The sequence below is a fragment of the Bacteroides sp. An322 genome (assembly GCF_002161765.1).
GTDB lineage: Bacteria > Bacteroidota > Bacteroidia > Bacteroidales > Bacteroidaceae > Phocaeicola > Phocaeicola merdavium.
Genome location: NZ_NFIN01000005.1, coordinates 115,344 through 173,014, shown reverse-complemented (window position 1 = coordinate 173,014; position 57,671 = coordinate 115,344). Strand labels below are relative to the sequence as shown.

41 protein-coding genes and 2 tRNA genes (1 of these 43 only partly in view) are annotated in these 57,671 nt (G+C 46.8%); 19 read left to right on the top strand and 24 right to left on the bottom strand.

Going from position 1 to position 57,671, the window contains the following annotated elements; genetic code table 11:
• Positions 1-81: 81 nt before the first annotated feature.
• The 9 genes from B5F91_RS04625 to B5F91_RS04585 form a co-directional block, all read right to left on the bottom strand.
• The gene (locus tag B5F91_RS04625; protein WP_087427937.1) at positions 82-693 is read right to left on the bottom strand and encodes an L-threonylcarbamoyladenylate synthase; all 612 of its coding nucleotides are present in this window, start codon (positions 691-693) and stop codon (positions 82-84) included.
• 98 nt (positions 694-791) lie between these two features.
• Positions 792-1,973 (bottom strand): FprA family A-type flavoprotein, encoded by a 1,182-nt coding sequence (locus B5F91_RS04620; protein WP_087427936.1) that lies wholly within the window; start codon positions 1,971-1,973, stop codon positions 792-794.
• Positions 1,974-2,002: 29 nt separating this feature from the next.
• Positions 2,003-2,932, bottom strand: a complete 930-nt coding sequence (locus B5F91_RS04615) for a TIGR01212 family radical SAM protein (protein ID WP_087427935.1) — start codon at positions 2,930-2,932, stop codon at positions 2,003-2,005.
• Positions 2,933-3,157: 225 nt separating this feature from the next.
• The gene (locus B5F91_RS04610; protein ID WP_087427934.1) at positions 3,158-4,615 is read right to left on the bottom strand and encodes a glycosyl hydrolase family 28 protein; all 1,458 of its coding nucleotides are present in this window, start codon (positions 4,613-4,615) and stop codon (positions 3,158-3,160) included.
• Positions 4,616-4,803: 188 nt separating this feature from the next.
• Positions 4,804-6,171 (bottom strand): glycoside hydrolase family 27 protein, encoded by a 1,368-nt coding sequence (locus tag B5F91_RS04605; protein WP_087427933.1) that lies wholly within the window; start codon positions 6,169-6,171, stop codon positions 4,804-4,806.
• A 101-nt stretch (positions 6,172-6,272) separates the two neighbouring features.
• Positions 6,273-8,054, bottom strand: a complete 1,782-nt coding sequence (locus tag B5F91_RS04600) for a RagB/SusD family nutrient uptake outer membrane protein (RefSeq protein WP_087427932.1) — start codon at positions 8,052-8,054, stop codon at positions 6,273-6,275.
• A 15-nt stretch (positions 8,055-8,069) separates the two neighbouring features.
• Positions 8,070-11,366: a TonB-dependent receptor gene (locus tag B5F91_RS04595; protein WP_087427931.1), complete on the bottom strand. Its 3,297-nt coding sequence runs from the start codon at positions 11,364-11,366 to the stop codon at positions 8,070-8,072.
• A gap of 151 nt (positions 11,367-11,517) precedes the next feature.
• On the bottom strand, positions 11,518-12,516 hold the full coding sequence (locus tag B5F91_RS04590; RefSeq protein WP_087427950.1) for a FecR family protein: 999 nt from the start codon (positions 12,514-12,516) through the stop codon (positions 11,518-11,520).
• A 23-nt stretch (positions 12,517-12,539) separates the two neighbouring features.
• Positions 12,540-13,145 carry an RNA polymerase sigma-70 factor gene (locus B5F91_RS04585; RefSeq protein ID WP_087427949.1) on the bottom strand — a complete coding sequence of 202 codons (606 nt, stop codon included), beginning with the start codon at positions 13,143-13,145 and terminating at the stop codon, positions 12,540-12,542.
• 325 nt (positions 13,146-13,470) lie between these two features.
• On the opposite strand from B5F91_RS04585, the gene B5F91_RS04580 reads away from it, so the two are divergent.
• The gene (locus B5F91_RS04580) at positions 13,471-13,830 is read left to right on the top strand and encodes a BlaI/MecI/CopY family transcriptional regulator (RefSeq protein WP_087427930.1); all 360 of its coding nucleotides are present in this window, start codon (positions 13,471-13,473) and stop codon (positions 13,828-13,830) included.
• Between the two features lies 1 nt (position 13,831).
• Positions 13,832-15,394: a M56 family metallopeptidase gene (locus B5F91_RS04575; RefSeq protein ID WP_087427929.1), complete on the top strand. Its 1,563-nt coding sequence runs from the start codon at positions 13,832-13,834 to the stop codon at positions 15,392-15,394.
• Positions 15,395-15,516: 122 nt separating this feature from the next.
• Here B5F91_RS04575 and B5F91_RS04570 read toward each other — a convergent pair whose 3' ends face one another.
• The 5 genes from B5F91_RS04570 to B5F91_RS04550 all read right to left on the bottom strand — a co-directional run bounded on the left by B5F91_RS04570 (position 15,517) and on the right by B5F91_RS04550 (position 20,882).
• Complete coding sequence (locus tag B5F91_RS04570) at positions 15,517-16,455, bottom strand: exopolyphosphatase (protein WP_087427928.1); 939 nt, start codon at positions 16,453-16,455, stop codon at positions 15,517-15,519.
• Positions 16,452-18,521 carry an RNA degradosome polyphosphate kinase gene (locus B5F91_RS04565; protein ID WP_087427927.1) on the bottom strand — a complete coding sequence of 690 codons (2,070 nt, stop codon included), beginning with the start codon at positions 18,519-18,521 and terminating at the stop codon, positions 16,452-16,454. The genes B5F91_RS04570 and B5F91_RS04565 overlap by 4 nt, the downstream gene beginning before the upstream one ends.
• A 166-nt stretch (positions 18,522-18,687) precedes the next feature.
• Positions 18,688-19,806, bottom strand: a complete 1,119-nt coding sequence (locus B5F91_RS04560; RefSeq protein ID WP_087427926.1) for a glycosyltransferase family protein — start codon at positions 19,804-19,806, stop codon at positions 18,688-18,690.
• Positions 19,803-20,606, bottom strand: a complete 804-nt coding sequence (locus tag B5F91_RS04555; protein ID WP_087427948.1) for a UDP-2,3-diacylglucosamine diphosphatase — start codon at positions 20,604-20,606, stop codon at positions 19,803-19,805. The genes B5F91_RS04560 and B5F91_RS04555 overlap by 4 nt, the downstream gene beginning before the upstream one ends.
• A gap of 75 nt (positions 20,607-20,681) precedes the next feature.
• Positions 20,682-20,882 carry a type II toxin-antitoxin system HicB family antitoxin gene (locus B5F91_RS04550; protein ID WP_087427947.1) on the bottom strand — a complete coding sequence of 67 codons (201 nt, stop codon included), beginning with the start codon at positions 20,880-20,882 and terminating at the stop codon, positions 20,682-20,684.
• Positions 20,883-21,018: 136 nt separating this feature from the next.
• Here B5F91_RS04550 and B5F91_RS04545 point away from each other — a divergent pair, with 136 nt between their 5' ends.
• The gene (locus B5F91_RS04545; RefSeq protein WP_087427925.1) at positions 21,019-21,672 is read left to right on the top strand and encodes an HAD family hydrolase; all 654 of its coding nucleotides are present in this window, start codon (positions 21,019-21,021) and stop codon (positions 21,670-21,672) included.
• A 131-nt stretch (positions 21,673-21,803) separates the two neighbouring features.
• Here B5F91_RS04545 and pfkA read toward each other — a convergent pair whose 3' ends face one another.
• The gene (gene pfkA, locus B5F91_RS04540; RefSeq protein WP_087427924.1) at positions 21,804-22,784 is read right to left on the bottom strand and encodes a 6-phosphofructokinase; all 981 of its coding nucleotides are present in this window, start codon (positions 22,782-22,784) and stop codon (positions 21,804-21,806) included.
• A 325-nt stretch (positions 22,785-23,109) separates the two neighbouring features.
• Here pfkA and B5F91_RS04535 point away from each other — a divergent pair, with 325 nt between their 5' ends.
• Together B5F91_RS04535 and B5F91_RS04530 are read left to right on the top strand one after the other, a co-directional pair.
• Positions 23,110-23,730, top strand: a complete 621-nt coding sequence (locus tag B5F91_RS04535) for a sugar O-acetyltransferase (protein ID WP_087427923.1) — start codon at positions 23,110-23,112, stop codon at positions 23,728-23,730.
• Entirely contained in the window at positions 23,727-24,062 is a 336-nt protein-coding gene (locus B5F91_RS04530; RefSeq protein WP_087427922.1) for a nitrous oxide-stimulated promoter family protein, read from the top strand. The genes B5F91_RS04535 and B5F91_RS04530 overlap by 4 nt, the downstream gene beginning before the upstream one ends.
• Positions 24,063-24,592: 530 nt before the next feature.
• Here the strand turns inward: B5F91_RS04530 and B5F91_RS04525 are convergent.
• The 4 genes from B5F91_RS04525 to B5F91_RS04510 form a co-directional block, all read right to left on the bottom strand.
• A complete protein-coding gene (locus B5F91_RS04525; protein ID WP_087427921.1) occupies positions 24,593-25,459 on the bottom strand; it encodes an MBL fold metallo-hydrolase in 867 nt (288 codons plus the stop codon).
• Between the two features lie 239 nt (positions 25,460-25,698).
• Positions 25,699-26,307 (bottom strand): response regulator transcription factor, encoded by a 609-nt coding sequence (locus B5F91_RS04520; protein ID WP_087427920.1) that lies wholly within the window; start codon positions 26,305-26,307, stop codon positions 25,699-25,701.
• Positions 26,304-27,017 (bottom strand): hemerythrin domain-containing protein, encoded by a 714-nt coding sequence (locus B5F91_RS04515; RefSeq protein WP_239416241.1) that lies wholly within the window; start codon positions 27,015-27,017, stop codon positions 26,304-26,306. The genes B5F91_RS04520 and B5F91_RS04515 overlap by 4 nt, the downstream gene beginning before the upstream one ends.
• A gap of 70 nt (positions 27,018-27,087) precedes the next feature.
• Positions 27,088-28,473 carry a threonine/serine exporter family protein gene (locus B5F91_RS04510; RefSeq protein ID WP_087427918.1) on the bottom strand — a complete coding sequence of 462 codons (1,386 nt, stop codon included), beginning with the start codon at positions 28,471-28,473 and terminating at the stop codon, positions 27,088-27,090.
• Positions 28,474-28,695: 222 nt separating this feature from the next.
• Between B5F91_RS04510 and B5F91_RS04505 the strand changes: the two genes are divergently transcribed.
• From B5F91_RS04505 to B5F91_RS04495, 3 genes are read left to right on the top strand one after another with little or no spacing between them, the layout of a single operon-like run.
• Positions 28,696-29,892, top strand: a complete 1,197-nt coding sequence (locus tag B5F91_RS04505; RefSeq protein ID WP_087427917.1) for an efflux RND transporter periplasmic adaptor subunit — start codon at positions 28,696-28,698, stop codon at positions 29,890-29,892.
• A 27-nt stretch (positions 29,893-29,919) separates the two neighbouring features.
• Positions 29,920-33,036, top strand: coding sequence for a multidrug efflux RND transporter permease subunit (locus B5F91_RS04500; RefSeq protein WP_087427916.1), 3,117 nt, complete (start codon positions 29,920-29,922; stop codon positions 33,034-33,036).
• Positions 33,033-34,418: a TolC family protein gene (locus B5F91_RS04495; RefSeq protein ID WP_087427915.1), complete on the top strand. Its 1,386-nt coding sequence runs from the start codon at positions 33,033-33,035 to the stop codon at positions 34,416-34,418. Before B5F91_RS04500 ends, B5F91_RS04495 begins: the two co-directional genes overlap by 4 nt.
• A 91-nt stretch (positions 34,419-34,509) precedes the next feature.
• Here the strand turns inward: B5F91_RS04495 and B5F91_RS04490 are convergent, their stop codons facing one another.
• From B5F91_RS04490 to B5F91_RS04480, 3 genes are all read right to left on the bottom strand, one after another.
• The gene (locus B5F91_RS04490) at positions 34,510-36,699 is read right to left on the bottom strand and encodes a glutamine synthetase III (protein WP_087427914.1); all 2,190 of its coding nucleotides are present in this window, start codon (positions 36,697-36,699) and stop codon (positions 34,510-34,512) included.
• 530 nt (positions 36,700-37,229) lie between these two features.
• A tRNA-Met gene (locus B5F91_RS04485) sits at positions 37,230-37,306 on the bottom strand.
• 52 nt (positions 37,307-37,358) lie between these two features.
• Positions 37,359-37,432 (bottom strand) — tRNA-Met (locus B5F91_RS04480).
• A gap of 343 nt (positions 37,433-37,775) precedes the next feature.
• Here B5F91_RS04480 and B5F91_RS04475 point away from each other — a divergent pair.
• The 5 genes from B5F91_RS04475 to B5F91_RS04455 all read left to right on the top strand — a co-directional run bounded on the left by B5F91_RS04475 (position 37,776) and on the right by B5F91_RS04455 (position 43,349).
• Positions 37,776-38,156: an START-like domain-containing protein gene (locus tag B5F91_RS04475; protein WP_087427913.1), complete on the top strand. Its 381-nt coding sequence runs from the start codon at positions 37,776-37,778 to the stop codon at positions 38,154-38,156.
• A 78-nt stretch (positions 38,157-38,234) separates the two neighbouring features.
• Positions 38,235-40,142, top strand: a complete 1,908-nt coding sequence (locus tag B5F91_RS04470) for an LptF/LptG family permease (RefSeq protein ID WP_087427912.1) — start codon at positions 38,235-38,237, stop codon at positions 40,140-40,142.
• 4 nt (positions 40,143-40,146) lie between these two features.
• Entirely contained in the window at positions 40,147-41,361 is a 1,215-nt protein-coding gene (locus B5F91_RS04465; RefSeq protein WP_087427911.1) for a bifunctional 3,4-dihydroxy-2-butanone-4-phosphate synthase/GTP cyclohydrolase II, read from the top strand.
• Between the two features lie 19 nt (positions 41,362-41,380).
• Positions 41,381-42,085: a Bax inhibitor-1/YccA family protein gene (locus B5F91_RS04460; protein ID WP_087427910.1), complete on the top strand. Its 705-nt coding sequence runs from the start codon at positions 41,381-41,383 to the stop codon at positions 42,083-42,085.
• A 70-nt stretch (positions 42,086-42,155) separates the two neighbouring features.
• Complete coding sequence (locus tag B5F91_RS04455; RefSeq protein WP_087427909.1) at positions 42,156-43,349, top strand: pyridoxal phosphate-dependent aminotransferase; 1,194 nt, start codon at positions 42,156-42,158, stop codon at positions 43,347-43,349.
• 204 nt (positions 43,350-43,553) lie between these two features.
• Here the strand turns inward: B5F91_RS04455 and B5F91_RS04450 are convergent, their stop codons facing one another.
• Positions 43,554-45,767 carry an alpha-galactosidase gene (locus B5F91_RS04450; RefSeq protein ID WP_087427908.1) on the bottom strand — a complete coding sequence of 738 codons (2,214 nt, stop codon included), beginning with the start codon at positions 45,765-45,767 and terminating at the stop codon, positions 43,554-43,556.
• Between the two features lie 173 nt (positions 45,768-45,940).
• Here B5F91_RS04450 and B5F91_RS04445 point away from each other — a divergent pair, with 173 nt between their 5' ends.
• From B5F91_RS04445 to B5F91_RS04435, 3 genes are all read left to right on the top strand, one after another.
• Positions 45,941-46,738 (top strand): M48 family metallopeptidase, encoded by a 798-nt coding sequence (locus tag B5F91_RS04445; RefSeq protein WP_087427907.1) that lies wholly within the window; start codon positions 45,941-45,943, stop codon positions 46,736-46,738.
• A 157-nt stretch (positions 46,739-46,895) separates the two neighbouring features.
• Positions 46,896-49,688, top strand: coding sequence for a glycoside hydrolase family 2 TIM barrel-domain containing protein (locus B5F91_RS04440; protein WP_087427906.1), 2,793 nt, complete (start codon positions 46,896-46,898; stop codon positions 49,686-49,688).
• 145 nt (positions 49,689-49,833) lie between these two features.
• Positions 49,834-50,721 (top strand): AraC family transcriptional regulator, encoded by an 888-nt coding sequence (locus B5F91_RS04435; protein WP_087427905.1) that lies wholly within the window; start codon positions 49,834-49,836, stop codon positions 50,719-50,721.
• Between the two features lie 129 nt (positions 50,722-50,850).
• Here B5F91_RS04435 and B5F91_RS15160 read toward each other — a convergent pair whose 3' ends face one another.
• Entirely contained in the window at positions 50,851-51,000 is a 150-nt protein-coding gene (locus tag B5F91_RS15160; protein WP_158099891.1) for a hypothetical protein, read from the bottom strand.
• Positions 51,001-51,288: 288 nt separating this feature from the next.
• Here B5F91_RS15160 and B5F91_RS04430 point away from each other — a divergent pair, with 288 nt between their 5' ends.
• The 3 genes from B5F91_RS04430 to B5F91_RS04420 all read left to right on the top strand — a co-directional run.
• A complete protein-coding gene (locus tag B5F91_RS04430; protein WP_087427904.1) occupies positions 51,289-52,596 on the top strand; it encodes a cellulase family glycosylhydrolase in 1,308 nt (435 codons plus the stop codon).
• 175 nt (positions 52,597-52,771) lie between these two features.
• Positions 52,772-56,038, top strand: a complete 3,267-nt coding sequence (locus tag B5F91_RS04425) for a TonB-dependent receptor (protein WP_087427903.1) — start codon at positions 52,772-52,774, stop codon at positions 56,036-56,038.
• 22 nt (positions 56,039-56,060) lie between these two features.
• Positions 56,061-57,671, top strand: partial view of a RagB/SusD family nutrient uptake outer membrane protein gene (locus B5F91_RS04420; RefSeq protein WP_087427946.1) — the 5' portion only. The gene runs 99 nt beyond the window's last position; the window shows 1,611 of its 1,710 coding nt (coding positions 1-1,611); it begins with the start codon at positions 56,061-56,063; the stop codon falls past the right edge of the window.

Here is a 57,671-nt window from a genome sequence, read left to right as displayed (position 1 = left end):
TGATAAAATGCGGACATTTTCATATAATAATTTAATCTAAATCTGCGTGAATCTGCGCTAATCTGCGTTTCAAAAACAAATTCACTCTATCAGTTCTCCTTTTCCTTGCCGCACTATCTCCGGCACATCTTCATAACAATTTATTACGGTAGAAGGTTCAATACCGCCTATGCCTCCATCGATAACCAAGTCTACTTCATCACCGAATTTCTCGTCTATCAGTTCCGGGTCGGTGGCATATTCGATGTCTTCTCCTTCACGCAGGGGCAAGGTGGTGGTCAATATCGGAGCATCCAGCAAGCGGCATATCTCACGGATAATCTCATTGCCGGGCACACGAATGCCCACTTCTTTCCGGTTGCGGAATATCTTGGGCAAACGGCTATCGGCTTTCAGGATAAAGGTAAATGGACCGGGCAGGTTGCGTTTCATCAGCTTGAAAGTGGCATTGCCCACCTGTGCGTATTCGCTGATGTTGCTCAGGTCGTAACAAATAATGGAAAGATTGTTCTTCTTGGGATTCAAGTCCTTCAACCGGCAAATCTTCTCGATAGGACGTTCTTTCAAGGCATGGCATCCCATGGCATACATCGTGTCGGTGGGATAGATGATAATCCCCCCGTCGTTCAGGATGTCAACGATGCGTTGCAACACCTTCGGGTCGTTGTTCTTGTCGTATAGTTTCTGTAACATAAACGTTTTTAGTTGATAGTTGATAATTGATAGTTGATAGTTAATAATTGAAAGTGCCAGCTAACTATCAACTATCAATTATCAACTATCAACTATCTTTACGCTTTCAGCCTTTCCGCCATCGCCTTCGCCAGTTCTTTCGCCTGACGGGCGGTGTCTTCACTCATGCTTTGCTTCATCTCTACCGGATTGCCCACTAACTCGAACTTCAGCTTCTCGGCATATTCCGCTAATTTCTTCACGGCTGCGCTTGCCCAGGTGAACGAGCCGAAATAGCCCATCACACGATTCTTCATCTCGCGCGCAGCTATCTTGCTCAACAAGGCTTCCATTTCGGGATAGAGGTTCATATTATAAGTAGTGCAGCCCACTATCAAGCCTTTGTAGCGGAAAATGTCCGCTAAGATGTACGAATGCGGGGTCTTCGACACGTTGTGCATCACGATGTTCTTGATGCCTTGCGCGCTGAGTTCTTCGGCAATGGTTTCGGCAAGCTCTTCGGTATTGCCATACATCGTGCCGTATGCGATAACCACGCCTTCCTCGCCTTCGTACCGGCTCAGGCGGTCGTACAGGTCAACCACTTGCGGAATCTTCTCGGTCCATACCGGCCCGTGGGTAGAGCAAATCATCCGGATGTCCAGCCCCTTGCATTTCTGCAACGCCTTCTGCACCGGATTACCAAACTTGCCCACGATGTTCGCGTAATAGCGGCGCATCTCGCCTTCGTAGATTTCGGTATTGATGTCCTTGTCGATGCATCCGCCGTTCAACGCGCCGAAGCAACCGAACGCGTCGCCCGAGAAGAGGATGCCTTCGGTCTCATCGAAAGTGACCATGGTTTCGGGCCAGTGCACCATCGGAATCAGGTAGAAGCGCAGGTTGTGATGTCCCAATTTCAGGAAATCACCTTCGCCCACCACGTAACGGTCTCCGCCTACGCCGTAGAAACCTTCCACCATGTCGAATGTCTTCTTGTTGCCCACCAACACGATGTCGGGATAATATTGCTTAATCAAAGCGATTGAGCCCGAATGGTCCGGCTCCATGTGATTAATAATCAGATAATTGATTTTACGGTCGCCGATTACCGACTTGATTTTCTTCAAGTACACCTCGAAGAAAGCCACGTCTACCGTATCTACCAACGCCACCATCTCGTCATCGGCTATCAGATAAGAGTTATAAGACACGCCGTATGGCAACGGCCACAAATTTTCGAACAACGTCTTCGAACGGTCGTTCACACCCACGTAATGTACGTTCCCTTTCAGTTTCATATTTGTTTAGTTTTTTAAGTTTATCCATTTTATTTTTGAAAAAACTTTCCTTGCCATGCGTCCCGTTCTTCCATCCGCTTGCGGAGGCGGGCGGTGAACTCGTAGTTTTTCATCCCCCAGTCGGGAGCTATCAAAAGTTCTTTAGGAGACTGGGATATGAAACGCTCCAGCACCAAGCCGGGACGCAAATGTTCGATATAGTCTATCACCAAGTCGATATACTCGTCCGCCGTGTAGAGGTGGAAGTTTTCGGGATGTCCGGCATACTCCTGCCCCATGCGCGTACCTTTTATCAACTGAAGCTGGTGCAACTTCAAGGTCGTGAGCGGAAGGCGCGACAAAATCCCAGCCTGACGAATCACCTTCTCTCTCTCCGCCTCGCCTGGAAGCCCCACGATGACATGCCCTCCCGTGCGGATGCCCCTTGCCGCCGTACGCCTCACCGCGTCCTCCGTACAGGCGAACGTATGCCCGCGGTTAATGCGGCGCAACGTCTCGTCATCGGTGCTTTCTATCCCGTATTCAACAAGCAAGAAGGTGCGTTTGTTCAGTTCCGCAAGATAATCCAGCAAAGCGTCGGGCATACAGTCGGGACGGGTCCCGATGACCAGCCCCACCACGTCTTCCACTCCCAACGCTTCTTCATACATCCGCTTCAATTCGCCCACCCCGGCATACGTATTCGTATATGCCTGAAAGTAAGCCAAGTATTTCATCTCCGGATATTTCTTGGCAAAGAACACCTTCCCCTCTTCTAATTGGCGGGTAATGCTCTTTTCCGTCCGGCAATAGTCGGGATTAAACGTCTGGTTATTGCAATACGTGCATCCGCCATAGCCCTTCGTCCCGTCCCGGTTGGGGCAGGTAAAGCCCGCATTCAGCGAAATCTTCTGCACCTTGAAGGGGAACAGTTCCGCCAAAAAGCCCGAAAAATCTCTATAACGCGCACGCTTGTCCATACCGAATCTGTTTTTTACCGCCACAAAGATACGAGTTTTTTAATGAAGAATGAAGAACTTTTGATAGTTAATAGTGAATAATGAACAGTTAATAACAGAGGGTGTCCGTCACGCCGGATTTGTAATCACGGGCGGTCGGAAGATTTACAGACTGCGAAAGCTTCCCCACGGCGTGGGCACGGAATCCGGCGTAACAGGAGATGCCGCACGAATAATTTTCAATTCTCAATTTTCAATTTCCAACACTTCCTCTTTCACCCCCTCGTCCGCTTCTTGCAAGCCGCTTTTCCGCAGCACCACTTGCCCGCCCCGCTTCGTTTCGGGCAAATCGATGTCCGTAAGGCTCAAGCCGCTTACCCGGTCGAATACGAAAGCGGGACGGAAATCGTCCTCCTTCAGGCGCAGACGGATATCCTTCATCCGAATCCCTTTGACGTGGCGCACGTAAAAGCCCCACGAAGGCAACTCCTCGAACATCGTAAATTCGGGATACCCCTTCACGTTCTCCGGCACATCCTCCAGCCTGCTCAACGGCATATACGCCATGCCCTTCGACGCGCGCCCCGGATAGACAATCTCGATATTCTCCAGCGTCACATCCTCGACGGCATGTCCCGGTATGCCCGATATCGAAGCGGGAAACGGATTATGGAAAAACGTCACCGCCGGTCCCCGCAAATCATAATCGATATCCGGACGCCCGAAAGGCACTTCCACATACAGGTTCTTCACCGTCACATTGCGCACACGTCCGGGCTTCTCTCCCGAACGATGCCCTAAGCGGATGAAAAGCGCATTGCCCGTATGGAGCGCACGGACATTGGAAATGTGTATGTTCTCTATCTCCGCCCCGTCGACCGACTCTATGGCTATCGCCGAGCGGAACGTGTCTTTCACCCAAATGCTGTCTATCGTCACGTTCTTGAAGCCTCCCGCCGACTCCGTGCCGAACTTGATGGCACTGGCACTGCTCACGATGCGGCAATTCGAAACGCGCACATCCTTGCAATCGCTGATATCGATTCCGTCGTTGTTCCAATAAGCCCGGTTCTCCACCCGAAGGCTGTCCAGCGTAAGGCGGGAACACTGTTCGAACGAAAGCCCCCATGCCGCACTGCTCCCTGCCCAGATATTCCTGATGCCCACGTCCGCACACCGGCGCATGTAAACCAATTTCGGGCGTGTATTGGGACGCTTGCGGTAGGTATTATAATGCGGGTCAACCAATTCTCCGGTATGATGCAGGCTGTCAATCGCCAAAGCCAGTTCCCTGCCCTGCCCGTCTACCGTGCCATACCCCATGATGCCGATACGTTCCGCCCCGTCGGCATAAATCAACGCCTGATTGAAATGGTCATCATTTACTTTCAAATCACTTTGCGGTTCAACATGCGGATAATCGTACGGGCTGGTGCTCCCCAACAATACGGCGCCGCGTTCCAAGTAAAGCGTCACGCCCGACTTCAATTGCAGACTTCCCGTCAGATAGCGTCCGGCAGGGAAATACGCCTGCCCTCCCCCGTGCGCATGGAGTTCATCGATAACCCCTTGCAAACATTCCGTATTCAACGTTTTCCCGTCGCCCACGGCACTGTGATAAGTAACGTCTAAAACTGTATTTTGTGCAACAATTTTTATTGCAAAACAAAAGCTGATAATCAAAAAGACAATTTTATGTTTCATAATTAGAGTGATTCAATTTCACAAAGCAAAGATAACATTTAAAATTGACAATCAACTTTTGAATGAAGTATTTCCAAGCGAGCAACATTCTTCATTAATCAATTTTCTGTTAAGAGGGTGTATCAAAATGAAAAAACAGCTTCCATTTCGATACACCCTCTCTTCTAAAGTAGCCTTAACTCTAATTATCATTTGAATTTATACAATCCACAAGCATGAGGATTCAGCTTCACACCAAAATCATTAGATACTTTGCCAAGCGATTCTCCAGTCCACATATTCACCACTTCTACATCGCCGTTCAACCCGATTGACTTCAAGTTTACAGAAATTTCCATGTTTTTCTTATCATCCGAAATGTTGAACAAAGCCAAATAAACTTCACCTGTATTCGGATTACGTGAAGAAATTCCTACTTTCTCTGCATCTTGGAATAACTGGAAAACATCTGTACTTTCCCGATGCATCCGCAATACTTCTTCATTGGTCAATAAAGACAAAGTAAACTCATCATTACTGGGCAAATCCCCTCCAAACATCAACGGAGAACGGAAAATAGTGAACAAAGTCATCAGCGAATATTGTTCGTCAGGAGTAAGACGGGGCATACGCTCTTCTCCTCTTTCCCCACGGATAGAAATACGCCCCAAGGGAATCATATCACAATCGGGCCATGTACCCGGTGCTATATAAGGATACCATTGCTGGCTCACTTCGAGCAGATGTTTGACATCACGCCACAAGTCCCAGACATCATCTACCATGCGCCACATATTGGCATGTTCCTTTACATGGGCAGCCGCTTCTATCGGTGTTTCTCCGGGCGAAATGCTCAAAACAATAGGACGTCCACACTGGTCTATCGCATTACGCACCAATTCGATTTCACCTTGATGATAAGGACGGCTTATATCATCTATTTTCACGAAATCCACACCCCATTCTGCATACATATCAAAAATAGAATTATAATATTCTTGAGCACCCGGACGGTCTGCGACAATCGTGTAATTATCACGCAACCAACGGCATTGCTGGTCTGTACTATAAATTTGGTCGGCTGTAATACCATCTGTTCCTTTTATCGGAAGTTTTTTCGCAACGGCTTCCTTGGGGATACCACGCATGATATGGATACCGAATTTCAGCCCTTTCGCATGTACATAATCTGCCAATTCTTTGAATCCTTTCCCATCAGCAGCCGAAGGAAAACGGTTTACAGCAGGCTGGTAACGTCCGAATTCATCAAGAACATAACGGGGGTCTGTCTGATTGTATCCGCCAGCCTTGTCATTTTCCACAAACCAACGTATATCTACCACAATATATTCCCAACCATACTTCTTCAGCTTTTCAGCCATATAATCAGCATTCGCCTTTACTTCTTTCTCCTCTACCGTAGGTCCATAACAATCCCAACTGTTCCAGCCCATCGGAGGAGTTTGAGCCCATTCCTTAAATTCTCCTTTTGCAAAAGGTGCTGGTTTTTGTTCTTTTGCTGTATTACACGCCATCATTGTCAATGCGATAGCGGCACATAATAGTAAACGTTTCATCTTTCTAAATTTTATTGCATGATTCTTATAAAAAAGGCACAGAGATATCACTCATCCGCAAAATCTCTGTGCCTTCCGAGTTATTTACCTAAAAACAACCTTTAATTGGTATATCCAGGATTCTGCGTTAAATTGGAGTTCTTTTCTATTTCCGAACGCATGATTGGCAACCAATACATCTTGTCATCCCACAAACGGTTTCCGCCTACATCACTCCGCAAGTCAGACACTTCATAAGTTTTGTGCCCATCCGGATGAAGTTTGACAGTAATGGCATGCATCATTCTGCCCAAATACTTGTCAGCTTCTTTCCAACGGCGGACATCATAATAGCGATGCTCCTCAAACACCAATTCAATACGGCGTTCATGTTTGATATCTTCCAATAATTGCTCACCCGAAGAAACAATATCAGGCATTCCCGCACGGTTACGGACTTTATTCACCGCCGTGCGTGCCTTGTTCTCATCTCCTGCATGATACCACGCCTCAGCCTGGTTCAAATACAATTCTGCCATACGAATCCATATCCAGTTCTTTGCACTGAAGTTATACGAATTTCCTACATAACTTTCGTCCATAAACTTCTTCATATTATATCCCGTAGGCGAAGTGTTCCAGTCATCCCTGCCATATCGGGTATCCTGCCCTCCTCCTGTTTCATTGCCACTGGCATCTACCGTAAAATAAGTCTCCAGAGTTCTTTCTTTCCAAGGAGCGCCATCATAAAGGATGCTTGCATAAAAACGTGGGTCACGGTTTTCGTAAGGAGAAGCAGCCATTTCCGGATTTGCCCAATTGAAAGGTTCAGCCTGAGTCAGCCCTGCATCCACCACCTCATAATCATCTACCAATTCCTGAAGCGGGCAATTTCCGCCCCATCCTCCCCAACCGTTCGGGAAGTTCCATTGCTCTAATGATGAAAGGTTCTCGCCCAAATTGCTTGCCGTACCCATACGGGCAAACAAGACTTCTGTATTTGCAGAGGTATTGTCAAGGAATATATTCTGGTAATTAGCTGCCAAGTCTTCCACACTCTTCGATGAGGTTTCCAACAATTTGTATCCTGCCGCTTCTGCCGCAGTTACGGCTGCATCCGCTGCTTCTGCTGCTTTCTGCCAACGGTTAGGGTCAGGATTCGTATAACCTATTTCCGGCATTGCTACATTTTCATTCATCAACGGGCTTGCCGCATAAAGCAAGATACGGGCTTTTAAGGCAAGAGCAGCCACACTGGTTGCCCGTCCATAGTCATTTCCGCTATAAGTAGCAGGCAACTCTTCGGCAGCCTGGTCTAACTCAGACACCATAAAATCTACACAATCTTCATACGAAGCACGTACTTGCTGCTTGATTTCATCGACATCATTAATCGTAAAGCTTTTCGTAATCAAAGGTACACCACCCCAACGCATAATCAAATCGTTATATTCGAACACACGCAAGAAACGGACTTCCCCTTTCAAACGGTTTTTCATTTCCTCATCGGTAAAAGAAACATTGTCAATACGTTCAAAGAATATATTACAATTTGTAATATTATTCCATTTAGTCGCCCACGAACGGTTATCCCAACCATACCAACCGCCGTTCATACGCCCTAAGTCACTTGGACTTACACGGGCAAAGTTATGAACTTCACAACCGCGTAACCAGGTCAGTTCTGTCTCATCCACAATCGAACTTTGCATAGACTCCGTCCATCCATGCCCGACCTGATTATAACGGGAATTGACAAAAGCCTGCACCAATACAGGGTCAGACCACAATTGGTCTTCACCGATTTCGGTCAACGGAGCCTTATCCAGAATATCTGAACAAGAAGACATTACAGGAGCTGCAAGCACTCCTATAATCATATATTTAATCAATGAGTTTTTCATATCGCATTACAGATTTTAGAATGTTACATTAATACCGAAGTTATATACTTTTGACTGCGGCGTATTCCATGCAGCCCATCCTTGGCTGTTTTCCTGAGTTTCCGGATCTATGTTCTTTATCCCCGTAATCGTAAACAAGTTATAGCCGCTTAAAGAAAGACGCACTGCAGTAAACGGAGTTTTCTTCAACCATGATTTCGGGAAATCATAAGCCAATTCGATGCTTTTCAAGCGCAAATAAGAAGCATTGTCCAACCACATTGTATTCCGATAACTTCCTGCACCTGTTACAGTTGCATCCCGATTATAAGTCCGAGGATATTCTGCGTTGATATTATCCTCCGTCCAACGGTTTTCATAGAAATCTTTTGTAAAGTTACCGATTGTACCTGCTTCCATAAACGTATATTGCCAAACTTGTGCAGCCCCTTGCCACAACATATTCAGGCTCCAGTTCTTATAGCTTGCGCCCAAATTGATGCCATACATAATACGGGGTACAGCAGGTTTGTCTTGACGCACTTTATCATCGCCATCGATGATGCCATCTCCGTTTATATCTTTAAGCCGGACATCACCGACACGGGTTTCTGCCAAATGCGGATAAGCATCCAATTCTTCTTGAGTACGGAAAATGCCATCTGCCTCATACATCAGATACATATCGCCATCTGTCCCGATAGACAATCCTGTACGGCGTTGCCAAGGCAAAGTCTCAGAAGGTTCATCAATGAAATCAATCGTACTGTGGTTATAGGTAAAGTTACCGCTTGCCATTACCCGCCAATCTTGATTAATCTGCTTGGCAAATCCCAAGGTGAGTTCTGTACCGATATTCGAACAGATACCAATGTTCTCATCGGGAAGTGTCAGACCAGCATATTCAGGAATAGCCGCATTACGGGTAGCCAAGATGTTGTTGCGTTTTGTCTTGAAGAAATCAGCTTCGAAATTGAAATAGTTCAAGAATTTCGCTTCAATACCGACATTGTAGGTATTGGCTACTTCCCATGTAATATTCGGATTGGCTGTACGCAACAACCAAAGCCCGTTATTGATGACCCCGCCATTCAGGATAGCCGGATTATCATAGGTATAAGCAGTCATATATTGGAAAGCTGATACTTTATCATTACCCATCTGTCCCCACGATGCACGGATTTTCAAATAATCCATCCATTCCACGTTCTCTTTCCAGAAATCTTCTTCCGAAATTCTCCAACCGATTGACACACCCGGGAAGAAACCGAACCGATTCCCTTTCGGGAAGTTTTCAGAACCATCATAACGCCAATTAAACTGGAACAAGTATTTCCCTGCATAATCATAGTCTAAACGGCCAAAATAATTCATACGTGCCGTTTCACTCGCATTACCATTATTGGTTGCAGAATTGGCATCTCCGGCAAACAATTCATCCAAAGAAGAAGAGATAAAATCCTGACGGCGCGCCTGCATATAGTCGTATCTGCTCTTATATTGTTCGTAAGCGACAAATACATTCAGATTATGCACCTCATTGAATGTACGCTTATAATTCAAACGGGCATTCATCGTTATACCCAGCGTCTGATGCATATTCTGGTCCAGTATATTCTGTCCCTGTTCCTGTGCCTGATAAGTATCCCCAACCTGCTGGTACAAGTAATATTTCTTTTGGAAATTCTTATAGAACACATCCGCACGGTCTATGTATAAACCCGCATCAATCGACAAGCCTTCGGTTATCCAAGGCAAATCCCAATGAAGGGTCAGGTCGGCATTCAAATACGACTGACGGTCACGCTGATAGCCCGATGTCCCGTCAACTCCTGTAGCCGGAGAGAAATTATCTTGCGAAGAAGACACGTTTCCATAATTGGTACCGGGGAACCAAATATTCACCATCGGATTGTATTTAAGCAGGTAACGCCAGATGTCTTCCGAACCGGTGATAGGAGAATTACGGTCTTCCTGACGGAATGCCACATTCAAACCTACTTTTACGTCTTTATGCGGGGTAAAGTCAATATTGGTACGGAAATTATACTGGCTATAGTTACTTGCACTGTTTTTATAATAGTTATCCTGATATTTATAACCCAACGATGCATAAAAACTGATATACTTTCCGCCAGCTGATGCTGATACGTTATGTTGGGTCAAGACCGCTTGTTTCAACATGACATCAAGCGCATTCACATTGGGATAGTTCAGCGGGTCACTTCCGTCCTTAAACTTCTGTATATCCTCATTCGAATAACTTCCCGGAGTAATTTCGTTCAGCAACTCCGCATATTGCCACGATTCGCACATATCGGGCAAAATGGTCGGCGAACTGATACCTACATTTCCATTATAATTAATGGTAAGGCGGTCTGAACTTCCGCGCTTGGTCGTTACAAGTACCACACCATTAGCAGCACGCGAACCGTAGATAGCAGCCGATGCATCCTTCAGAATCGTAATGCTTTCAATATCATTGGGGTCAATACGTCCCAAACTTCCGGCACGGTCTGCCACTCCATCCACTACAATCAACGGAGAAGCGTCGCCCGTCGTACTTGCACCGCGTATCAGCAAACCGGCATCGTCATAACCCGGCTCACCGCTACGGTTATAAGAAATCAATCCCGGCAAACGGCCTGCCAAAGTATTGGTAATGTTGGGTGTAGGCACTTTCGACAAATCACTACCCTTCGTACTTGCCATAGAACCTGTAACCGATACTTTCTTTTGTGTACCATAACCCACAACGACCACCTCGTCCAGCTTTTCGGTATCTTCACGCATCGTGATTCTCGCCAAGTCCTTGTCGCTGGCTTTTAAAGACAATGTTTCATAACCGACATACGAAATGTCCAACGTTGCGTTCTCCGGGACATCCTGCAATACATACTTTCCGTCCAGGTCTGTAATCGTACCCGTACTTGTCCCTTTTACGACAACACTGGCTCCGATTACCGGGTCGCCATTCTCGTCTACGATAACACCCGACACCGTTTTAACGGGCACATTTCCCTGCGGCTTTTGTTCAAGTGAAGCATTTCGCAAGAATACCCTTTGTTTTCCGATTTCAAACGTAATGCCTGTCCCGGCAAAGAGCCGTTTCAAGACATCCGCCAATTCTTCCTGATTGGCACTTACACTTACGATTTTTCCCGGATTCACCGCTGGGCGGCTATAAGCTACCGATAACCCCGTCTGCTGGGTTATCTCGTTGAAAACAGTCTCCAGCTTTACTTTCTGGAGATTCATGGTCACCTTTTGGGCATACACTGAAAACCCTGATGCCGCAAAAAAGCATAATGCAAAAAGGAATCTGCGTTTCATGAATTAGATTTTTAATTGGTTTTACATTAAAATTTGTTTTTCATCCTATAGACACATGAACAAGAAAAAAGAATGAGGGAAAATGTCATTTTTTCACATTTTCCCTCATTTTTTCTTTCAATGCCACTCAAACACAGGCATAACCAGCCCCTTATATGCCTACAGCCTTTACCTTCACCAGCCTTTCCTTAGCATTGTATTCAAAAACCAGCGGCGTAATCTTTTCCAAATAACAAAGCACATTCTCCAATATCGTCTGCTCGGAAGTCAACGTAATCAACAAGTCCTGGGGCATCTTCCCTATCACTTCAAAATCCACATCATACCAACGGTGAAGTTTAGTCATAACCTCCGACAACGGCGCATCGTCAAATACGATTATATCTTGTTTCCACATGGACAAATAGCGCATGTTCTTCCCCTCCAAAATCTGGTAAACATCATGCTTTTTGTCATAAACCGCCTGTTGCCCAGGCAATACCGGAACTTCCTTTTCCGATGCAAGATGCATGCAAATCTTACCTTCATCCAAAGAAACCGTGATTTTATCGTCTTCCGGATAATCCTGTATATTAAAAGATGTGCCTATCACATGGATAGAAGGGCCACCCAAGTGCACCCTAAACGGACGCTTTTCGTTTTTCGAAACCACAAAATAAGCCTCGCCCGAAAGCTCTACCTCGCGCGAGTCCAATCCGAATTTCTTAGGATAACGCAGACGGGTATCCGAATTGAGATAGACCTTAGTCCCGTCTTGAAACATCATCTGCAAACGTTCGCCCTTGGGAACATAAACCTCTTCGTAACCTGTATCGCCAAACAATTCCACCCGGGAATCCACTTGATAATACAAGCCCAATAACAAAACGAACGGAAGCACTACCGCCGCCACACGGAACAGCATGCGATGCACACGATACCTGCGTATCTGTTTCTTAATCCGCCTCCAAACCTCTTCGGATGGTATTGCATGAGGGACATACAAATCCTCATTCCCCGGACGTATCGACTTCATATCCAGGTCGAACGCTTCAGACAAGTATGCCGAACCCGCATCCGTGGCAAACCATTGCGCCACCCTCTTCGCTTCTTCTGCCGAAGCCAGTCCCGCCAAGACATCCGCTATTTGTTTATCAGTAGGTCTATCCATATTCCTTAATCCAATCTTTTCATTCAATTGACACTTTGGCATCCCCAAAGTACTACCACAATAACAATCATTAATAATTTAAGCAATTCCCTGCGCAACATCTTCAAGGCTTCCTGATAATGGGATTTCACCGTATTCACCGACACATGCAAACGGTCGGCAATCTCCTGATTCGACATATCCCCACGCAACTTCATCAGGCAAATCTCCTTCTTTTGAGGCGGAAGCTTGCTTAATTCCCTGTAAAACAAAGACATCTGCTCGCGCTTTTCCAACTTTTCCACCAAGTCATCCTCATACGCTGGAACCTGCTGGGCAATCTCGTATGCCTTCTCCAGCGCAGCATTCTCATTCCGTATCAGATTCAGCACATGATTCTTCGCCATAGTAAACAGGAAGTTCTTCAAGCTGACCCCAATACGCAATTCCCTCCGGTATTCCCACAACTTGACAAAGACATACTGCACCACGTCTTCCGCCCGAGCCTTATCCAGCAAGTAACGGTATGCCAATACATAAATCAACTTATTATATCGCCCGTAGACTATCGTAAAGGCTTTTTCATCGCCTTTCTGAACACGAGCGAACAATTCATCATCTGCTATATAGCTATCGGTTAACTTAAACATGGCAGTATTACATTTGCCTGCAAATATACACATAATTATAATAACCCGCCATACCAAAATACGACTATCAAGCGGAATTCCGAACACATACGGCTGCATCAGCCAACGAAGCCTGCTGCATCGGGCTACGAAGCTATATGAATCAGCCAACGCACCCGTATGCATTTATGTCAGCACCCGACTGACAAAAAGTCATCAATCGAATCAATGATGTCCAAACTCCTTTCTGAATGTAAAATACGAACTGTTTTAGTTATATTAACTATAAAGATTAGTTGAATAACTAAAACTTTTAGTTACTTTGCGGGAAAAGATTGGAAATGACATGAAGACGTTGACCGCAAAAGAAGAAGAAGTAATGGAACTTTTCTGGGAAAAAGGCCCGTTGTTCGTAAAACAACTCTTGGAGTTTTACGAAGAGCCGCGCCCGCACTTCAACACCTTGTCTACCGTGGTGCGGGGACTGGAGGAGAAAGGGTTCTTGGGGCATACCGCCTACGGGAATTCATACCAGTATTATCCTGTAGTGACGAAAGAAGATTTTAAGCGCAAGACGCTGAAAGGAGTCATCAGCAAGTACTTCAACAATTCCTACATGGGGGTGGTATCGTCGCTGGTAAAGGAAGAGGAGATTTCGATAGAAGAACTGAAGGAACTGATCCGGAAAGTGGAGGAAGGGAATTGATATGGGACTATTTTTCATTTACATACTGAAAGCATCGGTTTGCCTGGCTTTGTTCTACCTATTTTATAAGGTGTTGCTGAGCAAGGAAACGTTCCATCGGTTCAACCGGATGGCATTATTGGGCACCGTGGTCTTGTCGTTCTTTTTGCCCGCGATAAAGATTGCCGTGAGCGAACCTACGGCATTGAACCGCACGGTGTCCGACTTGGAAAGCCTGCTGATGTTAGCTGAACTCCATGCGGAAGCGGGAACTACGGAAACGGTTTCGCGGGTCGGATGGCAAGAAGCGGCGGTAGGCATCTACCTGATAGGCATCGTCTTCTTCTGCCTCAAAAACCTTACCGGCATCGGGCGGATGCTTATCCTCATCGGGCGGAGCCGGAAAGAGAAATTGGCGGACGGGAGCGTCTTGGTGCATTGTACGGAGAAAACCGCTCCGTTTAGCTGGATGAAGTATATCGTGGTGTCGGAGAAAGACCTGCAAGAAGACTACACACCAATACTGACGCACGAGCAAGCGCACATCCGCCTCCGCCATTCGTGGGACATCCTGATAGCGCAGGCGTGCATCATCGTGCAATGGTTTAATCCGGCGGCATGGCTCGTAAAGCAGGAACTTCAAGCCGTACACGAATACGAAGCCGATAGCGAGGTGCTCCGCCGGGGTGTAAACGCGAAGGAATATCAATTATTATTAATAAAGAAGGCCGTTGGCGCAAGGCTCTACTCTCTTGCCAACAGCCTGAATCACAGTTCACTTAAAAAACGTATCACTATGATGATGAGAAAAAAATCGAATCCGTGGGCACGCGCCAAGTACCTCTACGTACTTCCGCTGGCTGCAGTAGCTGTAGCCGCTTTTGCCCGTCCCGAAATCTCTGAACCATTGAATGAGATTTCACGTGTCAAAGTTACGGAATTTCCGGCAATATCCGATGCCGTAACGAGTGAAAGTATCGAAAAAGCCGATACTTTGCAAGGAAAACCAACAAAGATTGTCATTGTCGGGGATAAGGAGAATCCCGATAACAAGGAAGAACCCTACACAATGGTAGAACAAATGCCCCAATTTCCGGGCGGCATGAAAGCGTTGATGGAGTATATCAGCACCAACCTGCGCTATCCCGAAGAAGCTAAGCAAGAGAAGACAGAAGGAAGGGTCATCGCCCGTTTTACGGTGAAGGAAGACGGGAGCATCACGGACGTAAACATCGTGCGCGGCGTAAGCCCCAGCATCGATGCCGAAGCCGTGCGGGTGCTTTCAGGCATGCCTAAATGGCAACCAGGTATGCAAAACGGAAAAGCCGTACCGACCCTCTATACGGTTCCGGTAGTGTTCAAGCTGACTAAGGAAGGTTCAGCAAGCGATAGCACGACAATTTCTTTTGAACCACAAGGTGTATTGATTCTCGTTGACGGAAAAGAATTCCCTACAAAAGATTTGTTTAAACTGGATCCCAATACGATTGAGAAAGTAGAAGTATTGAAAGACCCGTCGAAAACCGCTCCTTACGGCGAGAAAGGCAAATTTGGCGTAATGCTGATTACGACCAAGAAGAAGTAATCACTTTTGAACACAGAGACACAGAGGCACAGAGTTTTTATGTAATTGAGAATAAACAATTAAAAATATTCCTCTGTGACTTTGTGCCTCTGTGTTCAATTATAATAAAGCACACGACATTCTCACTTTTCCGCCTCAATCGACTTGAGCGACTTTCCGCGCTCGCGCTCTTCTTTGCTTCCGGCATAAAGCCCGTCGATGATGCCGTCGGCAAGACCGATGGTGGGGACGTAGATGTATTTTGAGCCTAAGATACCAGCTATAGTCAGGAAAATGTTGCCCGCGGGCACGATGACATCCGCACGGTCGGGCTTCAGGCTGAACTTGTCCATACGCTCTTCTACCGAGAGGACGCTTAACTCATCGTATAAACCCTGAAGCGTCTCTACCTCCATGCGTTGCAATTTCTTGTCCTTCTTCTCCGCCAAGCGGTAGAGCTTGTTGATGTTTCCGCCCGAACCGATAATGTTCGTGTCGGGGTATTGACGGGCAAGTTCCGCCATGTCCTCCTTCAGGCGCGTCCATTCGCTTTCCTTCACCGCCTTGTTGAGCAAACGCACGGTACCGATGTTGTACGAACGGCTGCACTTCAACTCGCCTTGCGAAAGGAGGTTGATTTCGGTAGAGCCTCCGCCCACGTCTACATACAGATAGTTTCCGGTGCGGTCTTTCATATACTCGATGTGGTTGTTGTACACGATTTGCGCTTCTTCCTGCCCGCCGATAATCTCGATGTGGATGCCCGTCTTCTTCTCGATTTCCTTGATGAGTTCCATGCCGTTCTTAGCATCGCGCATCGCCGAAGTAGCACACGCCCGGTACTTCTGCACATCGTAAATCTTCATCAGGTAGGCATACGATTTCATGAGGCGCATCATATTCTTCCCTCTTTTCTCGGAAATCTTGCCTTTGCCGAACACGTCGAATCCCAACCGGAGAGGCACACGCAAGAGCAATTCTTTCGTGAACTTCGTTCCCGTCTCGCTTTCTTCAATCCGTTTCACCAACAAACGGGCGGCATTCGAACCGATGTCGATAGCCGCATAATTCATCTCTGTCATTCTTCTTCCTCGTTTTTAGATACATAGTAGTCATACAATGCTTCTTGCGAACGGAAAGGTGTTTCATCATCAGCCAAGGCATGGAAATCATTATCTCCCGTACCGTCTACGATGCGTCCCTGCAAGGTGTCTTTCAGCCCGTACTCTACCACGCGCTTCATTTCTTCCTTGATGTCGGGGTCGTAGACCGGCGTGATGACCTCTACCCGATGGTCGAGATTCCGGGGCATCCAGTCTGCCGAGCCGATGAATACTTTTTCCGCTCCGCCCGCCGCGAATACAAAGATACGGGAATGTTCCAAATATCGGTCAATAATTGCGTTAATTCGTATATTTTCGCTCACATCGGGCACATCGGTGACCAAAGAGCAATTGCCTCGCACCACCAAATCGATATCCACGCCCGCCTGCGAAGCCTCGTAGAGCTTCTCTACCATGACGGGGTCGGTGATGTGATTAATCTTGATTTTGATATATGCCGGCTTGCCCGCCTTCTTGTTCTTGATTTCATCCCGAATCAAGGCACAGAACTTGTTTTTCATCTCATTGGGCGATACTAATAACTCCTTGAACTTAACAGGAGAATAAGGACGCTCGATAAAGTCGAACACGGCATTCACGTCCTTCACCAAGCGGGGCGAGGCGGTCATGAGCATGCAATCGGTGTACATGCGCGCATTGCCTTCGTGGAAGTTTCCGGTACTGATGCAAGCGATGTCCGGTCCGCTCTTCATCTCGATATGCGTAATCTTGGAGTGCACTTTCAAGCCTTCCACACCGAAGATGACACGTACTCCCGCATCCTGCATCTTCTTCGACCAGTTGACATTGGAAGCCTCATCGAAACGTGCCAACAATTCGATAACTACCGTCACCTTCTTCCCGTTGCGGGCTGCGGCTATCAACGCCTTCACCACCTTCGATTCCTTCGCCAAGCGGTAGAGGGTAATCTTGATTCCGGTGACGTGCTTGCTCACCGCCGCTTCTTGCAACACGCGGATAAACGAATCAAAACTATGGTAGGGCACATGGATGAAACGGTCTTTTTGCTGAATTTTCTGAAGCAGGCTCTCCGGTCCGTCCAGGCTCTTGCGCAAGATAGGGCGCCAAGCGGGATATTTCAAATCCGTACGGTCGCAATCGGGGAAACCCATAAAATCTTTGTGGTTTTGATAACGCCCTCCAGCCATTACCGTATCGTTCTTGTCTACGTCCAGCTTGTTCAAGACCCGTTTCAACAAGTCTTTCGGCATGCTTGCATCGTAGAGCACACGCAACGGCTCGCCATGCTTCCGGCTTTTTACGCCTTTCAATATCTTCTGCAACGTGCCGCTATTGGCATCGTTATCAATTTCCATTTCCGCATCGCGGGTAAACTTGTAGGTATAGGCTTCGAAATGAGAATACCCCAATCCCTCGAACACCAAAGGCAAACAACACCGGATGACATCGTCCAGATACATCAGATAACGCTTCTCGCCTTGGTTCGGCAAACGGATAAAACGCCCGCAAAGCCCTACGGGCAACTCCAAAAAGGCATAATCGAACGCACGCGGAGCATCACCCTTACCCACCTTTACCGCCAGGTAGATATTCTCATCGTTCCCGAAATCGAGCGACCTGACCGTAGAGAACCAAATAGGAATGACGGTCCCGCTCAGTTTCGCCCGGTAGAAAGAATAAATGAATTCTTTTTGTTCGGGAGATATTTCAGTATTCGAAAGCAGATAAATGTTTTCTTTCCGAAGCTCTTCGGTGATATTGGCGATAGCTTCCCCATATTCCTTTACATAGCGGGCATTCAAGCGGGAGATTTGCTTAATCAGCTTCTTGGCATGTTCGCTCTCTTTTGCCGCCGACTTGTCTCCATATTCGGCAATACGGCTTTGCGAAGCCACACGCACGCGGAAGAACTCATCGAGGTTATTCGAATAAATTCCCAAGAAAGACATACGTTCCAACAAAGGCACATGCGGACGGCACGCTTCTTGCAAAATACGCCGGTTAAAGAACATCCAACTGACATCCCGGTCCAAATAAGGGGTTTTCTTTTTCTTCTGTACCATAGCAACACATTTTTTTGCAAAGAAAAGCAATTGATGTTACATTTCGGTTGCAAATCCAGAAAAAGAATCGCTAAATAAATATAATCAAGGGGTCTATAGCACACAGATAACACAGAAAGGCACAGAGGTACACAGATTTTTAAAACACCTTACCAACTGAAAAGCCTCAATTTCCTATAACCCCTTGATATAAATTCTTATAACTCGCCTTATACGTATATTTTTCCAATTCGCTCAAGATGACGTGGCGCGAAGAGCGTACCCATAGGGGGAAAGCCTGATTGGGCTGGAAATCCTTGGCGAATGCCAATAGCTTATCAAGGTTGAACCCCTCGTCCACAATTCCCGCACCGCTCAACATTGCATCATACGCATTGCATTCCTGCTCGATATGCGCCGGAACCATCAGAATCGGCTTACCCAAATACATGGCTTCGCAAATTGATTCGAATCCGGCGGTACTAGCGTATGCCTTGCATCCCGACATCTGACGCAAAAACTCACGGTCATCCAGCTGGTAGAACCATAACGTATCGTCCACCTTCTTGACAGGCTCTTCTTCCCAATGGTCCCAAAAGAAACGCAAAGGCACTTCGGGATGTTCCCCGTGCCAGCGGCACACGTATTCCGAGAAACCCGAATTGACCATATAGCCGTGGATATAATCCCCTTCTAACGGTTCTTGCTCGAACACCTCCTGACGCAACAAAGGCGGGATGATGCTCAATTTATGCCCGTCATCGTCTTTCATCTCACGGAACGAAAGCGCAAGCCTGCGCGAAGCTCCCAACGAAGTGAAACGGGTAAACATGTTCATCAGGAACGAGCTGCACCGGTTCTTGTCCGGCATCCGGAACTCTTTATGCAAGAACAGATATTGGTGTCCGATGCATACCATAGGGACCGAAGGACGGAAAAAGAAATACGTCAACCCGGTCAGCAATTCATAGAAATTGATGACCAAGTCCGCTCCCGTTTCCCGGATGCGCCGCCTGATGTAGCACATGCTCTCGATGTATTCGGGAGATTTCCATACATTATACAAGACGCTCCGGCTCAGATTAGCACGCCGATTGGCACGTGTAGGCAAGAAGTTAGGGCTTATAATATGCTTGATAGGGGCTTGAATGCTCCGGATAAAGAACCCCGGAAGCCTGCGTGATTCACTCTTTCCAACCAATACTTCCACAACTTCGTGACCATTTCCACGCAGCAGTTTCTCCATTGATATGGCTTGGGTCAGATGACCTCTCCCTTCTCCTTGAACTACAAACAATACTCTCATGACGCAACAGGTATAATTGATAATACTGATTCTTTTTCTTTCTTTAATTTCATTGCTTCGGTATAATACACTACCCTCCAACGGCCTTCTCCGTCTTCGGTAAGGGCAGAAAGCGTTTCCACCCAATCGCCCGAATTTAAATAATGAATGCCGTCTACCGTCCGGTCTTCCGGATGATGAATATGCCCGCATATTACGCCTTCGCATTTCCGGCTACGTGCAAATTCTACCAATACGGCTTCAAAATCGGAGATATACGATACGGCTTGTTTTACCTTCTGCTTGATAGCCTGCGACAAAGAATAATACGGCTTACCTTGTTTCAGACGGTATTTATTATAAATGCTGTTCATCTCCAGCAATAAAGTATAACCGATATCGCCCAGCTTCGCCAGCCATTTCATGCCCGATGTGACCTTATCAAACACATCCCCATGGGTTACGAAATAATGCTTTCCGTTGCTTTCCAAAATATAATCCTTCACAATGTGCAAATTAGCGAATTGCAACGGAATCAAGCTATCCAAAAAGTCATCATGATTTCCCCGCACATAGATAATCTCCGTCCCACATTTCTCCATCATCTTCATCAATATCTTAAAAAAGCGAGTATGTTCGGGCTTCCACTTACGCACGCCGGACTTCTTCAAACTCCAGCCGTCAATAATATCACCGTTCAATATCAGCCGGTCACAATCTACAGCACTCAGAAAATCGCTCACTTGATCCACTTTCGAATGAGAAGTCCCCAAATGGATATCCGAAAGCACCACCGTACGGTAATGCGGTCTCATGTTCATCATATCTGCCGATTTAATTCATTACAAAGAAAAACACATTTTTATTATTATGCAACATAATGCAAGAAAATTTTCTCAACTGGCGTCATCTATCCTATACAATAAGGCTATTTCATTGAAATATTCTTCAGCCACATCCTGAAGATTCGCCAAAGCGTCATCTTCTGTCTCCCCGTAAGCACAACACTGTTCATAACCAGACAAATAAGCATAATACCCGCCGTCAGCAGTACACTCTAACACATAATTTTCTGAAAAAGGAATCGTTACATTCATATCTTTTATGTTTTTAAGACTTCCCAAAAGTCCGCATTCCATGTTACAACATAATGTATAACGTATTACTTTTCTGTAAATAAATCGAATATAAAATCGTATCTTTGCAAACGTAAATACAAACTTGACACACAAAATGAAAAAACTGGTTATATTCGATTTAGACGGAACCCTCATCAACACCATCGCCGACCTTGCCGGAGCCACCAACTATGCGCTCAAGGCTTGCGGATATCCCCTGCACGATACCGATGCCTACCGCTTCTTCGTAGGAAACGGAATCAACAAACTATTCGAACGCGCCTTGCCCGAAAGCGAACGAAGCGAAGAAAACATCCGGAAGATACGCTCGCTTTTCATACCTTATTATAATATGCACAACGCCGACCTGAGCCGCCCTTATCCGGGAATCACCCATGTGCTCGAATCCCTTCAAGCCGAAGGCGTATCGCTTGCCGTAGCCTCGAACAAGTATCAGGAAGCCACCGAAAAGCTTATCAAGCACTATTTCCCGCAAATCGGTTTCATCCGCATCTTCGGACAACGGGAGAACGTACCCGTCAAACCCGCTCCCGACGTAGTGTTTGAAATCATGCAAGCCGCAGGGGCACAACCCGAAGAAACCGCTTACATCGGAGATTCAGGCGTAGACATGCAGACGGGCATCAATGCCAAAGTGGAAACCATCGGCGCCGCCTGGGGATTCCGCCCGCGCACCGAGCTAGAAGCCTACCATCCGGCATTCATCGCCGATACACCCGAAGCATTGCTGGATTACCTTATTGGATGAAATAAAAACGCAGAGACGCAAAAACGCAAAGATTTTATTTATTTACAATTTACTATTTGACATAAAATCGTATTTTGCAAACCGGAAAATAGTAAAACTCTGCACCTTTGCGTCTCTGCGTTTTGATTATATCAAATCGAAAGCTCATCGAGCACCTGAATCAGCGACTTGTCGAGCGGTTTGTCTTTCTTAATGGCTTCACTGAAAGGCACATACACCACCTTATCATTGCGGATGCCAATCATCACGTTCCGCTGGTCCTCGAGCAACGCCTCGATGGCGCCCACTCCCAAGCGGCTTGCCAAGATACGGTCGTACGCACTCGGAGAACCGCCCCGTTGCAAATGCCCTAAGATGGTGACACGCACGTCGTATTGGGGGTATTCCTTCTTCACACGCTCAGCGTAATGCATCGCCCCTCCGTCCTTCGGCGACTCGGACACAATCACTATACTGCTGTTCTTCGACTTGCGGAAGCCACGCCCGATGAATTGCTCTAACTGGTCTACGTCGGTTTGGTCTTCGGGAATGATAGCCGCCTCTGCACCCGAAGCTATCGCGCTGTTCTGAGCCAAGAACCCGGCATCGCGCCCCATCACTTCCACGAAGAAAATACGGTCGTGCGAAGTGGCGGTATCACGTATCTTGTCCACACATTCCACAATGGTGTTCAACGCCGTATCATAGCCGATGGTCGAGTCCGTCCCGTACAGGTCATTGTCAATCGTGCCCGGCAAACCGATGCAAGGCACGTTAAATTCCTGGGCAAAAGTAAGCGCGCCCGTGAGCGAGCCGTTCCCGCCGATAATCACTAACGCATCGATACCTGCCGCCACCATATTATCATACGCCACCTTGCGCCCTTCCGGCGTCATGAAGTCCTTCGAACGGGCAGTTTTCAATATCGTACCCCCGCGCTGAATGATGCTGCTCACGTCCTGCGTAGTAAGGTCCTTGATTTCATTCCGGATTAATCCCTCATAACCGCGATAGATTCCCTTCACGGAATAGCCATGGAAAATGGCACTCCGAGTCACCGCACGGATAGCGGCGTTCATCCCCGAAGCATCGCCGCCCGATGTCAGGATTCCGATACACTTAATCTGTTTCATACGTCTTATCTTTAGTTAGTTAAATCTTATGCGCCCTCTTGGGAAACGCACCCCAAAAGTAAGACATTCACGGCGAAACGTGTAATCCGTAAGTATAAAATATATAAAATGCCGTAATTTTTCCCCCTCTGCCCAAGCGCATCTTTGAGCCTTCCGTAATTTTCGTTATCTTCGCCTGACAAATTATTTCAATCAAACGCAGAGGCGCAAAAGCGCAAAGATTTACTATTTTTCGATTTACGAAGTACGATTTTATGTCAAATAGTAAATTGTAAACAAATAAAAATCTCCGCGCTTTTGCGCCTCCACGTTCAAATTTATTTTTATGAAAACCGAAAAAGAAAAGATGCTGGCGGGCGAACTTTACGACCCCGCCGACCCGGAACTTGCCGGAATACGCGCTAAAGCCCACAAGCTCTCACAAGACTATAACGCCACGTATGACACCGACGAGGAAAAACGCCAACGGATTATCGACGAGCTTCTTCCACACCATGCGGACGGATGCTACCTGCAAGGGCCGATATACTTCGACTATGGCGCGTTCACGAAAACGGGCAAGAACTTCTATGCCAATTTCAACCTGACCGTACTCGACTCGTGTCCTGTAACGATAGGCGACAACGTCTATTTCGGACCCAATTGCACCCTTGCTACCCCCGTACATCCCCTCGTAGCGGATGAGCGGCGTATGTTTTCCGATGCGGAAGGCAAGATGCACGACCGGGAATACGCCCGTCCCATCACCATCGGGAACGACTGCTGGATAGCGAGCAACGTAGTCATCTGCGGAGGCGTGACCATAGGCGACCGTGTGGTGATAGGCGCCGGAAGCGTAGTCACCCGCGACATCCCTTCGGACACGTTAGCTGCTGGAAACCCGTGCCGTCCCCTGCGCCCCATTACAGAGAAAGACCGAATCATCCATCACGCCCAAGAACAATGAGCCGCTCACGAATCGAACAAGAAAAGCGTGTCGTAGCGCAAATGATTGCCCTCTATTGCCGGCACAAAGAAGGCAACGGCACGCTTTGCCCCCATTGCAAAGCCCTGTTAGAGTATGCTCACGCACGCCTTTCGCATTGCCGGTACGGCGAAGGGAAACCCACCTGCAAGCAATGCCCCGTCCATTGCTACAGCCCCCGTATGCGCGAACAGATACGTACCGTCATGCGCTACGCCGGTCCTCGTATGTTGCTCTATCACCCTTGGTCTGCCCTGAAGCACCTTTTAATTGAAAATAGAAAATTGAGAATTGAAAAGGATAATTTAGAGTAAACAAATAATGCATTAATAATGAAACTTTGATTTCAAACCCGATTCAAATTCTACTCAAACTGTACATGCGGACATAAAAAAAGGAGTACCGCTGTACTCCAACCTTTGTTAACCTTAAATCTAATACTATGAAAAACACATTGCAAAGGTAATTATTTATTTTATTCCTGCAATAGAAACATTCCTAAAAGCCATGTATTATAACTCTTTTTAAGAACACACTCTATAAATATACACTTTTTAATAAAAGAAATTCAATCTAAACACCAAAGATGCTTCACTTTAATCTGCAATATCAGAAGTTACATAAATGATTCTCCACAACCTATCGCCACTTTCGCTTTTTCTTTTTTCTATATTTTTGCCTCATATAAGCATACCAAAATGCATACGGCTTCGATGGCTTTCGAAGCCGTATGCATCAGCCAACGAAGCAGGCTTCATCAGCCATCGAACCCTGCTTCGTTTATTTATCTACATAACCGCGGTTTTTACAAGCAACTATACCACACACGTTACACTCCTTTTTTCTAAAAGTCGAAAGGCGGAGCCATAAATGCAGGAGCTGGAAGATGCATACCTGCCAATGTCAATCCGTTTTCTTTAGCATATTGCAAAAATTGCGTACGCGACTGGATTGCTTCTTCTTGATTCATGTCAAAAGACGCACAAATCTCAGGATGCCTCAATTGGAGCGCAGCACCATGAATCAAATCACCTATAATCAAGAGCTTGCCTGCTTGATAAACTGTATGTCCCGGAGTATGCCCCACCGCCTTCAAGGCAACCACTTTACCCGGAAGCGTATCACCGAACTCAAAGAAATGCAAACGATTCTTGTATGCCTCCGCCAATTTCTCCACTTCGGCTTTCTTATCGGCATCCATCGCCATCCAACCATCGTATTCGGCTTTCGAAGCATATACCTCGGCATTTGCAAATACAGCACTATCGCCATTCAGCATTCCCCCGATATGGTCGTGATGAAAATGGGTAAGATACACGTATTTCACATCTTCCGGAGCAACGCCTATCGAATCAAGCCCTGCTAACAAATGACCTGCGGTTCCTCCATATCCCGCATCAAACAACACTTGTATGCCATTGGTCTCCACCCAAAACGTACTGACGGAAGAAGGTATTCCGGCTTCCAGCGAAAGGCTTTTAATCAAGCTATCCGAAGCCGAAGCGAACAAAGAAGCGGGCATTAATTTATCTTCCGCATTGTCTTTCAACCAAGTCACTCTTACTTCTTCCACCTGACGGGTCTGCACGATACCCACTTCGGAAGAATCGTTTGACGCTTGTCCCGAATCTTGCTTGGACGCATTGCCTCCACAACTTCCAAGCATCCACGCGCCAGCCAAAACCAACCATGCGTAATTCCATTTTCCCATTGCTTTCCATATAATCAGATTGTTTTTTAAAATGTATCTTCCCTATAGCAAAAACAAAGATAATCATTCTTTTTGAAAAAACAAACAGGCATAAAGCGCGTGCTCCCCACGAATCACTTCGCAGGGAGCACCCAACTAATAACTAACTTTTTACTTTTGTGGTTTACGTAATTTCTATGACTAACGCTGCAAAGATAGCGGGTTTCTTCTTTCCGCACAATACCTATATGTAGGTATTATTATAACTTCATCTTCACTTCGCTCAACTCTACCAATTTATTCACTATGGCATAAATGGTCAGACCGGCGGCAGAATGAATCTGCAACTTGCGCGTTATGTTCCGGCGATGCGTAATCACCGTATGTACTGAGATGTACAGCTTTTCGGCTATTTCCTTGTTGGTCATGCCCCTCACTACACAACAGATTATTTCTTTTTCACGCTGGCTCAAAGCGTCCTGATCGGCATCCTCGTCTTCCGAGAAGTTCATCAAGACCGCAATCTTTTTCTCCAACGATTCGATGTCATCGTAAAGGCTTATCGTATCGTCATATCCTTTCAAACGGTTGGCATCCACAAAGGCACAGAGCAATGCCACGACTTTTATTTCCGCTTGCGGATAATGCTCACGCCAAGCGTCCACTTCAAACCAACCTTCGAATTGCGGGTTTATTATCAAAATATGCAGGCTATGCGCCTCCATGCAATGCTGTAGCCCTTCTTTCGAGGTAATCTCCACCGTCTGAATATCTAAATCGGGCAACCGCTTCAAGACCGAAACCAGACCGCTCCGCACGATGATCGAAGTTTCGGCTATGGCTACCGATATAACTTCCTGTGATTTCATTTTACCTCCTTTTCCAGCTCCATAATGGCAGGAACGAACAAGTAATCTTCCACCCTGTTGTGTGATGCCAAATCTTCCTCACAACTGAATATATCGAATAGCGTTGCGTTCAGCAATTGATTATCACCCGTTGCGGGATAATATTTAATGATGATGTTCTTCAGTTCGGTCAGTTTGATATTTATCTGATCGTGATGACGGGCAAAGACCCCGATGCTATAGCCTTCGGGCTTCTCTCCTTTCAGGAGGGCACGCACGTAGGTAAAGACTTTCTCGTTCTCGTATTCCATGTGCTTCCTCACCTCTCCCACATAATCATCGAAGAACTGAAGAATCAGGTAAGCCACTTTGTCGGCTAACGAAAAATCAATAGCTTCCATCAACTTCTTCCGGATACCGGGAAGCTGGAAATCAAGGAAATAAGAATGTGCCCGTTGCAAATAGTCCATCAATGCCGGAACCGAAAGCCCCGTAATATGGTCTTGCATCCGGTTGTTTTCCTCAATCAGAAAATTGACTACAATCAGAAAGGTGGAACAGTCCACATGATTCATATCGCAAACCTCTTGGACCGACTTATCGCCGAAACCCAAGGGGACGCCAAACCGGCTTAAAACCTGAAGCAAGGCATAATTGTCGCAAATCAAGTCGCTCATCTTGTCGGTCGGCCTATATGATTTAGGTTTACACATAGCAAAAAATGAATTCATATTATTTCTGTTTGCAAAGTAAAACAATCCGTTCCATACGGGCAATCCCCATTTGTAGGTAATTTTTCGTTTACCATTCTACAAACTTGCCTCTTGCGCGGCGTTCTTCCAGCAATTCGGCAAGATGTTTGTTTTTAGAAGAAGCGATGTATTTACGTCCGAAGATGTTCGGGATAGCTACACCTACCGATATACACAAAATAATAAGCCCTGAATTGACTCCGCTTTCGATGGCTTTCATCAACGGCGTCACCCCGTCGGGATTCTGTACGTTCATATTAATGATGCCGAAAAGCATACGATACATTAAAACCCCCGGAATCATCGGAATGACCGAAGGAATGGTAAGCACGTGATTGGGCACGTGGAACCAATGAACCGCCTTTACCGCTATCAGGCTTACCAAAAGCGCACCAGAGAACGAACCTACCACCAATCCCATATCCAAACCGATGTTGTCCGTGCTCGGACCTAAATTCACAAAATTACGAGTACATACCGCCAAGATACCTCCTATCGCTACCACCCATAACAAACGGCGCTGGATGTTGAATATCATCGAGAAGCCCATTGCCGAGATAGCGGCGGCAAGCGCATATTCCCAATAAGAATGGTGAGGCACCATGCTAATGGTCGGGAAAAAGTTTTCAATAGCACACAATTTCACGGCAAAAGCGATGCCGAATGCCATTGCACCCATCATAATCATGGTATTCGCCGCCCGCACGATACCTACCTGAATATAATTGTCGAGCATATCATCCACAAAATTTATCAAAGGAACTCCAGGCACGATAAACAAGGCACAAGCCAGCAAAGGATGCCAAGGAGTATCAGTCCACGAATCGGGAAGAAAAGTAGTCGCCCATGCAACCATTGTAGCCACAAACGCCGAAATGGCAATGCCCATATATCCGTTCAGCCCCGACTCATTGCACTTCTGGCGGAGCCGCATGCCGATGATAGCCGCAATCGAGGCATACAAGAACGCCATCCAATCGCATCCGAACTGCACACAGAATCCGCCGCACGCGAATCCGGCACCGACAGCCGTCTGCAACGGTGTATAATTCCGCTTCTTCGCACGGATTTTCTCAAGCTCCTCCTCATACTGGTCGAGCGTATAGTCGTTTTCTATCGCCCGCCATGAAAGCTTGCTTATCTCGGATATGGCACTCATGTTTACGCCATGCCCGTTGATGCGCTGGAACTTCGTGAACGAGAAGTTCTCATCGCTCACATTCACCATCAGCATGGTAAAGCTGATGTTGATATGGAGCTTTTCCTCAGGGATGCCCAAATAAGCGGCTGTCCGCTTCATGTTCCGCATAATGCGGTTGGTATCTGCCAAACTTTCCACCAAGACCTTACCCGTACGGAGCAAAAGGTCAACCCGACGATGCAACATCTGATCGTGGGCTTTTACAGTTGTCTCTAAATGTTGCTCTAATTCCATTTTGCCTAAATTTAGTTTCAGGGCGCAAAGGTACAAAAATATCTGCACCTGCCGGGAAACAATTGTGGATAAAATCCACGGCATGCGCTAAAAATTCCTCAATTCATAAAACATAAGAAAGGATTTAGGCTTCTGATTCTCAATATTAAAAAAATTATCGTACCTTTGGCACAAGTATTGCTTGCATCTTTACGGCATCTAAACTCATAAATTATTAATTGTATGAAACGCTTTTTGACCAAAAAAGATTTGAAACTGAAGAAGAGACAGACCATTTATACCGTCATCGGCATCGCCGTCATCCTTGCGGTCTACTGGTTTGTGACACGGGAAAAAGAAACTGAACCTGAAGCGCCAATCGTAAGTGTAACCCCTGCACAGCAACAGGATGTGGAAATTTACGGCGAATATGTAGGGCGAATCCGTGCCCAGCAATTTGTAGAGGTACGCGCACGCGTGGAAGGTTTCCTTGAACAGATGTTATTCGCTGAAGGTACACACGTCAAGAAAAACCAAGTGCTTTTCGTAATCAATCAAGACCAGTACCGCGCCAAAGTGGACAAAGCAAGTGCCCAACTGAAGAAAGACGAAGCACAGGCGCGGAAAACCGAACGTGACTTGGAACGTATCCGCCCACTTTATGAACAAAACGCAGCCAGCCAACTCGATCTGGACAACGCCATTGCCGCATACGAAACGGCTGTAGCCAGCGTAGGCATGAGCCAAGCCGATCTGGACCAAGCCGAACAAGAATTGGGTTATACTGTTGTACGTTCGCCTATCGCAGGTCAAATCAGCGAACGGCATGTCGATCTCGGTACATTGGTCGGCACTTCTGGAAAATCCTTGCTTGCCACTATCGTAAAGAGCGACACCGTATTGATTGACTTCAGCATGACCGCTCTCGATTACCTGAAAAGCAAAGAGCGCAACATCATCATCGGGCAAAAAGACTCCACCCGCTCTTGGCAACCCACGGTCACCATCACCCTGCCGGACAACAGCGTTTATCCTTATAAGGGGCTGGTAGACTTCGCCGAACCGCAAGTAGACCCGAAGACCGGAACATTCTCGGTACGTGCCGAAATGAATAACCCTGAACACGTCTTACTTCCGGGTCAATTCACCAAAGTAAAACTCTTGCTTGAAGTACGCGAAAACGCTACGGTCATTCCTCAAAAGGCATTGATTATAGAAAAAGGAGGAGCCTACATCTTCGTCATGCGAAAAGACTCTACCGCCGAGAAGCGCTTCATTGAATTGGGGCCTGAGTTCGGAAACAACGTAGTGGTGGAACGCGGTTTGATTCCGGGTGAAATCATTGTAGACGAAGGCTACCACAAGCTGACTCCCGGCATCAAGATGCGTGTAGGAGAAGCTCCGAAAGAAGAAAAAGAAGAGAATGAAGAGGAAGAATAAACCGATAAATTTCAAAACAAGACATCCATGAAAGTGAGTTTCTTTATCGATCGGCCTGTATTCTCGATCGTTATTTCTATATTGATAGTCATCATCGGGCTTATCGGGCTTACGATGCTGCCCATCGACCAATATCCGCAAATCACCCCTCCGGTAGTGAAAATCAGCGCATCCTATCCAGGAGCAAGCGCACTCACGGTTTCGCAAGCCGTGGCTACCCCTATCGAGCAAGAATTGAACGGTACGCCGGGTATGTTATACATGGAATCGAACAGTTCCAATTCGGGAGGATTCTCGGCTACAGTCACCTTCGACATCTCGACTAATCCCGACCTGGCTGCGGTAGAAATCCAGAACCGCATCAAACTGGCGGAATCACGCTTGCCCGCCGAAGTGGTGCAAAACGGTATCGAAATCGAAAAGCAAGCCGCCAGCCAGCTGATGACCATCTGCCTGACCTCAAGTGACCCGAAATTCGATGAAATTTACTTGAGTAACTTCGCTACGCTGAACGTGCTCGACTTGCTCCGCCGTATTCCGGGTGTAGGGCGCGTATCGAACATCGGAAGCCGGTATTATGCCATGCAGATTTGGGTAGACCCAGCCAAGCTGGCTAATTTCGGATTGACCGTACAAGACGTGCAAAACGCATTGAAAGACCAAAACCGAGAATCGGCAGCAGGTGTATTGGGGCAACAACCCGTAACCGGACTTGATGTCACTATCCCGATTACGGCACAAGGACGTTTGTCGAGCGTATCCCAGTTCGAAGAAATCGTCTTGCGTGCCAATCCCGACGGTTCGCTTATCCGTATGCGTGACGTTGCCCGTGTATCACTCGAAGCGCAATCATACAATACAGAGAGTGGCATCAACGGAGGAAATGCAGCCGTATTGGGCGTATACATGCTTCCGGGAGCCAACGCAATGGAAGTGGCAGAGCGTGTAAAAGCCACCATGGACGAAATCAGCCGAAACTTCCCGGACGGAATGAAATATGAAATTCCGTTCGATATGACCACTTACATCTCCGAATCTATCCATGAAGTGTATAAGACCCTATTCGAAGCCTTGTTTTTGGTGATTGTGGTGGTATTCTTTTCGTTGCAAAACTGGCGTGCCACGCTTATCCCGACCATCGCCGTACCGATTTCGTTAATCGGTACCTTCGGCTTCATGCTTATCTTCGGGTTTTCGTTAAACATTCTTACCCTCTTAGGACTGGTGCTTGCCATCGGTCTGGTAGTAGACGATGCGATTGTAGTCGTAGAAAACGTAGAACGCATTATGGAAGAAGAACACCTAAGCCCGTATGAAGCGACAAAGAAAGCCATGGACGGACTGACCGGAGCTTTGATTGCCACTTCCATGGTGCTGGCAGCCGTATTCGTGCCGGTAAGTTTCTTGTCGGGCATTACAGGGCAATTATACCGCCAGTTCAGTATCACCATTGCCGTATCGGTTTTGCTCTCTACTGTGGTGGCATTAACCTTGAGCCCGGTGATGTGCTCCTTGATTCTGCGCCCGCATGACCCTAATAAACCTAAAAACCGTGTATTCCGCACCATTAATAAATGGCTGGAAATAGGCAATCGCGGCTATGTATCTGGAATCATAAAAATCACAAAGCGTTCTAAACGCACCCTTGTCGGATTCAGCATAGTCATCATATTCATCTTCTTGTTTCATCGCCTAATTCCCACCAGCTTCCTTCCCACCGAAGACCAGGGATATTTTACCGTCGAACTGGAAATGCCGGAAGGGACTACGCTGGAACGCACACGCATCGTGACCAACCGAGCCATTGATTACCTAATGAAGAATCCGGCTGTAGAATACGTACAAAACGTAACCGGCACCAGCCCACGCGTGGGTACCAGCCAAGCCCGAAGTTCGCTTACCGTGATCCTGAAAGGCTGGAAAGAACGCGACAATACCACCATTGAAGAAATCATGGCAGACGTGCAACGGGAATTTAAAGAATACCCGGAATGTAAAGTTTATCTTTCCACACCGCCCGTTATTCCGGGGTTAGGAACATCGGGAGGTTTTGAAATGCAGCTGGAAGCACGTGGCGACGCAACCTACGATAATCTGGTCCAAGCCGCCGACACCTTGATGTATTATGCATCACAACGGAAAGAACTGGCGGGGCTTTCGTCTTCCCTACAAGCCGAAATTCCGCAACTTTATTTCGATGTAGACCGTGACAAAGTGAAGTTCTCAGGCGTGCCAATGGCAGACGTATTCGCCACGATGAAAGCTTATACCGGCTCGGTTTATGTGAACGACTTCAATATGTTCAACCGTATTTACCGTGTCTATATTCAGGCAGAAGCACCGTATCGTGAACACCGGGACAACATCAACCTCTTCTTTGTCAGAGGAAATGATGGCAACATGATTCCGCTGACCGCTTTGGGCAATACCGAATATACGACCGGTCCCGGAAGTATCAAACGTTTCAACATGTTCAATACCGCCATTATCCGAGGCACCGCAGCACATGGATACAGCTCGGGACAAGCCATGGAACTGATTGAGCAAATAGCCCGTGAACATCTTCCGGACAACATCGGCGTGGAATGGAGCGGACTTTCTTATCAAGAGAAACAAGCCGGAGGACAAACCGGAATGATTCTGACACTGGTATTCTTGTTCGTCTTCCTCTTCCTAGCTGCCTTGTACGAAAGCTGGAGTGTGCCTATTGCGGTATTGCTCTCCTTGCCTGTAGCTGCATTAGGAGCCTATATAGGCGTGGCAATATGCGGACTGGAGAACGATACATATTTCCAAATCGGACTTGTGATGCTGGTCGGACTTGCCGCAAAGAACGCCATTCTGATTGTGGAATTCGCTAAAGACGAAGTGGAATCCGGAAAGAGCGTAATCCAGGCAGCCCTTCATGCAGCCCACTTGCGTTTCCGCCCCATTCTGATGACCTCGCTTGCCTTCATTTTGGGTATGCTTCCGCTGGTCCTCGCTTCCGGTCCGGGTTCAGCCAGCCGGCAAGCCATCGGCACGGGTGTCTTCTTTGGTATGATTGTAGCCGTAACGGTAGGAATTTTCCTCGTCCCGTTCTTCTTCGTTATGATTTATACAACAACAAACAAACTGAAAAAAACAAAAGTCAGGAAAGTATGAAACGAATCGATAAACTCTTTTGCCTGTTTATTTGGAGCGTCCTCATAGTAAGCACTACAGGATGCCAAATAGGCAAACATTATACCCGCCCCGAACTGAACTTGCCCAAAACACTGGACAGCCTCAGCGTAGACACCGTTTCCATTGGCGATTATGCATGGGAAACCTTGTACACAGATACTACGCTTCAGATGCTTATCAGAAAGACTTTGACCTATAACAAAGACATGCTGATTGCAGCTGCAAGAGTACAGGAAATGGCAGCGCGGAAACGCATCGACATCGGCAATATGTTGCCTCAAATCGGACTGCGCGTATATGCCGAACGGGAAAGAGAAAACTATGGAGGCAATGACTACAAACAAGACGATGAATTCGACCTGAAAGGCACCATGAGCTGGGAAATAGACTTGTGGGGCAAGCTCCGCTGGGCAAGAGACAAAAGCGTAGCGGACTTCTTGGGGTCCGTAGAAAACCAGCGTGCGGTAAAAATGAGCTTGATTGCCGAAGTGGCGCAAACTTATTTCGAACTGGTCGCTCTAGACAATGAATTGGCTATTGTCCGCCAAACCGTAGACGCCCGACGCGAAAGCCTCCACTTGGCACGCATCCGCTACGAAGGAGGATTGACCTCGGAAACCGCTTTCCGGCAAGCGCAAGTGGAATTGGCACGAACCGCAACGTTAGTCCCCGACTTGGAACGGCAAATCACATTGAAAGAAAACGATATTGCTTTCCTTACGGGCGATTATCCGCATCATATCAAACGGACGGTTTTGCCCGAAGACGTATTGCTTCCTTTAAGCCTTCCGGTAGGACTGCCTTCCAGCTTGTTAGAACGCCGTCCGGATGTACGCCAGGCAGAACAAGCCTTAATCGCCGCCAATGCCGAAGTGGGCATTGCCTTTACCAGCCTCTTCCCCAGCCTGACTCTCAATGCCAGCTATGGAGGTGAAAGCGACGTGCTTGACGAACTCCTGAAATCACCTTGGCATTTACTCAGTGCCAACCTCTTGCAACCCGTATTCAGCTGGGGGAAAAACCGTGCCCGCCTGAAAGCTCAAAAAGCCGCACTGGAAGGAGCAACCCACGAATACGAAAAAGTGGTGCTGAATGCCTTCCGGGAAGCATACAATGCCATTGCTGACTTCAACAAAAGCAAGGAAATCTACGAAACCCGGCTCCGTTTGGAACAAGCGTCTAAAAGCACACTCGACCTTGCCCAACTGCAATACCTGAACGGAGTTATCGGTTACATGGACTTGCTGGACGCGCAACGTGGATACCTCGATGCGCAAATCGGACTCAGCAACGCCGTCCGCGATAAACAGATAACCATGGTCAACCTGTATAAAGCATTGGGCGGAGGTTGGAAAGAATAATCGCAAGAGCCGGAACTTCCTCACGGAGATTCCGGCTCACTTTCATCAAACAACCAATAAGAAAAAAATAATTAGAGGTAATCTAATGATATTATCTAATGAATAACAGCTCTCTATACTTCGGCAATGTCCACATTTGATCGTCTACAATCAATTCCAATTTATCAATATGATAACGAATTTGTTCCAACATCGGAGCAATCGTATCGTGATATGCTACAGCTTTCTCGCGCTCATCAGATATCTTATTGGCAACCTTACGAGCTTCTACCATTGCGTCAACATGTTCTTTGATATAAGAGGTATGTTCTGAAATCTTCTTGATAATGGCAATGTTTTCAGCAGAAAGTTTTTCAGCCTCTTCTGCTGGAAATAAACTTTTCATCTTATACACATTATCAATCAATTTGCTTTGGTATTCAATAGCAACCGGAACGATATGGTTCATCACTAAGTCACCTAATACACGTGCTTCGATTTGGATTTTCTTTGTATAAGTTTCCCACTTCACCTCGTTACGAGCCTCTAATTCTTTCTGTGTCATTACCCCTTGAGACTCAAACATCTTTACAGAAGAGGATGTCAAATATTGATCAAAAATAACCGGACAACTGGTTTCACAATCCAAGCCACGAGAAGCTGCTTCCTTTTTCCATTCTTCACTATATCCATTTCCGTCAAAACGAATAGGTTTTGAAGCTACAATGTATTCACGGATTACTTGGATAAGAGCAGAAATCTTCGGCTCTCCCTTCTCAATCAATTCATCCACCTTCTGTTTAAATTCAACCAATTGTTCTGCCACCGCCGTATTTAATGCAATCATAGCACTTGCACAATTGGCTTCCGAACCAACAGCACGAAATTCGAAACGGTTTCCTGTAAAAGCAAAAGGCGAAGTACGGTTGCGGTCAGTATTATCTATCAACAATTCCGGAATTTGAGGAATATCCAATTTCATTCCATGTTTTCCGCCCAATGCAATCAAATCATCAGCCGAACTTTCCTCCATGTGATCAAGCACTTTACTCAACTGTGTACCCAAAAACGAAGAAATAATAGCAGGAGGAGCTTCATTTGCTCCCAAACGATGAGCATTGGTCGCACTCATAATCGAAGCTTTCAACAATCCATTATGTCGATAAACTGCCATCAACGTATTGACTATAAACGTAATAAAACGCAAATTTTCTTCAGAAGTCTTTCCTGGAGCCATTAGCAACACACCCGTATCTGTTCCCAACGACCAGTTATTATGCTTACCCGAACCGTTAACGCCTTTAAATGGCTTTTCATGAAGCAAAACACGAAAACCATGCGTACGTGCCACCTTTCGCATTAGAGACATAATCAGCATATTATGGTCTACGGCAAGATTGCATTCCTCAAAAATAGGAGCCAATTCAAACTGATTCGGCGCCACTTCATTATGACGGGTTTTAACTGGAATACCCAACTCCAACGCCTGAATTTCCAGATCTTTCATAAAAGCAGCAACACGAGTTGGAATAGCACCGAAATAATGGTCTTCCAACTGTTGGTTTTTCGAAGCTTCATGTCCCATCAGTGTACGCCCAGTCAACAATAAGTCCGGACGGGCAGCATACAATCCTTCATCCACCAAAAAATATTCTTGCTCCCAACCTAAATAAGCTGATACCTTCTTCACATTCGGATCGAAATAATGACAAACATCTACCGCCGCCTTGTTTACAGCACGCAAAGCCTTCAGTAACGGAGCTTTATAATCCAATGATTCTCCTGTATAAGCAATAAAAACTGTAGGAATACACAAAGTATCATCTACCACAAACACTGGGGATGAAGGATCCCACGCACTATAGCCCCGTGCTTCAAACGTATTGCGGATTCCACCGTTCGGAAACGAAGATGCATCCGGTTCCTGCTGTACCAGCAACTTTCCCGAAAACTCTTCCATCATCCCTCCTTTTCCGTCGTGTTCTACGAAAGCATCGTGTTTCTCCGCCGTTCCTTCCGTCAATGGCTGAAACCAGTGAGTGTAATGCGTCACCCCCAATTCGCTTGCCCAACGCTTCATGCCTTCTGCTACAGCATCAGCCACGCTCCGGTCAAGCACAGCACCATTATCCATTGCATCCACCAACTTCTCATACACCTTACTAGGTAAATACTTAAACATCTTTTCCCGATTGAATACATATTTTCCAAAATATTCGCACGGACGTTCCTTCGGAGCAGGAACTTCAAAAGGTTTCGCCTGAAACGCCTTTTCTACAACCCTAAAACGTAATGTTGACATAATACCTTAAATTTAGTTGTTAGTTTACTTTTCATACTACATTTTACACACTTTGAAATAAAACAAACAGATATAAAATCTTTTTGCTTTCATTTTTGTTGCAAATATAGCATCTATCAATCAAAATCACCCATTATGCAAAACAAATATCATTTCAATGTATAAGAATTTTCAATCTAACGCAAAATCATATAAAAACATACTAATTTAACAATATATACATACATATATCATCATTTTGTAATTATGCAAAATACACAAATACAAGAACAGAGATTATAAACCACCCTGACTATTATCAGGCAACTACGGATGTTTACAACACCGCACTACCAACAAAAAAAACGGTCATTTAACGAATATATATAATAAGGTATGAAACGAATCCACAACTGATATCGCAATACGATTACTAATCGTACTTCGTATGAAGATATGAATCTGTAGTGAAGAATAAAGACAAAAAAAGAAGAACTAAAATGAAAGCTTTGTTCATTCTTAGTTCTTCATGCTATATACATTCTCTCTCTTGGTAGCGGGACCCGGGATTGAACCGGGGACCTCATGATTATGAATCATGCGCTCTAACCAGCTGAGCTATCCCGCCAAGAAGAAACCGCCAGATGTGGAAGCCACCCAACGGCTCTATTTGTCCGTAGTAGCGGGACCCGGGATTGAACCGGGGACCTCATGATTATGAATCATGCGCTCTAACCAGCTGAGCTATCCCGCCTTTTTGGCGATTGCGGGTGCAAAGGTAAGTTGTTTTTTTGAATTACGCAATACCTTTGCCGATTTTCTTCAAAAAATTATCTTCATCGGCTTATACTATAAAATAAACGCAGAGACGCAAAAGCGCAGAGATTTACTATTTTTCGATTTACGAAGTACGATTTTATATCAAATAGTAAATTGTAAATAGTCAAATTGTAAATAAATTAAATTTTGCACTTTTGCGCCTTTGCATTCGATAAAATATAAAAAGAGAAAAAAACCAAGCGAATCGTTATGCAGTGTACGAAAAATTACTTTAATTTGCGCCCCATAAAAATTAATAACCGGAAACCTGAATATCCATGAAAAAGAAAATACATATCGAATATACTTTACCGCCTGCCTCAAGCACAATCCTTTGGAATGCTATCAGTACGCCATCGGGGCTGGAACATTGGTTTGCCGACAAAGTTTCGAGACGCGAAAAGACATTTACTTTCCGCTGGGGCAAGACCGAAACACGCGATGCAGAGATTATCAACCTTCGTACCGAATCGTTTATCCGATTCCATTGGAGCGATGAAGAACCCCGCACGTATTTCGAATTGAAAATCCATTACAACGAGCTGACGAGCGACCTCTCGCTGGAAGTGACCGACTTTGCCGATGCCGGAGAAGAAGAGGATGCAATCAACTTATGGGACTCGCAAATAGAAACACTGAAACGGGCATGCGGCTTATAATTCTTTAAAAATATGCAAAACATCGTGCTCCGCATCGTTTTTTATGCTACTTTTGCAAGCTGACAACATTTAAGAAGAATGCTACGCATAAAAAAACTGGATATATTCGTATTGAAGAGCTTCTTGTTGCTCTTTGCGGGAACTTTCTTTATCTGCCTTTTCATCTTCATGATGCAATTCTTGTGGAGATACGTTGACGAGCTGGTAGGAAAGGGACTGGAGATAAACGTACTTGCCCAATTCTTTTTCTATTCGGGCTTGACATTAATTCCACTTTCGCTTCCGCTTGCCATTCTGCTGGCAGCCCTTATGACTTTTGGAAACTTCGGAGAGCGGTATGAACTGCTTTCCATGAAAGCCGCAGGCATTCCCTTGCTCCGTATCATGCGCCCGGTGGTGCTGTTTTGCGCTTTCCTGGGTGCCATGTCTTTCTTTTTCCAAAACGAAATCGGACCTCGCGCGCAAAAGCAACTTTGGACTCTGCTGGTCTCGATGAAGCAGAAATCGCCCGAAGTGGACATCCCCGAAGGCGTGTTCTATAGCGACATTGACGGATACAACATCTACGTAAAACACAAAGACCGCAAAACAGGCATGCTGAAAGACGTGCTGATTTACAATTTCTCGGACGGTTTTGAGAACGCGCATATCATTTGGGCGGAAGAAGGGAAACTGGAACTGACCGCCGACAAGCAACACTTGTATCTGCACCTATATAACGGAGAACAATTCGAGAACTTAAAATCCCAATCGGTTATCTCGCGCAACGTGCCCTACCGGCGTGAATCATTTAAAGAAAAACATACGCTCATCCAGTTCGATTCGGGATTCAACATGGTAGACGGGGACTTCCTCGACCGCCGCTCGGACATCAAGAATATGCGCGAAATATCCCAAGCTATCGATTCGCTGGAAATACGTGCGGATAGCGTAGGACGCGCTTATTTCAACGATGTTATCAGTACGACTTATAAATCGCCGGTACTTACACGAGCAGATTCTACCAAACTAGAGAAGTTAAATGTCGCTTACATCAACACCGACAGCATCTACAACTCAATGACGTCACAAGAAAAGATGCAGACCCTGAGCAAAACGGAAAACCGTGTATCCTCATTAGCGTCCGAATGTGACATGAAAAGCTTCATGAGCAAGGAAATGGACAACAGCATCCGTACACACCGCTCGGACTGGCACAAGAAAATTACACTTTCGCTTGCCTGCCTCATTTTCTTCTTTATCGGCGCACCGCTGGGAGCCATTATCCGTAAAGGCGGGCTGGGTATGCCGGTGGTAATATCCGTATTGATATTCGTGGTCTACTACATCATCGATTCAGGCGCGACCCGTGTAGGGAAGAGCGGCGAAATGAATATCGTATTAGGTACGTGGATGAGTACATTGGTCTTGGCTCCGCTGGGCGCGTTTTTCACCTACAAATCGAACAAAGATTCGGTGGTATTCAACATTGACACGTATGCTGCTTTCTTCCGGAAAGTATTCGGCATCCGCCTGTCCAGACACATGTTCAAAAAAGAAGTGATTATCCATACGCCTGAATACCGGAAAGATATTGAGATACTGAAACATATCAGCGTAGAATGTGAAGAATACCTGCACACACACCGCTTAAAAGGCTTACCCAACTATATCGAGATCTTCACCAGTAACAAACACGATGATACCATAGCCGATATCAGCAAGCAAATGGAAACGGTAATCGAAGAACTTTCGAATACGAAAGACCACGTTCTGCTAAACATTATGAACAATTACCCGATTCTATGGGTTAAATCACATAAAAGCCCGTTCGATAACCGGTGGCTTAATGTGTTGCTCGGCATCGTAATACCTGCCGGATTACTGGTATATCTGAACATCTGGCGTTTCCGGTTGCGCTTGGAAAAAGACCTGAAAGTTATTATAAAAACGAACGAACAAATCGTACAACAAATAAAAGACCAACACTATTATTCACAACAATAACACTATGGACAAGATAAAGCTGAATACCATAGAGGAAGCCATCGAGGACTTCCGCAAAGGCGAGTTTGTTATCGTTGTAGACGATGAAGACCGCGAGAATGAAGGCGACCTGATTATAGCCGCCGAGCTGATTACGCCCGAAAAAGTGAACTTTATGCTGAAACACGCGCGTGGAGTACTCTGCGCACCGATTACCATTTCACGGTGCAAGGAACTGGACTTGCCCCATCAGGTGACAAATAACACCTCGGTGCTGGGCACCCCGTTTACGGTGACCATCGATAAATTAGAAGGATGCTCTACGGGCGTATCTGCCGCCGACCGTGCAGCCACCATCCGTGCCCTTGCCGATCCGGCTTCGACTCCCGAAACATTCGGACGCCCCGGACACATCAACCCGCTCTACGCGCAAGACAAAGGCGTGCTCCGCCGTGCCGGACATACCGAAGCCAGCATCGACCTTGCCAAACTTGCCGGACTTTATCCCGCCGCAGCCCTGATGGAAGTGATGAACGAAGACGGCACCATGGCACGCCTTCCCGAATTGCGCCAAATGGCAGACCAATACGGATTCAAGCTTATCTCCATAGCCGAACTCATCGCCTACCGCCTGAAGCAGGAATCATTAGTAGAACGGGGCGTAGAAGTGGATATGCCTACCGAATACGGGCATTTCCGCCTGATTCCTTTCCGCCAGAAGAGCAACGGGCTGGAACACGTGGCATTAATAAAAGGAGAGTTCGAACCGGACGAACCGGTATTAGTGCGCGTACATTCATCGTGCGCCACGGGCGACATCTTCGGCTCCATGCGGTGCGATTGCGGAGAGCAGCTTCATAAAGCCATGCAAATGATAGAAAAAGAAGGCAAAGGAGCCGTTATCTACCTCATCCAAGAAGGACGCGGCATCGGGCTGATGGAAAAGATGAAAGCCTACAAGCTTCAGGAAGAAGGCATGGACACCGTAGACGCCAACATCTGCTTAGGACACCAAGCCGACGAGCGCGACTATGGCGTGGGCGCGCAAATCCTGCGCGAGATAGGCATCCACAAGATGCGCCTCCTCACCAACAACCCCGTGAAACGCGTAGGGCTGGAAGCCTACGGGCTGGAAATCGTGGAGAACGTACCTATCGAAGTGACTCCCAATCCGTACAACGAACGTTACCTGCATACGAAGAAAGACCGCATGGGGCATACGTTGCATTTTAGAAATTGAAAATTAAGAGTTAAAAATTATGGACACAAACGATTTAGTAAAAGCATACGCGTCTAAAGCAAAGACCGTACAAGCGACATTGATGCGCAATGTCTACTCATGGATGACATTGGCGCTGGTTATCACCGGACTGACGGCTATGTATGTAGCAAAATCATACACGCTGCTCTCGATGATTGTGCAAAACCAAATGCTCTTCTGGGGGCTTCTGATTGCTGAAGTGGGATTGGTGATTTACCTTTCCGCACGCATCCATCGGATAGCGTTCAGCACCGCTACCCTGCTCTTCATCGCCTACTCTATCTTGAACGGAGTCACCCTCTCGTTCATCTTCATGGTCTATACCGCAAGCTCCATCGCCACTACATTCTTTGTGACGGCAGGCACCTTCGGCGTTATGGCACTCTATGGCTATGTGACGAAGCGCGACCTGACCCGCATCGGGAACATCTGCATCATGGCACTGATCGGGCTTATCATCGCCTCGCTGGTCAACCTCTTCCTGCATAATTCGATGATGGACCTTATCATTTCGGGCATCGGTGTGCTGATTTTTACAGGGCTGACCGCATACGATTCGCAAAAAATCAAGCAATTGCTTACGGGCGATATCGAAGTAAACGACACTACGCAAAAGATTGCATTGATGGGCGCCATGACGCTCTACCTCGACTTTATCAATCTTTTCTTGTATCTGCTCCGCTTCTTAGGTGACAGAAAGTAAGAAATGTTTTTATATGTCGAAAATTTTGCTTTACTTTGCACCGATTTTGAACTAAAAACAAAAGAAGAATATGAACCAACTTTCAGAACGTTTAAACAGTTTGTCACCCTCGGCTACGCTGGCTATGTCTCAAAAGAGCAGCGAACTCAAGGCTCAGGGCGTAGATGTAATCAACATGAGTGTCGGCGAACCCGACTTCAATACTCCCGACCATATCAAGGAAGCCGCTAAAAAAGCGATTGACGAAAACTATTCACGCTATTCGCCCGTGGCAGGTTATCCCGCATTGCGTAATGCCATTGTAGAAAAACTGAAAAAAGAAAACGGACTGGAATATACAGCAGCCCAAATCAGTTGTGCCAACGGTGCCAAGCAATCGGTATGCAACACGATTATGGCTTTGGTAAACAAAGGAGATGAAGTCATCGTACCCGCCCCTTATTGGGTAAGCTATCCCGAAATGGTGAAATTGGCAGAAGGCACTCCGGTGATTGTACGTGCGGGCATCGAACAAGACTTTAAGATTACTCCCGAACAATTGGAAGCGGCTATCACACCCAAGACCCGTGCCCTGATTCTTTGCTCGCCCTCGAACCCGACCGGCTCGGTATATAGCAAAGAAGAATTAGCTGGACTGGCTTCGGTATTGGCTAAGCACGAACGTGTCATCACCATCGCCGATGAAATCTACGAACACATCAACTACATCGGCAAGCATGAAAGCATCGCCCAGTTCGGCGAAATCAGAGACCGTGTGGTTATTGTCAACGGCGTATCGAAAGCGTATGCCATGACGGGCTGGCGTATCGGATTTATCGCCGCTCCCGAATGGATTGTGAAAGGTGTCAACAAACTTCAGGGACAATATACTTCTGGTCCGTGCTCGGTATCACAGAAAGCAGCCGAAGCCGCTTACACTGGCACACAGGCTCCGGTAGAAGAAATGCGTCAAGCATTCGAACGCCGTCGTGATTTGATTGTGAAACTGGCAAAAGAAATACCCGGATTCGAAGTAAACGTTCCGGAAGGTGCTTTCTACCTCTTCCCGAAATGCGATTCGTTCTTCGGTAAGAAAGACGGTGACCGTGTTATCAACAATGCGGAAGATTTGGCGATGTATCTGCTTGAGGTAGGCCATGTAGCCTGCGTAGGTGGTACTTCATTCGGCGCGCCTGAATGTATCCGTATGAGCTACGCTACTTCTGACGAGAACATTGTAGAAGCTATGCGTCGTATCAAAGAAACTTTGGCACGGCTGAAATAAATATAGAAGAGAAGACAAAGTTCACAGAGTCAGTGTTTTTCTCCGTGGGCTTTGTCTTCTCTAAAAATTAAAGTTCTGTGCCTTTGTGTCTCTGTGTTCAATTTCATTTTTCGCAAACCAATTTTGTTTTACTATAAATGAAGAATTAAGAATGAAGAATCCCATGCGGACAGGGCAATTCTTCATTCTAAATTCTTTATTAGTTTATTCCGCTTCAAGATACAGCACCCGGCTGGCATAATCATTCAGCTTGTGATAGTCCACCTTATGCGTGTAAGGGATTTCCAAACCGTTCTCCATCAGGAACTTGCCCGAATACGATTTCCCTTCGAAGGGGAGAGGTTCGTTATCGATGCGGTTCAACTCCTTGATGCGGTACATCTTCGTTGGGTCAAGACCTGCCATGCATACACGGGGTAAATGCTGGTTTACAAACGTTTCCATCTTCCACCAATAGAATACCGCCTTCTCTTTTTCGGGTGAAGCGTACATCAGAGAAGCCACGCCCAAACGGTCATATGGAGAAAGCAAACGGTAAATATCACCGAATTGCACCACGGGACGAATCACCTTGTAATCGGCTATCGCCTTGCGGCAAAGCTCCTTCTCTTCATCGGTCATGTTCTTGGGCTGGATTTCCATACCGAGACGCCCGCTCATCGCAACATCGATACGATACTTGAGCGGAATGGTACGGAAAGTCTGGTGATTGGGTGCGGCACTAATATGGGATGCCATAGCAATAGCCGGGAAGAAATACGAAGTACCCCATTGCATGTAAATGCGTTGGAGGGCATCGGTGTTATCGCTCACCCAAAATTCATCAAACCAAGGCAAATATCCCCAGTTGGCACGCCCTCCTCCGCTGGCACAAGCCTGAATGGTCAAGTCTGGATATTTGGCACGGATACGGTCGCACACCTTCTCGAAACCACGATGATACTCTATGTACATCTGGCTCTGGTTCTCTTCGGTCAGGTAATTCGAACCGTGGTTCATAATCGCCATATTGGCATCCCATTTGATATACTCGATTTCGGGATGCTTGGTCATCAGATTATCCACCACGCCGAACACAAAATCCTGCACTTCCGGATTCGCCAAGTCAAGCACCACCTGCGTTCCTCCACGTCCTAAAACCGGGTCACGTTGGGGAGCTTTCAGAATCCATTCAGGATGCTTCTCGTACAGTTCGCTCAGGGTATTCGACATTTCCGGTTCTATCCAAATACCGAAACCTACATGATGCTTTTTCGCATCGCGAATCAGTCCTTCAATGCCTTCGGGCAATTTACGGGTATCTACCACCCAGTCGCCCAACGAAGAACTATCATTCTTACGCGGATATTTATCTCCGAACCATCCGTCATCCATCACGAACAATTCGCCTCCCATCGACTCGATATCCGCCATCATCTGTTCCATACCTTGCTGGTTGATATCGAAATAAACGCCTTCCCAGCTATTCAGCAAGATTTTGCGGGGCACATTGCCATGCGCCAACTTATACGTGCGCCCCCACCGGTGGAAGTTCCGGCTGGCTCCGCTTAATCCCTCATCCGAGTAAGTCAAGGCAAGTACCGGAGTGGTAAAGGTTTCTCCCTTTTCCAACTGATATTGGGAATTTTCTTCGTTGATGCCTGCAAAGAATTGATGATAATCGCTATCATCGGTATCAACGCGGAGTTTGTAATTTCCTGTATAGCAAAGTGCCGCACCGATAGTCCGTCCTTCGTTCTCTTGCGGACGCCCGTCGAGCGAGAACATCACTTCGGCATGTGCCGTATGCGAATTGCGTACACCGTCCTTGTTTTTAATGATTTTCATTCCCGGCTCTAAAGGCTCTTGAACTAATCTACCTTCATTCGCCCACGAACCATAGAGGCTGGAAAGCCATACATTGCCCCTGCGGATAGGCAGGTAAGCCGAAGCAAACTGGTTGAGCACAACGGGTTTCTTTTCTTCATTCGTGATTTCAGTCCAAGTCTCAATGATGTCTACATCCTGGTAAGCCCGATAGCATACGTCCACATAAAACGGATAGACCTTGTCTTTCAATCGCACCGTGACTTCTTGAGTATTATCAGCTTTCGTAGTAGCCACGCTTTCTACCACCATTTGAGTAGACATATTCCCATCGGCATGACGTACCGAGAGAGCTACTTCGGCGGGAGTATTCATCCCATACACCGGATAAGCGGCATGATTGCACGTGCGCACCGCATCGATTTGGCTCAAGTCCGCATCGTCTAATTTCGCACCATAATATACATACTTCAATTCTCCACCTTGTGGCGCATCAATCACCAACGAGGTTTCGGGAGTAGAAAGGCACACGGGTTGCCCTTGTGCCCACACGCCGGAAGCGAGAAGAGCCGCTCCAGCCAACAAAAAGGTTCTTGCTTTCCTGTTTTTCATGATAATTTGTTTTAAATGATACAGTTGCAAAAATAGGCATATTCCAGTAATATAAATGATACTGTTTTATCTTTTTTGCTACATTCCTATCACATTTCCACCACAGATTACACAGATTATTTAAAAAAGATTTATATCTTTGCTTTCATCATAATAAATCTCATACAACGATTATGAAACGCCTACATTTAACCTTCATTCTGCTTGCCTCACTCTTTTTAGCAAGCTGCTCTACCGTCCCGCTTACCGGACGGAAACAAATGCTTTTGGTATCGGATAGCGAAGTGCTTTCTTCCAGTCTGACCCAATATAACGACTACATCAAGTCGGCTAAGAAATCGACCAATGCCACACAAACCGCTATGGTAGTGCGTGTTGGGAAAAAGATTGCATCCGCTACGGAAACCTATCTACGTGCGAACGGCATGGCATCGGAAATCAAGAACTTCGCATGGGAATTCAATCTGGTGCAAGACCCGCAAGTGAATGCCTTCTGTATGCCGGGCGGAAAGATTGTAGTTTATGAAGGATTAATGAAACTGGTCTCTTCCGATGACGAATTAGCGGTAGTGGTAGGACACGAAGTGGCACATGCCGTAGCAAAGCATAGCAACGAACGTCTGAGCCAACAGGTAATGGCACAATACGGTGCAAATATCCTCAATTCGCTGGTAAGCGATAAGAGTGCCGCGGTACAGAAAGTAGCAGGTACGGTATATGGCATCGGTGCCCAATACGGCATGATGCTCCCTTTCTCACGCAAACACGAATCGGAAGCCGACTATATGGGATTAGTATTCATGACCATGGCGGGCTATAATCCCGATGTAGCCGTAGGCTTCTGGCAAAAGATGTCGGCTGGAAGCGGAGGCTCTGTACCTGAATTTATGAGCACACACCCCAGTGATGCCACCCGCATCGCCGATATCCGGAAAGAATTGCCGGGCATCAAAGCAAAATATAGCAAATGATTTTTATATGAAACGCAGAGACGCAAAAACGCAAAGTTTTATATTAGAGAAAGCAAAGCTTGCAAAGCACAAATCTGAAAAACCTGTGCTCTTTGCCTTCTTTAAAAGATAACTTTGCGTTTTTGCGTCTCTGCGTTCAATTAAAACAACAACTACAATGAAACAAGTCTTTCTTTCGCTTGCAACTATACTCTGCTTCTTGTGCGCACAAGCCCAAGAACGCCCTTTTCTTCCCTTGTCTGGCACATGGGAAAGCTCTTTAGGAACCTGCTCCCTTCCGGGCACCACCGATGAGAATAAGTTAGGCAATCCGGCACAAGAGCCGTATGCCACCTCCCAGTTGACCCGTCTCTATGCGTATAGCGGACAAGTGACCTACGAACGTGATTTCACTTTGCCCGAAGACTTTGCAGGAAAGAAGCTCCGCCTGATTATGGAACGCACCAAGCCCAGCACGCTTTGGATAGACGGAGACAGCATCGGAAGCCTGACCCACCTCTATGCCCCGCATTGCTATGAGCTTCCTCCTCTCCAGCCGGGCAAGCATCACATCGCTATCCGGATAGATAATTCCGAGACTTCTGTACCCAAAGAGATACAAGGCTCGCATGCTTGGAGCGATGCCACTCAGACCAACTGGAACGGTATCTTGGGACGGTTCGGCATCGAAGCCCGCGATGAAGCCTATATAAATAAGGTAGAGGTCTACCCCTCACTCATCCGGAAACGTGCCCTCGTAAAGCTGACCGTATGCACCGAGCGGTATGAAGACGCTACGGTACGCATCGAAGGCGAAGCATGGAATACACCCGAAACCCATATCCTCCCCACACTGGAACAAAAAATACCCGTCCAGCCCGGAACGACTTCGTTTACCCTTACGCTCGACATGGGAGACTCGCCTCTGCTCTGGAGTGAGTTTCATCCTGCCCTCTACCGGCTTCGCATCAGCCTCGATACCGACCATACGCACGACACACAGAGCGTAGATTTCGGCATGCGCGAGTTCCGTACCGAAGGCACCCAATTCGTATTGAATGATAAGAAAATCTTCCTTCGGGGAAAACACGACGGATGTACCTTTCCTCTGACCGGCTATACTCCGATGGATGTAGAGTCCTGGCGCAAAGTGTTCCAGACCGCAAAGCGTTACGGCATCAACCATTACCGATGCCACTCGTACACGCCTTCCGAAGCAGCCCTGAAAGCCGCCGACATCGAAGGCATCTATTTCCAAATCGAATTGCCCCTATGGGGAACTATCGAACGGAAGAATACCAACCTCAACACGTTCTTGAAACGGGAAGGCGACATGATGCTCGACTGGTTGGGCAATCATCCTTCGTTTATGATGATGGGCTTAGGAAATGAACTGAACGGCGAAGTGGAAGTGATGCGCGAATGGCTCTCCGACTTCCAGCAGAAAGACCCTCGCCACCTGTATTGCTTCGGTTCGAACAATAATTTGGGCTGGAAAGGTCCGCAAGACGGAGAAGACTTTTTCGTGACATGCCGGGTAGGCGGAGGTGAAGGATATTCCACCCATGTGCGTACCTCCTTCGCCTATGTGGATGCGGAAAAGGGCGGAATCCTCAACAATACCCGTCCCAATACGATAGCCAACTATGCGCAAGCCATCGCCCGATGCCCTCGTCCGGTAATAGGACACGAGACCTGCCAGTTCCAAATCTATCCCGATTACCAACAGATTCCGAAATACAAAGGCGTGTTATACCCTTATAACTTAGAAATCTTCCGCGAACGCCTGAAAGAGAATCATTTGTACGACCAAGCCGAAACCTTCCACCGCGCTACGGGACATTTCTCTGTAGAATGCTACAAAGCCGATATCGAATACGCCTTACGCACGCCCGGATTCGGAGGATTCCAAATGCTCGACCTGCAAGATTATCCCGGACAAGGCTCGGCATTAGTAGGCATACTCGATGCTTTTATGGAAACCAAAGGCATTGTAGACCCTGAAACCTTCTATGGCTTCTGTGCTCCGGTAGTCCCCTTAGCGGAAATGAAAGACTTCTGCTGGCGGAATACCCAAACGCTCCAAATGCGTATAGCCCTCTCGAATTACGAGGAAAACGATTGGAACACCCCTATCTGTTGGCAATTGATATCGGATGACGGGACATGGGAAAGGCAAGGCACCCTTGCCTGCTCCGCTCCCCAAGGCAACGTAACCCCAATAGGAAACATCGAACTTCCCCTAAGCGACCTGAAAACCGCCCAACGCCTGACCCTGAACCTGCAAACCGGAACGTACCACAATTATTACCACCTCTGGGTATATCCCGAAGACCAAGAGGACACGGACGGGATTTACATCGACTCCTTACTCAACAAGCAGGTGAAATCGAAATTAGCGAAAGGAGCTACGGTACTCTTGCTCCCGCGCCACAAAGACATCGAGAAACAAAGCGTAGGCGGCATGTTCACGCCCGACTATTGGAATTACGCCATGTTCAAGACCATATCGGAAAATGCAGGCAAGGAAGTATCTCCGGGCACCATGTCTATCTTGGCAGACCCCGCACATCCTTTGTTCCGGCATTTCCCCACCGAAGAACATAGCGACTGGCAATGGTGGAGCATCGCCCGAAACTCGCGTCCGATGATATTAGATAACACCTGTAAGGCGTATCGCCCCGTATTGCAAGTGATAGACAACATCGAACGCAACCACAAGTTAGGCATCGTCTTCGAGTTCCGCATCGGGAAAGGCAAGCTCTTGGTCTGCACTACCGACCTCAATGCCATTCAGGACACACCCGAAGGCAACCAGTTCCGCACTGCCCTGCTCCGCTATGCAAAGTCGGCACAATTCCAGCCCGACACCGCCCTAAGCTGGGAAGAACTGACCGGGCTCTTCACCGGAACCGTCACCCAACGGGATATACAAGGCGTAGAAAACCAATCGGACTATACCAAGAAATGAATATATCATTCACCACAGACTTAACTGATTAATAATGAACAATTAATAGTTAATAAGGCAACAATATACCGTTATTCATTATTCACTCTTAATTATTAATTGGTTAAATCTGTGTAATCTGTGGTGAACCTTAAAACCAAATACCATGATAGTACAAGAAAAGAACGTTATCCGCGAAATCACTCCCCTTTCGGAGAAAGATTGCTTCTACATCGCAGACCGGAGGAAAAGCGAATTTACTTACCCGATGCATTGCCACAAAGAGTTCGAACTGAACTTTGTCATCAATGCACCCGGCGTACAACGCATCGTGGGAGACTCAGCGGAAGTAATCGGCGACTATGATTTAGTGCTTATCACCAGTCCCGACTTGGAACACGTGTGGGAGCAACACGATTGCATAAGCAAGGATGTACGCGAAATCACCATCCAGTTCTCGCCTCAGTTTATGAAAACCCTGCTTGCCACCAACCAGTTTGCCCGCGTGTCCAAGATGTTCGACAAAGCGCAAAACGGCTTGTGTTTCCCGGTTTCCGCCATTATGAAAGTCTATTCCATCCTCGACAAGCTGCCCGATACGAAAGGCTTTTATGCCGTAACCAGCTTCCTTACCTTATTATATGAACTATCAATGTTCACCGATGAAGCCCGCGTGCTCTCCAGTTCCTCATTCGCCAAAATCGAGCAACACTCTGATAGCCGGAGGGTACAGAAAGTGCAGGATTACATCAATAAACATTACAAAGAAGAAATCCGGTTGGGGCAATTAGCGGATATGGTGGGTATGACGGAAGTATCGTTCAGCCGTTTCTTCAAGCTCCGCACGGGCAAGACCCTGCAAGACTACATCACCGATATCCGCTTGGGATATGCCCTGCGCATGTTGGTATATACCACCATGAGCATTGCCGAAATCTGCTACGAATCGGGCTTCAATAACCTTTCAAACTTCAACCGCATCTTCAAGAAGAAGAAAATGGTATCGCCAAAAGACTTCCGTGCCAACTATAAAAAGAAGCGTATCCTGATTTAAGCTGTTCTTTTATCGAACGCAGAGACACAAAAACGCAATGTCTTTATTTTAGAAACTGTTTTGATTTAACTCGATAGTTTGTTAAGCAAGCTATGAGCCAATGTATTGTTGAAAGGTATAGAATCTGTTTCAGGTAGTCTCCTTTTTACGTTCTCCGTCCCAAAACCGTACGGTTTCCGAACCAAAAACATACGGTTTTGGGACGGAGAACGTACGGTTTTGAGACGGAAACCATAAAAGGATGCCGTCTGCATCGGCAACATAACCCAGGTGTTTCATGTTTTGAAAGCATTTGGAATTTACTTATAATGTCCGTTACATTTTTCTTTGACTAATTCAAAACAGTTTCTAAAATAAAGACTTTGCGTTTTTGCGTCTCTGCGTTTTTACAATCATATAACTGGCTCCGCGTGACGATTACTAATCGTACCGGCATAGCAGTTATATCCCGTTGGGATAGCAATAAACTTTGATTCATATCAATTCTTTATAAAATCGGATAAGATAGTATCAATTTCGTATTTCCATTCTGCCTACCTTTGCATTATAAACAAAATCTAATAGCTTATGTGGAAACAAACTATTTTATCCGCCGTGCTTTTATCAGCACTCTTTATCGGTTGTACATCAACCCCGAAAGAAACCCCTTCACCGTTCATCCAAGTCAAGAACGGCCAGTTCATCCGTAACGGACAACCTTATTATTATATAGGAACCAATTTCTGGTACGGAGCCATCCTTGCCTCGGAAGGCACGGGAGGAAACCGCGAACGCCTTCATCAAGAACTCGACTCATTGAAAGCCATCGGCATAGACAACTTACGCATCTTAGTCGGAGCAGACGGGAAGCGGGGTGTGCCTACAAAAGTGGAACCTACCTTGCAAGAAGCTCCCGGCGTGTATAATGATACTATTTTAGCCGGATTAGACTATTTGTTAGCAGAAATGGAGAAACGCGATATGGTGGCGGTGCTCTACCTGAACAACTCATGGGAATGGAGCGGAGGCTATAGCCAATACCTTGCCTGGGCAAAAGGAGACAAAGCCCCCGTCCCAGCCATAGACGGATGGCCCGCCTTTATGGACTATGTGAAAGAGTTCGTGGTATCAGATAGCGCACAAGCCTTGTTCGCCAACCACGTGAAATACATCCTCGCCCGTACCAACCGATATACCCATCGGAAATATACGGAAGACCCGACCATCATGTCGTGGCAAATCGGGAACGAGCCTCGTGCTTTCTCCACCGAACATAAAGAAGCCTTTGCCCGATGGATGAGCCGGACATCCGCACTCATCCGTTCGCTCGACCCGAACCACCTGATTTCTACGGGAAGCGAAGGAAAGCACGGATGCGAGGAAGACATCGCTCTCTTCGAGCAAATCCATGCCGATGCGAACATCGACTACATGAACATCCACATCTGGCCCTATAACTGGGGCTGGGCACCGAAAGACAGCATTCAAGAAAATGTAGGGAAAGCGTGTGCAAACACCAAAGCCTACATCGACGAGCATCTGAATATAGCAAAAAAGTATCAGAAACCTCTTGTATTGGAAGAGTTCGGTTATCCGCGCGACGGTTTTCAATTTGGTACACATATATCTACTCATGCCCGTGACGGGTATTACACATGTATCTTTGATTTAATAGTTGAACATGCAAAAAGCAATAGCCTACTGGCTGGTTGCAATTTCTGGGGCTGGGGCGGCTTAGCCGTACCCTCCTCAGAACACATCTTCTGGCAACCCGGAGATGATTACACGGGAGACCCCGCTCAAGAAGAGCAAGGATTGAACTCGGTATTCGCTTCCGACACCAGTACCGTAAGCCTCATCCGGAAAGCAAATACAGCATTGGGGAATCGTAATTAACCTGTGCGCAACAATTATTACAAAGGTGTATCAGGTTTGATAAAAAAGTATTAGTTTATCCTAATGATACGCCATACCTTTGCAATGTGAGAAACAACAAATGAGGCGGTGTAGTTACCGAATAAAACGGCTATTATACGAACCTTAAATTATTAACAATTCATTCCTTTTTATCATGAACAAGCATGCAAGAAAAGCCGCACTCGCGGCAGGGATGTGTTTATCCTTCATCGGCATAAGCACTCCGCAAGCATTGGCAGTCCCGACTGGACTTTACGCCTCGCAACAGGCAAAGAAAGTATCGGGAGTCATCATCGATGCCACGGGACTTCCTGTCATCGGGGCAAACGTACTTGAGAAAGGCACAACAAATGGTGTCATCACTGACTTGGACGGTAATTTCACCCTCAACGTGAAACCGGGCGCTACACTGGTCGTTACCTACATCGGCTATCAAACACAAGAAATCGAAGTAGGAAACCAAACTACCTTTAATATTACCTTAAAAGAAGATTCCGAAATGCTGGATGAAGTCGTTGTCGTAGGATATGGTACGATGAAGAAAAGTGACCTTTCGGGTGCATCGGTTTCTATGGGCGAAGATGACATTAAAGGTTCGGTCATTACCAACCTCGACCAATCCTTGCAAGGACGTGCAGCCGGTGTAGCTGCGGTCAGCACTTCGGGTGCTCCGGGCTCATCTTCTTCTATCCGTGTGCGTGGTCAAGCTACCATTAACTCGAACGCCGAACCACTTTACGTGATTGACGGTGTCATCGTGCAAGGAGGCGGACAAAGCGGAAGCAGCTTCGGTTTAGGAGATGCACTTGGAAACGGTTCGGTATCAACTATCTCTCCGCTTTCTACTATCAACCCGCAAGATATCGTATCTATGGAAATCTTGAAAGATGCTTCTGCCACCGCTATTTATGGTGCGCAAGGTGCAAACGGTGTTGTGTTGATTACAACCAAACGCGGTAAAGCGGGTGAAGCCAAATTCACCTACGACGGCATGATGGCTGTGCAACGCCAAACCAAACGGCTCGACATCATGAACCTGCGCGAATTTGCTAACTTCTACAATGATTTCGTAAACGTGGGCGAACTGGAACCGAGCAGCATCTACGGTGATCCGTCTTTGTTAGGTGTAGGAACCAACTGGCAAGACGCGATTTTCCGTACCGCCCTCCAACACCAACATCAAGTATCGGCACAAGGCGGTACAGAAAAGATAAAATACTATGTATCCGGATCGTATATGGACCAAGACGGTACGTTGATAGGCTCCAGTTTCAATCGTTATTCGTTCCGCACCAACTTGGACGCAGAATTGAAACCGTGGTTGAAAATCGGATTGAACGCCACCTATTCGTCTACCAAAGACGACTTGAAGTTAGCAGATAGTGACCAAGGTATCATCAATTACTCCTTGACCACTCCACCGGATATACCTATTTATGACATCGACGGGAATTACTCATCCGTAATCCGCGAAGGATACACCAGTCCTAACCCTATCGCCTTGGCACTAATGGATCAAATCCTGCTTTATCGCCAAAAGCTAACCGGAAGTATTTTCGCAGATGTAACCCTGATGAAGAACCTGACTTGGCACGCAGAGTTCGGTTACGACATCAGCTATAGTAAAGGCGAACGCTACCAGCCGAGAGTAGATTTAGGAAACTGGAAGCGGGACAGCAACATGAGTTCCATTCAAAAGAATAACAGTACTTTCTGGCAACTGAAAAACTACGTAACTTACAACGGGCAAATAGACAAACACAGTTTCACGGCGATGGTAGGACAAGAAATGTGGGCTTCGAACTACGACAATACCTCGATACAGAACACCAACTTGGCATCAGACGCCGTACATAATCCGGCTTTAGGTGCAGGTACTCCTTCTATCAATGCAGGGTTCGGAAGTTCAGCCATGTCGTCGTTCTTCACCCGTCTGACCTATAACTACGATGACCGTTATTTAGGAACTTACACCTACCGTTACGACGGTTCGTCCAACTTCGGTCCGGAAAACCGCTGGGCAGGCTTCCATGCGGTAGCAGCCTCTTGGCGTTTCTCGAATGAAGCATTCTTTGAGCCTATCCGCAACGTAATAAACAACGGTAAATTGCGCCTCGGCTGGGGACAAACCGGTAACTCAAACATCGGCGGATACCGCTGGGGAGCTTCTATTTCACGTATGCCAACCGGACTGGGTTTAGGCTACCGCCAGTCGAACATTGCCAATCCGGGCGTAAAATGGGAAACTCAAGAACAAGTGAACGTAGGTCTCGACTTGGGATTCTTCAATGACCGTATCGGGTTAGTAGTAGACTGGTATAAGAAAGTTTCAAAAGACATGTTGATGTCACTCCAATTGCCTTCTTATATGGGTACATCGGGAAATGCCTCCTCCGTACTTGCCGCTCCAATGGGAAACTACGGTGACATTGAGAACACCGGTTGGGAAATCACCTTAAATACTCATCCGCTTATCGGAGAGTTCCAATGGGATTCCGACTTCCAAATCTCATTCAACAAAAACAAGTTACGTGCATTGGACGGCACTGCCAATGCGCAAATCGTGGGTTACGGACAATGGAGCGATGTGGTAAGTGTATCGGAAGTAGGCGAATCGCTCTATAATTTCTATGGCTATGTATGCGACGGTGTGTACGAAGACCTGCGCGACCTGCAAACCTCACCGAAACCTGCCAAATATCCCGCCAACGGTGTGTTCAACCGCACCAATACCGTATGGGTAGGCGACATTAAATATAAGGATTTGAACGGAGACGGTGTTATTGATGAAAACGACCGCACCAACATCGGTTCACCGCTACCTAAGTTCACCTTCGGTTGGAATAACTCGTTCCGTTACAAGAATTTCGACCTGACCATCTTCCTGAACGGTTCGTATGGCAATAAGGTATTTAACTATATGGCAATGAAACTGACGCACATGAACTCGCCTTGGCAAAATCAGTTGAACTCGGTAAATGACCGTGCGCAAATTGTAGCCATTGACCCGAACAAAGACTACTCGCAAGGAGTAAACGTAAACGGCGTAACCGTATGGAACTGGTACGATGATATTACCAATGTAAAGGTAGCCAACTCCGGTACAAAAACCCCTCGTGCCTCTATCCAAGACCCGAACGATAACGACCGCATCAGTGACCGTTACATCGAAGACGGCTCATACATCCGTCTGAAGAACATCACGTTAGGATATACGTTTCCGAGTAAAATCATCAACAAATGGGGATTGGATAACTTGCGCATCTATGCCAACATTCAGAACCTGCTGACCATTACCGGCTATGACGGTTATGACCCCGAAATCGGTGCCAGCACTGCCAGCATGAATGTGTACGGACTGGATAACGGACGTTACCCCTCACCGACGGTTTATTCATTTGGATTGAACATTTCTTTCTAACTTTATTAACATGACAAAAATTATGAAACTGAATACAATCAAATACTTAGCACTGGCAGCAATCTTCGGAACAGGCTTGACTTCTTGCGAAGATTTTCTGGACCGTCCGGCAGAAGACACCTACAACGTAGACAACTTCTACGCTAATGACAACCAGTGCCTCCAAGGTGTAAATCCGCTCTACAATTCGCCGTGGTTCGACTTCTCACGCGGATTCTTCAAAGTAGCCGAAGTGCTTTCAGGAAACTACTACTGGGGCTCGTCACCTTACCTTACGTTCACAGTAAACGGTACGGATGAAGACTTGATTAATATGTCTTACTCCTTATGGTCGGTTAATGCATACGCCAACACCATCCGCGAACGTCTCGCTACAGCCAACGCTTCGCCCGAAACCATCAACACCTGCATCGGCGAATGCTTGACCTGGAAAGCCATGGCATACTTCTACTTGGTACGCATCTTCGGTGCCGTACCTATCGTACATAGCAATTCAGCGGACATCGCCGCAGGAAATTACAACGAAAAGTATAAAGTACAAGTGCCCGATGTGTACGAATACATCATCATGACCTTGGAGAAAGCCATCGAATTGCTTCCGCCGACCAACGCCGAAGGACGCATCGACCAATATACAGCCAAAGGATTGTTGGCGAAAGTCTACCTCACCAAATCGGGTTATGGCATGAGCGGCTCACGCAACGAAGAGGACTTGCGCCAAGCAGCAGCCTACGCCAAAGATGTCATTGATAACTCCGGGCGCCATTTGTTAGGAAATTACGCCGATATCTTCCGTTTGGCTAACAACTTCAACGAAGAATGCCTTTTGTCATGGCATTGGTCTCCTTCCACCGAAGTATGGACCTGCCAAAACCAAATGCAATCCGACCTTGCCATCGTAGGCTTCGATGAATTCGGAGATTGTTGGGGAGGCTATAACGGTCCATCAGTAGACTTGCAAGACGCTTTTGGCGAAAATGCCCTCAGCCCGACACGTTACAATGGAGACGCACGCCGCAAAGCCACGATGATGATGTGCGGTGATGTATACGAATATTTCTGGCAAGACAAGGGCGGATTCAACTACATCGACTTCTGCTTCGGCTATGACGGAGGTCCGAAACAATACCAAAGCGCAACGGGAGCCAATGAAGTGAAACATTTGTATGGAAATGCCAACGACCACTTATCTGCTCTCGGCATATCGGCTTCTTCACAACACAGCGGTTTGAGTACCCACCTGCTTCGCTTGGCTGATGTGTACCTCATCTATGCAGAAGCCATGATAGGCAATGCAGGCTCTACGACAGACGCTTCAGCTATTGATGCATTTTACCAAGTACGCCACCGCTCGGTTAACACCTACGAACGTCCGTCATCCATTACATGGGAAGATGTCTGGAAAGAACGCCGCTTGGAATTGGCATGCGAAGGAGACCGTTGGTATGATTATGTACGCCTTTCGTACTACGACCCAAAACGAGCCATCAACGAACTGACCAACCAACGCCGCGACGTCTATTACGGGCTAGATGACTTGTATGAAGATTATTACAATACAGGCTCATTCACCGTCAACCCAGACGAGCACCGCTATAATCCGGATGCAGTAAAACCCAACGTTACTGTATCA

Coding starts and splice junctions, on each gene's coding strand:
- B5F91_RS04575 (WP_087427929.1), top strand. CDS start 13,832: ATGGGACTATTTTTCATTTACATACTGAAAGCATCGGTTTGCCTGGCT.
- B5F91_RS04495 (WP_087427915.1), top strand. CDS start 33,033: ATGAAACGAATCGATAAACTCTTTTGCCTGTTTATTTGGAGCGTCCTC.
- B5F91_RS04615 (WP_087427935.1), bottom strand. CDS start 2,932: ATGGACAAGCGTGCGCGTTATAGAGATTTTTCGGGCTTTTTGGCGGAA.
- B5F91_RS04515 (WP_239416241.1), bottom strand. CDS start 27,017: ATGAATTCATTTTTTGCTATGTGTAAACCTAAATCATATAGGCCGACC.
- B5F91_RS04605 (WP_087427933.1), bottom strand. CDS start 6,171: ATGAAACGTTTACTATTATGTGCCGCTATCGCATTGACAATGATGGCG.
- B5F91_RS04580 (WP_087427930.1), top strand. CDS start 13,471: ATGAAGACGTTGACCGCAAAAGAAGAAGAAGTAATGGAACTTTTCTGG.
- B5F91_RS04530 (WP_087427922.1), top strand. CDS start 23,727: ATGAGCCGCTCACGAATCGAACAAGAAAAGCGTGTCGTAGCGCAAATG.
- B5F91_RS04475 (WP_087427913.1), top strand. CDS start 37,776: ATGAAAAAGAAAATACATATCGAATATACTTTACCGCCTGCCTCAAGC.
- B5F91_RS04510 (WP_087427918.1), bottom strand. CDS start 28,473: ATGGAATTAGAGCAACATTTAGAGACAACTGTAAAAGCCCACGATCAG.
- B5F91_RS04590 (WP_087427950.1), bottom strand. CDS start 12,516: ATGGATAGACCTACTGATAAACAAATAGCGGATGTCTTGGCGGGACTG.
- B5F91_RS04490 (WP_087427914.1), bottom strand. CDS start 36,699: ATGTCAACATTACGTTTTAGGGTTGTAGAAAAGGCGTTTCAGGCGAAA.
- B5F91_RS04465 (WP_087427911.1), top strand. CDS start 40,147: ATGGACAAGATAAAGCTGAATACCATAGAGGAAGCCATCGAGGACTTC.
- B5F91_RS04535 (WP_087427923.1), top strand. CDS start 23,110: ATGAAAACCGAAAAAGAAAAGATGCTGGCGGGCGAACTTTACGACCCC.
- B5F91_RS04595 (WP_087427931.1), bottom strand. CDS start 11,366: ATGAAACGCAGATTCCTTTTTGCATTATGCTTTTTTGCGGCATCAGGG.
- B5F91_RS04520 (WP_087427920.1), bottom strand. CDS start 26,307: ATGAAATCACAGGAAGTTATATCGGTAGCCATAGCCGAAACTTCGATC.
- B5F91_RS04440 (WP_087427906.1), top strand. CDS start 46,896: ATGAAACAAGTCTTTCTTTCGCTTGCAACTATACTCTGCTTCTTGTGC.
- B5F91_RS04565 (WP_087427927.1), bottom strand. CDS start 18,521: ATGGTACAGAAGAAAAAGAAAACCCCTTATTTGGACCGGGATGTCAGT.
- B5F91_RS15160 (WP_158099891.1), bottom strand. CDS start 51,000: ATGAAACACCTGGGTTATGTTGCCGATGCAGACGGCATCCTTTTATGG.
- B5F91_RS04560 (WP_087427926.1), bottom strand. CDS start 19,806: ATGAGAGTATTGTTTGTAGTTCAAGGAGAAGGGAGAGGTCATCTGACC.
- B5F91_RS04430 (WP_087427904.1), top strand. CDS start 51,289: ATGTGGAAACAAACTATTTTATCCGCCGTGCTTTTATCAGCACTCTTT.
- B5F91_RS04550 (WP_087427947.1), bottom strand. CDS start 20,882: ATGAATGTAACGATTCCTTTTTCAGAAAATTATGTGTTAGAGTGTACT.
- B5F91_RS04435 (WP_087427905.1), top strand. CDS start 49,834: ATGATAGTACAAGAAAAGAACGTTATCCGCGAAATCACTCCCCTTTCG.
- B5F91_RS04620 (WP_087427936.1), bottom strand. CDS start 1,973: ATGAAACTGAAAGGGAACGTACATTACGTGGGTGTGAACGACCGTTCG.
- B5F91_RS04545 (WP_087427925.1), top strand. CDS start 21,019: ATGAAAAAACTGGTTATATTCGATTTAGACGGAACCCTCATCAACACC.
- pfkA (WP_087427924.1), bottom strand. CDS start 22,784: ATGAAACAGATTAAGTGTATCGGAATCCTGACATCGGGCGGCGATGCT.
- B5F91_RS04470 (WP_087427912.1), top strand. CDS start 38,235: ATGCTACGCATAAAAAAACTGGATATATTCGTATTGAAGAGCTTCTTG.
- B5F91_RS04570 (WP_087427928.1), bottom strand. CDS start 16,455: ATGACAGAGATGAATTATGCGGCTATCGACATCGGTTCGAATGCCGCC.
- B5F91_RS04445 (WP_087427907.1), top strand. CDS start 45,941: ATGAAACGCCTACATTTAACCTTCATTCTGCTTGCCTCACTCTTTTTA.
- B5F91_RS04500 (WP_087427916.1), top strand. CDS start 29,920: ATGAAAGTGAGTTTCTTTATCGATCGGCCTGTATTCTCGATCGTTATT.
- B5F91_RS04450 (WP_087427908.1), bottom strand. CDS start 45,767: ATGAAAAACAGGAAAGCAAGAACCTTTTTGTTGGCTGGAGCGGCTCTT.
- B5F91_RS04600 (WP_087427932.1), bottom strand. CDS start 8,054: ATGAAAAACTCATTGATTAAATATATGATTATAGGAGTGCTTGCAGCT.
- B5F91_RS04585 (WP_087427949.1), bottom strand. CDS start 13,145: ATGTTTAAGTTAACCGATAGCTATATAGCAGATGATGAATTGTTCGCT.
- B5F91_RS04425 (WP_087427903.1), top strand. CDS start 52,772: ATGAACAAGCATGCAAGAAAAGCCGCACTCGCGGCAGGGATGTGTTTA.
- B5F91_RS04525 (WP_087427921.1), bottom strand. CDS start 25,459: ATGGGAAAATGGAATTACGCATGGTTGGTTTTGGCTGGCGCGTGGATG.
- B5F91_RS04625 (WP_087427937.1), bottom strand. CDS start 693: ATGTTACAGAAACTATACGACAAGAACAACGACCCGAAGGTGTTGCAA.
- B5F91_RS04555 (WP_087427948.1), bottom strand. CDS start 20,606: ATGAACATGAGACCGCATTACCGTACGGTGGTGCTTTCGGATATCCAT.
- B5F91_RS04505 (WP_087427917.1), top strand. CDS start 28,696: ATGAAACGCTTTTTGACCAAAAAAGATTTGAAACTGAAGAAGAGACAG.
- B5F91_RS04610 (WP_087427934.1), bottom strand. CDS start 4,615: ATGAAACATAAAATTGTCTTTTTGATTATCAGCTTTTGTTTTGCAATA.
- B5F91_RS04460 (WP_087427910.1), top strand. CDS start 41,381: ATGGACACAAACGATTTAGTAAAAGCATACGCGTCTAAAGCAAAGACC.
- B5F91_RS04455 (WP_087427909.1), top strand. CDS start 42,156: ATGAACCAACTTTCAGAACGTTTAAACAGTTTGTCACCCTCGGCTACG.